The sequence below is a fragment of the Selenomonas sp. genome, from assembly GCF_057272215.1.
Genome location: NZ_DBHIUY010000007.1, coordinates 1 through 57,671 on the forward strand (window position 1 = coordinate 1; position 57,671 = coordinate 57,671).

General features: G+C 55.0%; 49 protein-coding genes and 1 pseudogene (1 of these 50 running past the window's edge). 45 read left to right on the plus strand and 5 right to left on the minus strand.

The window, feature by feature from the left end; translation table 11 throughout:
- Positions 1-95: pseudogene (locus tag ACO5Z0_RS07425) on the plus strand (transposase); the annotation flags it as partial.
- 104 nt (positions 96-199) lie between these two features.
- Here the strand turns inward: ACO5Z0_RS07425 and ACO5Z0_RS07430 are convergent.
- Together ACO5Z0_RS07430 and ACO5Z0_RS07435 are read right to left on the minus strand one after the other, a co-directional pair.
- Entirely contained in the window at positions 200-430 is a 231-nt protein-coding gene (locus ACO5Z0_RS07430) for a hypothetical protein (RefSeq protein WP_442675989.1), read from the minus strand.
- Positions 431-452: 22 nt separating this feature from the next.
- Complete coding sequence (locus ACO5Z0_RS07435; RefSeq protein ID WP_442672433.1) at positions 453-1,406, minus strand: magnesium transporter CorA family protein; 954 nt, start codon at positions 1,404-1,406, stop codon at positions 453-455.
- A 466-nt stretch (positions 1,407-1,872) separates the two neighbouring features.
- Between ACO5Z0_RS07435 and ACO5Z0_RS07440 the strand changes: the two genes are divergently transcribed.
- Genes ACO5Z0_RS07440 through ACO5Z0_RS07455 form a run of 4 tightly spaced genes read left to right on the plus strand, consistent with a single transcriptional unit; the run spans position 1,873 to position 10,237 of the window.
- Positions 1,873-6,126, plus strand: coding sequence for an acyl-CoA dehydratase activase-related protein (locus ACO5Z0_RS07440; protein ID WP_485649766.1), 4,254 nt, complete (start codon positions 1,873-1,875; stop codon positions 6,124-6,126).
- A gap of 17 nt (positions 6,127-6,143) precedes the next feature.
- A complete protein-coding gene (locus tag ACO5Z0_RS07445; protein ID WP_485649767.1) occupies positions 6,144-7,385 on the plus strand; it encodes a DUF445 family protein in 1,242 nt (413 codons plus the stop codon).
- Positions 7,385-8,680, plus strand: coding sequence for a DUF445 family protein (locus ACO5Z0_RS07450; RefSeq protein WP_485649768.1), 1,296 nt, complete (start codon positions 7,385-7,387; stop codon positions 8,678-8,680). The genes ACO5Z0_RS07445 and ACO5Z0_RS07450 overlap by 1 nt, the downstream gene beginning before the upstream one ends.
- 21 nt (positions 8,681-8,701) lie before the next feature.
- On the plus strand, positions 8,702-10,237 hold the full coding sequence (locus tag ACO5Z0_RS07455) for a tetratricopeptide repeat protein (RefSeq protein WP_485649769.1): 1,536 nt from the start codon (positions 8,702-8,704) through the stop codon (positions 10,235-10,237).
- 52 nt (positions 10,238-10,289) lie between these two features.
- Here the strand turns inward: ACO5Z0_RS07455 and ACO5Z0_RS07460 are convergent, their stop codons facing one another.
- Positions 10,290-10,757, minus strand: coding sequence for an S-adenosylmethionine decarboxylase family protein (locus ACO5Z0_RS07460; protein WP_442672438.1), 468 nt, complete (start codon positions 10,755-10,757; stop codon positions 10,290-10,292).
- 138 nt (positions 10,758-10,895) lie between these two features.
- Between ACO5Z0_RS07460 and ACO5Z0_RS07465 the strand changes: the two genes are divergently transcribed.
- The 20 genes from ACO5Z0_RS07465 to ACO5Z0_RS07560 all read left to right on the plus strand — a co-directional run bounded on the left by ACO5Z0_RS07465 (position 10,896) and on the right by ACO5Z0_RS07560 (position 31,446).
- Entirely contained in the window at positions 10,896-11,690 is a 795-nt protein-coding gene (locus tag ACO5Z0_RS07465; protein ID WP_485649770.1) for a 5'-methylthioadenosine/S-adenosylhomocysteine nucleosidase, read from the plus strand.
- 306 nt (positions 11,691-11,996) lie between these two features.
- On the plus strand, positions 11,997-15,392 hold the full coding sequence (locus ACO5Z0_RS07470) for a DNA polymerase III subunit alpha (RefSeq protein ID WP_485649771.1): 3,396 nt from the start codon (positions 11,997-11,999) through the stop codon (positions 15,390-15,392).
- Positions 15,393-15,413: 21 nt separating this feature from the next.
- A complete protein-coding gene (locus ACO5Z0_RS07475) occupies positions 15,414-15,605 on the plus strand; it encodes a hypothetical protein (protein WP_442672441.1) in 192 nt (63 codons plus the stop codon).
- A gap of 52 nt (positions 15,606-15,657) precedes the next feature.
- Positions 15,658-16,386 (plus strand): pseudouridine synthase, encoded by a 729-nt coding sequence (locus ACO5Z0_RS07480; RefSeq protein ID WP_485649772.1) that lies wholly within the window; start codon positions 15,658-15,660, stop codon positions 16,384-16,386.
- Positions 16,383-17,645 (plus strand): BaiN/RdsA family NAD(P)/FAD-dependent oxidoreductase, encoded by a 1,263-nt coding sequence (locus tag ACO5Z0_RS07485; RefSeq protein WP_485649773.1) that lies wholly within the window; start codon positions 16,383-16,385, stop codon positions 17,643-17,645. The genes ACO5Z0_RS07480 and ACO5Z0_RS07485 overlap by 4 nt, the downstream gene beginning before the upstream one ends.
- 19 nt (positions 17,646-17,664) lie before the next feature.
- Positions 17,665-18,969: a 3-phosphoshikimate 1-carboxyvinyltransferase gene (aroA, locus tag ACO5Z0_RS07490; protein WP_485649774.1), complete on the plus strand. Its 1,305-nt coding sequence runs from the start codon at positions 17,665-17,667 to the stop codon at positions 18,967-18,969.
- 11 nt (positions 18,970-18,980) lie between these two features.
- Entirely contained in the window at positions 18,981-19,643 is a 663-nt protein-coding gene (gene cmk, locus ACO5Z0_RS07495; protein WP_485649775.1) for a (d)CMP kinase, read from the plus strand.
- Positions 19,640-20,245 carry a lysophospholipid acyltransferase family protein gene (locus tag ACO5Z0_RS07500; RefSeq protein ID WP_442675979.1) on the plus strand — a complete coding sequence of 202 codons (606 nt, stop codon included), beginning with the start codon at positions 19,640-19,642 and terminating at the stop codon, positions 20,243-20,245. The genes cmk and ACO5Z0_RS07500 overlap by 4 nt, the downstream gene beginning before the upstream one ends.
- 82 nt (positions 20,246-20,327) lie before the next feature.
- Complete coding sequence (gene ispH / locus ACO5Z0_RS07505; RefSeq protein ID WP_485649776.1) at positions 20,328-21,158, plus strand: 4-hydroxy-3-methylbut-2-enyl diphosphate reductase; 831 nt, start codon at positions 20,328-20,330, stop codon at positions 21,156-21,158.
- Entirely contained in the window at positions 21,155-22,276 is a 1,122-nt protein-coding gene (gene rpsA, locus ACO5Z0_RS07510; RefSeq protein WP_442672461.1) for a 30S ribosomal protein S1, read from the plus strand. Before ispH ends, rpsA begins: the two co-directional genes overlap by 4 nt.
- Before the next feature lie 100 nt (positions 22,277-22,376).
- On the plus strand, positions 22,377-23,789 hold the full coding sequence (locus ACO5Z0_RS07515) for a DUF512 domain-containing protein (protein WP_485649777.1): 1,413 nt from the start codon (positions 22,377-22,379) through the stop codon (positions 23,787-23,789).
- The gene (gene der, locus ACO5Z0_RS07520) at positions 23,786-25,114 is read left to right on the plus strand and encodes a ribosome biogenesis GTPase Der (RefSeq protein ID WP_485649778.1); all 1,329 of its coding nucleotides are present in this window, start codon (positions 23,786-23,788) and stop codon (positions 25,112-25,114) included. Before ACO5Z0_RS07515 ends, der begins: the two co-directional genes overlap by 4 nt.
- Entirely contained in the window at positions 25,111-25,701 is a 591-nt protein-coding gene (gene plsY, locus ACO5Z0_RS07525; protein ID WP_485649779.1) for a glycerol-3-phosphate 1-O-acyltransferase PlsY, read from the plus strand. The genes der and plsY overlap by 4 nt, the downstream gene beginning before the upstream one ends.
- 111 nt (positions 25,702-25,812) lie before the next feature.
- Positions 25,813-26,286, plus strand: a complete 474-nt coding sequence (locus ACO5Z0_RS07530; protein ID WP_442672451.1) for an ACT domain-containing protein — start codon at positions 25,813-25,815, stop codon at positions 26,284-26,286.
- A 14-nt stretch (positions 26,287-26,300) separates the two neighbouring features.
- The gene (locus ACO5Z0_RS07535) at positions 26,301-27,608 is read left to right on the plus strand and encodes a homoserine dehydrogenase (RefSeq protein ID WP_485649780.1); all 1,308 of its coding nucleotides are present in this window, start codon (positions 26,301-26,303) and stop codon (positions 27,606-27,608) included.
- Positions 27,602-28,525: a homoserine kinase gene (gene thrB, locus ACO5Z0_RS07540; protein WP_485649781.1), complete on the plus strand. Its 924-nt coding sequence runs from the start codon at positions 27,602-27,604 to the stop codon at positions 28,523-28,525. The genes ACO5Z0_RS07535 and thrB overlap by 7 nt, the downstream gene beginning before the upstream one ends.
- Positions 28,526-28,560: 35 nt before the next feature.
- Complete coding sequence (locus ACO5Z0_RS07545; protein ID WP_485649782.1) at positions 28,561-29,787, plus strand: tRNA nucleotidyltransferase/poly(A) polymerase-related protein; 1,227 nt, start codon at positions 28,561-28,563, stop codon at positions 29,785-29,787.
- A 129-nt stretch (positions 29,788-29,916) separates the two neighbouring features.
- Positions 29,917-30,456, plus strand: a complete 540-nt coding sequence (locus ACO5Z0_RS07550) for a gamma carbonic anhydrase family protein (RefSeq protein ID WP_442672455.1) — start codon at positions 29,917-29,919, stop codon at positions 30,454-30,456.
- Positions 30,457-30,470: 14 nt separating this feature from the next.
- Entirely contained in the window at positions 30,471-30,890 is a 420-nt protein-coding gene (gene ndk / locus ACO5Z0_RS07555) for a nucleoside-diphosphate kinase (protein WP_442675971.1), read from the plus strand.
- A 55-nt stretch (positions 30,891-30,945) separates the two neighbouring features.
- Positions 30,946-31,446, plus strand: a complete 501-nt coding sequence (locus ACO5Z0_RS07560) for a cob(I)yrinic acid a,c-diamide adenosyltransferase (protein ID WP_485649783.1) — start codon at positions 30,946-30,948, stop codon at positions 31,444-31,446.
- A 126-nt stretch (positions 31,447-31,572) separates the two neighbouring features.
- On the opposite strand, the gene ACO5Z0_RS07565 is transcribed toward ACO5Z0_RS07560, so the two are convergent.
- On the minus strand, positions 31,573-32,469 hold the full coding sequence (locus ACO5Z0_RS07565; RefSeq protein WP_485649784.1) for a site-specific integrase: 897 nt from the start codon (positions 32,467-32,469) through the stop codon (positions 31,573-31,575).
- 262 nt (positions 32,470-32,731) lie between these two features.
- Here ACO5Z0_RS07565 and ACO5Z0_RS07570 point away from each other — a divergent pair, with 262 nt between their 5' ends.
- From ACO5Z0_RS07570 to ACO5Z0_RS07665, 20 genes are all read left to right on the plus strand, one after another.
- Complete coding sequence (locus ACO5Z0_RS07570) at positions 32,732-33,058, plus strand: YerC/YecD family TrpR-related protein (protein WP_485649785.1); 327 nt, start codon at positions 32,732-32,734, stop codon at positions 33,056-33,058.
- Positions 33,045-34,229, plus strand: a complete 1,185-nt coding sequence (gene hisZ / locus ACO5Z0_RS07575; protein WP_485649786.1) for an ATP phosphoribosyltransferase regulatory subunit — start codon at positions 33,045-33,047, stop codon at positions 34,227-34,229. Before ACO5Z0_RS07570 ends, hisZ begins: the two co-directional genes overlap by 14 nt.
- Entirely contained in the window at positions 34,226-34,750 is a 525-nt protein-coding gene (locus tag ACO5Z0_RS07580) for a phosphohydrolase (RefSeq protein WP_485649787.1), read from the plus strand. The genes hisZ and ACO5Z0_RS07580 overlap by 4 nt, the downstream gene beginning before the upstream one ends.
- Positions 34,751-34,932: 182 nt before the next feature.
- Positions 34,933-35,601 carry an ATP phosphoribosyltransferase gene (gene hisG / locus ACO5Z0_RS07585; RefSeq protein ID WP_485649788.1) on the plus strand — a complete coding sequence of 223 codons (669 nt, stop codon included), beginning with the start codon at positions 34,933-34,935 and terminating at the stop codon, positions 35,599-35,601.
- The gene (gene hisD, locus ACO5Z0_RS07590) at positions 35,598-36,947 is read left to right on the plus strand and encodes a histidinol dehydrogenase (RefSeq protein ID WP_485649789.1); all 1,350 of its coding nucleotides are present in this window, start codon (positions 35,598-35,600) and stop codon (positions 36,945-36,947) included. The genes hisG and hisD overlap by 4 nt, the downstream gene beginning before the upstream one ends.
- A 1-nt stretch (position 36,948) precedes the next feature.
- A complete protein-coding gene (gene hisB, locus ACO5Z0_RS07595; protein WP_485649790.1) occupies positions 36,949-37,533 on the plus strand; it encodes an imidazoleglycerol-phosphate dehydratase HisB in 585 nt (194 codons plus the stop codon).
- Between the two features lie 10 nt (positions 37,534-37,543).
- Positions 37,544-38,155 carry an imidazole glycerol phosphate synthase subunit HisH gene (gene hisH, locus ACO5Z0_RS07600; RefSeq protein WP_485649791.1) on the plus strand — a complete coding sequence of 204 codons (612 nt, stop codon included), beginning with the start codon at positions 37,544-37,546 and terminating at the stop codon, positions 38,153-38,155.
- 303 nt (positions 38,156-38,458) lie between these two features.
- Positions 38,459-39,190, plus strand: a complete 732-nt coding sequence (gene hisA / locus ACO5Z0_RS07605; RefSeq protein WP_485649792.1) for a 1-(5-phosphoribosyl)-5-[(5-phosphoribosylamino)methylideneamino]imidazole-4-carboxamide isomerase — start codon at positions 38,459-38,461, stop codon at positions 39,188-39,190.
- Between the two features lies 1 nt (position 39,191).
- The gene (hisF, locus tag ACO5Z0_RS07610; protein WP_485649793.1) at positions 39,192-39,950 is read left to right on the plus strand and encodes an imidazole glycerol phosphate synthase subunit HisF; all 759 of its coding nucleotides are present in this window, start codon (positions 39,192-39,194) and stop codon (positions 39,948-39,950) included.
- On the plus strand, positions 39,947-40,654 hold the full coding sequence (gene hisIE, locus ACO5Z0_RS07615) for a bifunctional phosphoribosyl-AMP cyclohydrolase/phosphoribosyl-ATP diphosphatase HisIE (protein WP_485649794.1): 708 nt from the start codon (positions 39,947-39,949) through the stop codon (positions 40,652-40,654). Before hisF ends, hisIE begins: the two co-directional genes overlap by 4 nt.
- The gene (locus ACO5Z0_RS07620) at positions 40,647-41,282 is read left to right on the plus strand and encodes a SagB/ThcOx family dehydrogenase (RefSeq protein ID WP_485649795.1); all 636 of its coding nucleotides are present in this window, start codon (positions 40,647-40,649) and stop codon (positions 41,280-41,282) included. Before hisIE ends, ACO5Z0_RS07620 begins: the two co-directional genes overlap by 8 nt.
- Positions 41,283-41,377: 95 nt before the next feature.
- Entirely contained in the window at positions 41,378-43,027 is a 1,650-nt protein-coding gene (locus tag ACO5Z0_RS07625) for a putative manganese-dependent inorganic diphosphatase (protein WP_485649796.1), read from the plus strand.
- An 81-nt stretch (positions 43,028-43,108) separates the two neighbouring features.
- On the plus strand, positions 43,109-45,379 hold the full coding sequence (gene pcrA, locus ACO5Z0_RS07630; RefSeq protein WP_485649797.1) for a DNA helicase PcrA: 2,271 nt from the start codon (positions 43,109-43,111) through the stop codon (positions 45,377-45,379).
- A gap of 7 nt (positions 45,380-45,386) precedes the next feature.
- Complete coding sequence (gene ligA / locus ACO5Z0_RS07635) at positions 45,387-47,408, plus strand: NAD-dependent DNA ligase LigA (RefSeq protein ID WP_485649798.1); 2,022 nt, start codon at positions 45,387-45,389, stop codon at positions 47,406-47,408.
- 129 nt (positions 47,409-47,537) lie between these two features.
- Complete coding sequence (gene alaS, locus ACO5Z0_RS07640) at positions 47,538-50,153, plus strand: alanine--tRNA ligase (protein WP_442676397.1); 2,616 nt, start codon at positions 47,538-47,540, stop codon at positions 50,151-50,153.
- 96 nt (positions 50,154-50,249) lie between these two features.
- On the plus strand, positions 50,250-51,203 hold the full coding sequence (locus ACO5Z0_RS07645) for an HlyD family secretion protein (RefSeq protein WP_485649799.1): 954 nt from the start codon (positions 50,250-50,252) through the stop codon (positions 51,201-51,203).
- A 25-nt stretch (positions 51,204-51,228) separates the two neighbouring features.
- Complete coding sequence (gene surE, locus ACO5Z0_RS07650; RefSeq protein ID WP_485649800.1) at positions 51,229-51,984, plus strand: 5'/3'-nucleotidase SurE; 756 nt, start codon at positions 51,229-51,231, stop codon at positions 51,982-51,984.
- A gap of 39 nt (positions 51,985-52,023) precedes the next feature.
- Positions 52,024-53,265: an adenosylhomocysteinase gene (locus tag ACO5Z0_RS07655; protein ID WP_485649801.1), complete on the plus strand. Its 1,242-nt coding sequence runs from the start codon at positions 52,024-52,026 to the stop codon at positions 53,263-53,265.
- Positions 53,266-53,280: 15 nt separating this feature from the next.
- Entirely contained in the window at positions 53,281-54,561 is a 1,281-nt protein-coding gene (locus ACO5Z0_RS07660; protein ID WP_485649802.1) for an amidohydrolase, read from the plus strand.
- A gap of 197 nt (positions 54,562-54,758) precedes the next feature.
- Positions 54,759-57,395: an FtsK/SpoIIIE family DNA translocase gene (locus ACO5Z0_RS07665; RefSeq protein WP_485649803.1), complete on the plus strand. Its 2,637-nt coding sequence runs from the start codon at positions 54,759-54,761 to the stop codon at positions 57,393-57,395.
- Positions 57,396-57,455: 60 nt separating this feature from the next.
- Here the strand turns inward: ACO5Z0_RS07665 and ACO5Z0_RS07670 are convergent, their stop codons facing one another.
- A protein-coding gene (locus tag ACO5Z0_RS07670) for an SGNH/GDSL hydrolase family protein (protein ID WP_485649804.1) crosses the window boundary here: on the minus strand, positions 57,456-57,671 show its 3' end. Its footprint extends 1,413 nt past the window's final position; only the last 216 of its 1,629 coding nucleotides appear in the window; its start codon lies beyond the right edge, outside the window; its stop codon occupies positions 57,456-57,458.

The following is a 57,671-nucleotide window of genomic DNA, read 5'->3' on the forward strand; positions in this document are numbered from 1 at the left end:
TGCGCGACAAGCTGCCGCTTGAGACGATTGCACGCATATCGAAGTTCTCCACGGAACGCGTGCAGGAGCTTGGCAGAATGCACAGCTTGCTTTGATGTAGCACTATCTGGGCGATTTCATTTTAGCAGCGCTTCCTTGTGTTTTTTGAAACCACAAAGCCCGCGAAAGAATGATGAATTCCTTCGCGGGCTTTCGTGTTTCAGCACGAGCTGTTTCCGAGCCTTGGATGTACGGCGGGGCGCAGGCTACGAATTCTTATGAGGCGCAGCGCTTCTTTGACATCCACATCGTCGCGCATATCGTTGACTTCGTAAATGCAAACAGGTTCTTTGACGCCGATTTCGCTCGCGGGCATATAGACGTATTCTGCGGTGTTTGTGTCGCCGAAGATGACGCCGTTCTTGAGCTCGGATTCGATGAGTGATGCCATGACTGCCTCCGATTCATATTTGTCAAAACATATTTTTGCGCCATAGAATGTACGACGATGCGCCGGCGATGACGGCGGCGAGGACAGCGATGGAGAGAAATGCCGTAGAGTCGTCTGCCAAGGGGACGGGGACGTTCATGCCGAAGAAGCTCGATATGACTGTGGGAATCGCAAGGATGATCGTCATGGCGGCGAGGAACTTCATCACGAGGTTCTGATTGTTCGAGATGATAGAGGTGAAGGTGTCCGCCATGCGCGCGAGAATTTTGCTGTAAAGTTCGACCATCTCTCTCGCCTGTTTGTTTTCTATGATGACATCCTCAAGGAGATCCTCATCTTCCTCGTAGATCTTGATGATGGGCGTCAGAGCTTGATTGGAGCGTAGCCGCAAGAGCTTATCGAGAACGGCGCCGTTCGAGCGCAGGGCTGCGCTGAAGTATGTCAAGCCTTTCTGCAATTCGAGGAGGCGCAGGATGTCGCTGTTTTCCATCGAACGGCGCAGGTTCAGTTCGATCTCGTCTGAGTGCTTGCTGATTTGCCGGAGGTAGCGCAGGTAGAAGGTCGCCGACTTGTAGAGAATCTGGAAGAGGAAGCGCGTTTTTTTGAAGGTGCGGAAGAGTTTTGCCGTATTTTCGTTAAACTCCGAGAGCACGGGCGTATCCTCTAAGCAAACGGTGATGAAATAGTCATCCGTCAGAATGATGGCGAGCGGCAGCGTGTCGTAACTGTCTTGCCCGCGCATGACGGGAACATTCGTTAGAACCATGACGGAGTTGTCTTCGACATCCGTATGAGAACGCTCCTCGTCGTCGAGGGCGGAGCGCAGAAAATCCGGCTCGACCTCCGTGAGGTTGCTGACGACTTTGAGTTCATAGGGCGTAGGATCGATGATGTTGATCCATGCGCCTTTTTCAAGCGTCTTGAGCGTCAAGGGCTGCAAGGGACCGCTCTCAAGGGACTTGAAAATCTTGAGCATAAGGGAATCTCCTTTCGCGGAAACTTCCCGATCTCAAATGTGCGCTGTGGTGCGGAAAGGGATGCTTCCGGGCGTTTTCTTTTTACTTGTGGTGCAACTAGGGTGATCGCCGTCCATTTCCTCACCAGCTTTCCTTAATCTATACGAATAATAATGATTCCTTCCCAATATTACCACGAAACCTCAAGAAGTCAAGTCCGAAGGGCGCAGACTGATTGGTTAGGCTTCTGCAAGATGTGAGGATATATGTACAGCATGACACTGTGATGATGCTATCGCTGGGAGCAGTATTAAAAGCAAACCGTGCCCGCGCAGATTATGAGGAAACAATTATCCTTGAATCCCGAGAGAAAAAGCGTTAGAATATGAAGATGGATTTGATATTTTCTTGTGTCTTTCGGCAAAGCTTCTGCCGGACAGTTGCATCATACAGAACGCTACATCATAGATTCCAGGCGGTGAGTTCATGAATTCTATATTTGATGTGGGAATGGACATCGGCTCGACGACGATCAAGCTCGTTGTTCTCGATCATGAAAAGAACATCGTGTATAAAAACTACGCACGCCATTTTTCGGAGATTGGCGCTTCTCTCTGTGAGAATCTGGCAAGCCTCAAAAAAATTGTCGGCGGCGAGAAGTTTTCTTTCGCGCTGACTGGCTCGGCGGGCATGGGTGTCGCACAGCATATCGGGCTGCCTTTTGTGCAGGAGGTCATCGCGTGCGCTTCCGCTGTGAGGTCGCTGATTCCGGAGACGGATACGGTCGTCGAGCTTGGCGGCGAGGACGCCAAGGTGACGTACTTCGGCGATGCACCCGAGCAGCGCATGAACGGCGTTTGCGCGGGCGGTACGGGTTCTTTCATCGATCACATGGCGTCGCTCCTTTCGACGGATGCGGCAGGGCTTAACGCGCTTGCAGCGAAGGGGAAGCAGATCTATACGATCGCTTCTCGCTGCGGCGTCTTTGCCAAGACGGACATCCAAGCGCTGATGAACGATGGCGTGGAAAAGGCGGATATTGCCCTTTCCGTTTTTCAGGCTGTCGTCAATCAGACGATCAGCAATCTCGCGCAGGGTCGTCCGATTGCGGGCAAGGTGGCATTCCTTGGCGGTCCATTGCACTTTTTAGCGGTTCTGCGGCAACGTTTTATCGAAACCTTGCAGCTTGCGCCCGAAAACGTCATCGAAGCGCCCGATGGCAATTATTTTGTCGCGCTCGGTGCAGCGCTCTCGAATGAAACGGAAATCGTCGATATGACGCGTCTGGAAACGAGCATCGAAAAAGCGCGTGATGTCGCGTCGAAGGAGACGCGACAGGCGGATTTCACGCTCTTTTCCAGTGCAGCGGACTATGCGGCGTTCAAGGAGCGCCACGACCGCGCGAGGGTAAAGCGCGGCGATCTCACCGCGTATGAAGGGCCGATCTACATCGGCATCGACGCCGGGTCGACAACGACGAAGCTCGCGGCGATCGGTACGGGACGCGAGCTTCTCTACACGTCGTACGGCAGCAATCAGGGATCGCCGCTTCATACGGTCATTCGCGAGCTGAAGGGGCTTTACACCGCGATGAACGAAAGGACGTACATCGCGGGCGCACTGACGACAGGTTACGGCGAGGCGATTGTCAAGGCGGCGATCCATGCGGATGCGGGCGAGGTCGAGACGTTCGCCCATCTGCGTGCGGCGCAGGAGTTTTGCCCCGAGGTCACGTTCGTTATGGACATCGGTGGACAGGATATGAAGTGCTTTTTTGTCAAGGATGGCAGCATCGGCAACATCACGCTCAACGAGGCCTGTTCGGCGGGCTGCGGCTCCTTCATCGAGAACTTTGCGCAAGGCCTCAATATGACGGCGGGGGAGTTTGCCGCTATGGCGATGGAGTCGAAGGCGCCCGTCGATCTTGGCACGCGCTGCACGGTTTTTATGAATTCCAAGGTCAAGCAGGCGCAGAAGGACGGCGCGGCGGTCAGCGATATATCGGCGGGCATCGCTTTTTCCGTCATCAAGAATGCGCTCTTTAAGGTCATGCAGCTCAAGGATGTCAAGGAACTTGGCGAGCACATAGTCGTGCAGGGCGGCACGTTCTACAACGACGCCGTCCTGCGCTCGATGGAAAAGCTCATCGAGCGTGAGGTCGTACGCCCCGATATCTCGGGTCTCATGGGCGCGTATGGCGCGGCAATTCTCGCACAGGAAGAGGGGCTTGCGCGTTCTTCGATTCTCTCTGCTGATGCTCTGGATGATTTTTCTGTAGAGACGCGTTCGTATCGCTGCAAGCACTGTGGCAATCAGTGTCTTATTACGATGCAGAAGTTCAGTGATGGCGGCAAATACTTCACGGGCAACCGCTGTGAGCGCGGCGTCGGCAAAGCGAAGCGCGAGGATCGGGAAGCGGCGAACATCTACGATTATAAGTATAAGCGACTTTTTACCTACTATGTACCGCTGACAGGAGCCACTGCGCCGCGCGGTGCGATCGGTCTGCCGCGCGGACTGAACATGTATGAGGACTATCCTTTCTGGTTCACATTCTTCACGCAGCTCGGCTACGAGGTCGTGCTGTCGGATAAGTCGTCGGCGGCGCTCTACTACAAGGGCATGGCGACGGTGCCGTCGGATTCACTCTGTTATCCGGCGAAGCTCGTGCATGGGCATATCATGGATCTCGTGGAAAAGGGCGTCCGAAAGATTTTTTATCCGTGCATCCCCTTCAATGTCATCGACGAGCAGCATCCGGGCGACAATCACTACAACTGCCCGGTCGTTGCGTCCTATGCGGAGAATATCCGTGCCAATATGGACGTGCTGCGTGAAAAAAACATCGAGTTTCTGCAGCCCTTTTTGCCGCTTGACAACAAGAAGCGCATGGTCGAGCGCCTTTTTGAAGAACTTGGCGCATCCGAAGGAATTTCCAAGGGCGAAATCAAGGAAGCGGCGCTCGCCGCCTACGCGGAACTTGAGAACTACAAGCAGGACGTGCGTGATTACGGTGTGAGCATCCTGCGCGAGATTGAGCGAACGAAGCAGCCTGCGATACTGCTCGTCGGCAGACCGTACCACATCGACCCCGAGATTCATCACGGCATATCCGACATGATCGCTTCCTACGGTCTTGCCATCCTGTCGGAGGACGCCGTCTATCATCTGCCTGTCAAGGGTGCGGGACTCAACATCGTCAACCAGTGGAGCTATCATGCACGTCTTTACCACGCGGCGCATTTCGTCGCCGAGCATGAAAATCTGACGCTCATTCAGCTCAGTTCCTTCGGTTGCGGGCTTGATGCTGTGACGACAGGGCAGGTCAAGTCGATTCTCGAAAGCCATCATCATATCTACACGATGATCAAGCTCGACGAGGTCAGTAACCTCGGCGCGGCTCGCATACGTCTGCGCTCTTTGATCGCGGCTCTCGCGCGATGCAGAAAGACGCCGTTTCAGCCGAAGCCGTCCGAGGAGCGTCCGCGCTTCACGGAGGAGTGCCGCCGCACGCATACGATTCTTGCGCCGCAGCTCGCGCCGATTCATTTCAGCTTCGTGCGCCCCGTGCTCGAAAAGCATGGCTATAAGGTCGTCGTGCCGGCTTTGCCGGACAAGGCGGCGATCGACCTCGGGCTGCGCTATGTGAACAACGACATGTGCTATCCCGCCATCGTCGTCATCGGTCAGCTCCTCGCTGCGCTGCAATCGGGCGAGTACGACCCCGATCACACGTCGATCCTGCTGTTTCAGACGTGCGGACCGTGCCGCGCGACGAACTATATGGCGCTGATGCGCCAGGCTCTGAAGTATGCAGGCTATCCGCAGGTGCCTGTATTCGCGTGCTGGGGACTTGAAACGGATGCGTTCTCGCTCGACCGAAGCTGCTTCGTTGACGCAATCAAGGCTTTCCTTTACGGCGACCTGCTGCAAAAACTGAGAAATGCGGCCTTGCCGTATGAGAGGGAGCAGGGCGCGGTGCAGCGACTGTATGAAAAATGGCATGAAAAATGCCTTACCGAGCTTATGGATGGAAGCTATTTCAAGTATGCGGACACGGTCAGGCGCATGGTGCAGGATTTTGATGCGCTGCCGCTCATCGAGGGGCTTTGGAAGCCGAAAGTTGGTATCGTCGGCGAGATTCTCGTCAAGTATCATCCTGTAGCAAACAATCACATCGAGGAAGTTTTGATCGAGGAGGGCGCCGAGGTCGTCATGCCGGATTTTGCGGATTTTTTCCTTTACATGGCGTACGATTCCATCGTCGAGCGCGAGCTTTTCGCAGGTAAGCTCAAGGACAAGCTGTTTGCGCAGATGTTCATCAACCTCGTCGAGTTCTTTCGCCGTCCCATGCGCAAGGCTTTGAAGAAGAGCCGCCGCTTTACGCCGCCGTACAAGATCAGCGAGACGGCGCGTCTGGCGAAGAAGCATGTCTCGCTTGGCAATATGGCAGGCGAAGGCTGGTTCCTCACGGGAGAGATGGTCAAGCTCATTCATGAGGGTGTGCCGAATGTCGTCTGCCTGCAGCCTTTCGGCTGTTTGCCGAATCACATCACGGGCAAAGGCGTCATCCACAGTCTTAGAAGCGACTACAAAGGGGCGAATATCGTGGCGATTGACTGCGACTCGGGATCGTCGGAAGTCAATCAGCTCAACCGCATCAAGCTGATGCTGGCGGTCGCCAAAGAGCATAGCCCGTATCGGCAGTCCGTCTCGGCGGACGACGCCGAACGGCGTTGAGAGCTTGGAGGATCGACATGATCTTGCAAAAAAAGTATAAGGCGACACTCGCGCTTTGCGTAAGCATCATCGGCACGCTCGCTGTCCTTCCTATGGTCGGCAGAGGCTTCTTCTGGGATCTCCTGGAGGCGGCGTTCCTTGCCTCAACGGTTGGCGGACTTGCCGATTGGTTCGCGGTCACGGCGATTTTTCGAAAGCCCTTGGGCATCTCTTATCGTACGGACATCCTGCGCAGGAACCGCGCACGCATCATGCAGGCGCTCGTTGACTACGCCGCAAATGATCTTCTAAGCGCGGCGAACATCATGAATGTTGCGCGGAACATCAACATGGCGCAGATGTTTTGCGCCTATCTTGTGGATCGCGGTGGACGCGGGCGCATCAAGGACGTCGCTTTCACCGTGCTTTCACGCGCGGCTGAGACAATGGATACGGTGTATATCGCTGAGCGCGTCTGGCCAGCCATCCGCGAGAGCCTGAAGAGTTTTCCCTTGGAGAAGTTTTTGTTGCGGCTCTTCGATATGCTTGCCGAAGAACAGAACCGTGCGCGTATCCTGCATGTGGCGCTTCGCGCCCTGCGCCGCACGCTGCATGATGCGAACATGCAGGAAATCCTCATGGAAAATATTCGCGAAGTGCGCGAAAGCTATGAACGACAGGCGTCGCTTCGGATGACAGTCATTCAGGCGATGGACTTGAGCGATGCGCGTCTGAAGGAGATCGCCGTCCGCCATATCGACGCTTATCTCGCCGCAATGCTCAAGGGCGAAGGTGAAGCGTATGAACGGCTTGCGGCGGTTTTTCGAGAAATTCTGCATTCTTTAGGCAAGAATGATTCTTTGAAGCAGGCGATTGCCGCCTGGAAAAAAGATTCCTTCGAGCGACTGGATCTCTCGGCGCAGTTCGCCCTTTGGCTTGAGCGCAATGTCAAAGGGGATGCGCCCTTTTGGCGGGAGCCGCTTTTTCTGTTGCTGGATGCCAAGATGGATGAATTCATTGAGAAAAAGAGCCTGCAGCGCCGTGTTGACGCCATGTTCAAGAATCTTCTCGAAAGTGAGCTGCACGATCATCATGCCGTCATCACACAAATGGTCAAGGAAAGACTGGAGAGTTTTTCTGATGATGAACTCGTCGCCTTTGTAGAGAGCCGTGTTGACGACGATCTGCAGATGATTCGCATCAACGGATCCGTCGTCGGGGCGATGGCAGGTATGTTGCTGTTTCTCATCGCATACCTTGTAGAAAGGGCGGTGGGCTGATGTTTTGGCGTTCGTGGAACAAGGCAGATAAGACGCTGCTCTTGGCTGCCGTCATTTTCTTCCTGGCGCTCGCGTTGGTCATCGCATATCCGAAGAGCCTCCTCGCGCGCGGCTTTCTTGCCTGCGCTGACGCAGCGCTCGTCGGCGGCATCGCCGACTGGTTCGCGGTGACGGCGCTCTTCAAAAAACCGTTGGGATTCCCGTGGCACACGGCGCTTTTGCCGCGCCGACGCGAATCCTTTATTGAGGCGTCGGTCACGCTCGTGCAGAAAGAGTTCTTCTCGCGCCGCAAGATTTTCCAAGCCTTGCAGCATATCAATCTTGTCACGCGCCTGATCGAATTTTTGCGCGAGACGGCTGTGCAGGAGAAACTCGTGCTGCAATTCCTGCACTATGTACGCAGCTTTGCCATGCACATCGACCGCGAGCAGCAAGCGAAAGCTTTTTCTGATGAGATGCGCGGCGAGTTGTCACGGACGCGCCCGGCGGAGATTTTTTCGCTGATCGGGCGCTGGATGCGTGATGATGAGCGCGATCATGTGCTCGTCAGCCGCGCGGCTCAGTTTCTCGCTGATAAGATCGCTGCTCCGGCATTTTCCGAAAAAGTCGAGGACTTGCTCTTCAACTATGCAAAGGAAAATACAAAAGGTGCATGGGGAAAGTTTTTGCTTGGCATCGGACAGATGACGGATGTTTTGAACTTCTCGGATCTTGCGGAGCTTGTGCGCCGCCAAGCGCTTTCTGTTTTGATGGAATTGGCAAAGCGGGATTCGCCGCTGCAGCAGGAATTTCTTTCTATCTGCTATGCGAAAGCGGAAGAATTGTGTACAGATGAGGATTTTTGCGCGTTCTCACTGGAGCTTCGCGACACCTTGCTTGCGGGATTGCCTTTGGAAGAGGCGATTGAGCGAAGTTTGGCGTTTGTGCAGAAGCACTTCTTCGCGGCGCGGCAGAGACGCAGTTTCGATGCAGTGCTGCCCATGCTGCGAGAGAACTTTTCCGCCGTACTTGTCGAAGAGCTTCGGCGTACGCTCGTGCTTTTCAGTGAAGATGAGAAGATGCAGCGAGCGATCAATCGTTTCCTCTACGACCTCGCGGCACGTTCGGCGCTCGCGGCACAGGAGCTTGTCGGCATCATTGTGCGCGACGTACTCGCGCGGCTGACCGATGAGCAGCTCAATCATCTTGTTTATGATAAGGTCGAGCCGGATCTCCTGTGGATTCGTATGAACGGCTCCATTGTCGGCGCAGGAATTGGTCTTATCATCTTCGTAATTCTTCAGATCGTGCATTGAGTATTTATATGAGGTGATTTCGTGAAAAAAGAGATAACGACGGCAGCTTTGGCTGCGATTTTAGCAGGCTCGGCTGCTTGGGGCTTTGCTTCTCTTGCTGAAGCTTCGGCGGTGGACGATGCGCTTTTACGCGCATGGGGGACGTTTACGCCTGAAGATTCTGTCGAGCCGCAGAAATCAAACGTACAGCAGCATGAAGATCAGCGGCGAGAGCAGGAGATGCCGGACAAGGAAGCGTCTGAGCAAAAGCAAGAGTCCGTGCGCGAGGAGCGTCGCGAGCAAAAGCCCGCAGCGAATGCCTCTGTTTCTAGGAATAGCGTGAAAGCGGAACAGCTGCCATCGGTGCAATCCGATCAGGCGACGCATGACGGAGCCGCAGGGCAGGGAGAAGCTGCTGATTTATCGCCGGATTTCGCAGCGATTCAGCGCGGTATCGCAAGCTACCGAAAACACGATCTCGATGCTGCTTATCGTGATTTCAATCGGGCAATTGAAATCAATGGTGAGAATCCGATGGCTTTCGTCAATCGCGGCATTGTACTGCGTGAGATGAAGCGTTATGAAGATTCGCAGAAGGATTTTCGTATGGCGCAGTCCCTCGATCCGAAAAATGCACTGATCGAATTCGAGATGGGGCTGACCTCGATCGCACAAAACGACGGCAGTGCGGCGCTTGCGCATTTGAATCAAGCCGTTGCGCTGCAGCCAAATGATCCGGGGACGCAGCTTTATCGCGCATCATTGCTCTATCGCCTGGGGCGTTTCGACGAGGCGATCGCCGACTATACGCGAGTGCTCGAAAAGGCTGACGATACACTCAAGCCGCGAGCTTACATTGAGCGCGGTTTGGCGAGGGAGCAGAAGCAGGATTTCGTTTCAGCTGCGGCAGATTATACGGCGGCGTTGATGATCGAGAAGGACAATATCCCTGCATTGAGCCGCCGCGGCGCTTGCTTGGAACGCATGGGCAAGCATGAAGAGGCAATCCTCGATTTCTCTCATCTCTTGGAAGTCGTACCCGCTGCGAACGCCTCGCTCGTTTACTTCAATCGTGCGGGCAGCTATCGTGCCTTGAAACAGATGGATGAAGCCGTCGCCGACTATACACATGCTTTGGAACATGCGACGGACGTATTGCCCGTCTATATTGAGCGTGCGATCTGCTATCGTCTGATGGAGCGCAACGAAGAGGCTTTGCTCGACATCGAAAGAGCGCTGGCGATTGAGCCGAAGAATCCGGACATCTTGAACCTGCGTGCAATTGAAAAGATCAAACTCAGCGATATCGAAGGCGCACTCGTCGATCTCGATGCGGCAATTGCACTCAATCCACAGAATGCAGCATTCTTGGGCAACCGCGCGGGCGTCTTGGAGAATATGGGCGAAAAGGCGAAGGCGATCGACGACTATACGGCCGCGCTTCGCATCGAGCCGAATAACGCATCCTTTTACTATCGGCGCGGCTATCTCTACCGCTTATCGGGCAAACTGGCAGAATCCGAGAGTGACTACAAAGCCGCGACGGCGATTCAACCGAATCTGCCCGCCTATCCGTGACATAAAAACACCTGTGGTTTCATAGAAAAAGGCTGCCGATTGGCAGCCTTTTTCAAAAGTTTTTATTGCGGTTACGCCGCGCGAGCAGACGTATGACCTTTGCACCCGTGTTGTGGATGCGTCGAAGCGGCGCGACTCGTGATTTGATCTTTGGTTTCATATCCTTGACCGTACCGAAATCGCCGCGCTTGAGGAATGTCGTGCGGATCTTCTCGGGTTTGAAGAACTTCCTCAGCCCCTTGAAGAGCGTTTCAGGCTCGGCATCAGCATCACAGAGGAAGATGTCTCCTGCCGCATAGCGAAGCTCTGTGTAGGTATGCAGCGCAAGGTGACCTTCCCGAAGCGCGAGGAGGATGACGAAATGCCCCTTTTCGATGATCTGCGTGTCGATTTGCAGAACATGAAAGCCTGTTTCTTCCGCGAGCCGCCGAAGAGCAGCAACGGTCATTTCCATATTGAGCAGTTTGTTTTCTTTGCAGTTGTATAGGTCAGCAGTCAGGTGCCGCGCAAGAATCTTCAAGAGGGAATCGCTCCTTTACCATAAAGTATCACCAATGTACTCATTTTTATTATAGGGGATTTATTTGACAATGTAAAGCGAAAGGCGTATAATAATTCACATTTGTAGTTATGAGGAAATTTTAACGGAGGGAACACGATGGCAGGAGGATTGTTGGATCGCGAGGGAAAGGCATATACGGGCATACGTCCCTTGCTCATTCAAGGCGCGATGAAAGTGGAAACAAGTCACATGGTCGAGCAGCTCGATGCGCTTGAAGAGTATCGGCTCGGCGAGTGGTACTTCGCCGCGGGCAGCTATCATGGCGTGCCGCTTGCTGTTTCGCGTACGCAGTGGGGCTTGGCGAATGCGGCGGCGACGACAGCGCTTGCTATGGAGTTTTTCCGTCCCGTCGCCATCATCAATCAAGGTACAGCAGGCGCACACGATCCCGCCTTAAAAAACTTCGATATTGTCGTCGGCAGGGAGACGGTCAATATATCGGCGTGGAAGTCACATTTTCGTGCAAGCGGCATGGGTGTCGATGAGACGGCGCTCGACAAGCTCGGCGTCTTTGCTTACGATAAGGATGAGCATCGCTTCACGCAGGAGGTCTACCACAAAGCGGATGAAGGTCTCTTCCAAGCGGCGATTGCGCGGAAAGATTTCTATACGAAAGGGCGTGTGACGGAGGGTGTCGTCGGCACGGCGGACAGCTGGAACTGCCAAGTCGACCGCGTGCTCTTTCTGCATGATTTCTACGGCACTGCCGTCGAAGAGATGGAGGGTGATGCCGTTGCGCAGATTTGTCAGACGTATGACGTGCCGTTCCTCACGATCCGCGTCGTTTCCAACACGGTTTTTGCAGGCGACGTTGATTGGGATCTCGCCGTCGGCGCAGCATTGCAGGAATATGTTCTTGCTGTTGCCGAAGAGTATATGAAGAAGCATTGAAGGTTGTTCAGCCGTCACGCGGCGCCAGCGTGATGTACAATGTGGTTGCGTGGTGAAAAAGCAGGGGGAAGCATTGCGCGTTTCCCCTGCTTTTTTGTTTGCAAAAACCATGATTCGCCTGTATAAGCTCTCATAATCCGTCGTGTTGAAAAATTGCTTGTTATTTGTTTGAATGCTTGTGGTTACTGGGTTTGTGGGTAGCTGCTATAAACCGCTATAATTATGCTATTGATAGGGAGCGGCTTATCTTTTATAATGGAAAGAACGGATCATTTAGCAAATACAGATAAATTCAGCGAGGTTGCCATGACGAAGATTCCCTTTGCACATCTGCACGTTCATACATGCTACAGTCTTCTTGACGGTGCGAGCCGCATTCCCGATCTTATCGCGCGCACGAAGGAACTCGGCATGGACTCCGTTGCGATCACGGATCACGGCGCGATGTACGGCGTTATTGATTTTTATAAAGAGGCGAGGAAGCAGGGAATTCATCCGATTATTGGCTGCGAAGCGTATCTTGCGCCGGAGTCGCGCTTTGACCGTACCGAGGTGCGCGGCACTCGCTATTATCATTTGATTCTCCTTGCAGAGAACAACGAAGGATACAAAAGTCTTGTGAAGCTCATTTCGCTTGCCAATACGGAGGGAATGTATTATAAACCGCGCGTCGATAAGGAGATCCTGCGAAAGTACAGCAAAGGGCTGATTTGTCTTAGCGCCTGTGTTGCGGGCGAGATCCCGCAGGCGATTCTTCGCGGTGAAAAGGAGCGTGCGGAAAAACTCGTTGAGGAGTATATTGACATCTTCGGTAGGGAGAATTTTTTTCTTGAGATTCAAAATCATGGTCTTGCTGATGAAAAAACGGCGTTTGCCGGTGTCATTGATCTGGCGGAAAAGTTTGATATCGGACTTGTGGCGACGAACGATATCCATTATGTGCGCAAGAAAGACACGGAGGCGCACGACGTCCTGCTTGCGATTCAGACGAGCAAGGGTGTCAACGATCCGACGCGTATGCGTTACGCCGAAGGGGAGTTCTATATGCGCTCGCCCGAAGAGATGCAGGAGCTTTTCCAAGACCATCCCGAAGCGCTCGCCAATACGCAGAAGATTGCCGAGCGCTGCAAGGTCGATTTCGAGTTCGGGCGCCTGCATTTGCCAAACTTCCCCTTGCCCGAGGGCATGACGGACGATGCCTATCTCAAGCAGCTTTGCGAGGAGAATTTGCCGCGTTGCTACGAGGAAATCACGCCTGCTGTACGCGAGAGACTCGAATATGAACTTTCGATCATTCATCGCATGGGCTATGACAGCTATTTCCTCATCGTCTGGGATTTCATCAAGTATGCGCGCAGCGAAGGGATCGCCGTTGGCCCCGGGCGCGGCTCGGCGGCGGGCAGCATCGTCGCCTATCTTCTGGGCATTACGAACCTCGATCCTTTGAAGTATGAACTGCTTTTCGAGCGCTTTTTGAACCCGGAGCGCGTGACGATGCCCGATATCGACATCGACTTTTGCTACATTCGCCGCGAGGAGGTCATCGACTATGTGAAGCGCCGTTACGGCAGCGATCATGTGGCGCAGATCATCACTTTCGGCACGATGGCGGCGAAGGGCGCGATCCGTGATGTTGGGCGCGCGCTTGAAATGACGTATGCGAGCGTTGATCGCGTGGCAAAGGCTGTGCCGTCGGAGCTTGGCATCACGCTGGACCGTGCGCTTGCCGATTCGCAGGATTTTCGCAGCATCTATGAGGAGAGCGACGAGACGAAGCGGCTCATCGACTTCGCGCGCGATCTCGAAGGATTGCCGCGTCACTCATCAACACACGCGGCGGGGGTCGTGATCGCACGCAATCCCCTGACCGACTATGTGCCTGTGCAGGTGTCGGACGGTACGCTCGTGACGGAGTACGACAAGGATCATGTGGAAGAGCTCGGGCTCCTCAAGATGGATTTCCTCGGTCTGCGCACGCTCACGGTCATCGCCGACGCCTTGAAGAACATCAAGAAGAGCCGCGGCATCACGATCGACATTGACAAGATACCGCTCGAAGATGAAAAGACGGCAAAGATGCTTTGCCGAGGCGATACGGGTGCGGTCTTTCAGATGGAATCAGCAGGCATGACGAATCTCGTCAAGGATTTGCAGCCGAGAAACTTCCAAGACCTCATTCCGACGGTCGCACTTTACCGTCCGGGGCCACTGGGCAGCGGTATGGTGACGGACTTCATCGCGGGAAGGCACGGTAAGAAGAAGGTAACTTATCTGCATCCTCTGCTCGAACCGATTCTCAAGGAGACGTTCGGCGTCGTGCTTTATCAGGAGCAGGTCATGCAGGTGGTGCAGGTGCTCGCGAACTTCACGCTCGGGCAGGCGGACATCCTGCGCCGTGCTATGGGGAAGAAGAAGCACGATGTTCTGATGTCGCAGCGCGAGACGTATATGAAAGGCGCCAAGGAGAACGGTATCGAGCCTGCGTTGGCGGAAAAGATCTTCGATCTTTTGACGCATTTCGCCGACTATGGCTTCAACAAGTCGCACAGCGCGGCGTACGCGCTCGTGGCGTGGCAGACGGCGTACTTGAAGGCGCACTATCCGCAGGAGTTCATGGCGGCGATGCTCACGAGCATCATGGATACGAACGACAAGGTCGGCGTCTACATCGAGCTTTGCCGCCGTATGGGCATCAAGATCCTGCCGCCCGACGTCAATGCGAGTGAGGCAACGTTCAGCGTTGACGGCGATGCTGTCCGCTTCGGTCTTGCTGCCGTGCGAAACGTCGGCGAGGCGGCGATCAAGAGTCTCGCGGCTGTGCGTGAAGAGGGCGGCGCGTTCACCTCTCTCCTCGACTTCTGTACGCGCGTTGACATGCGCACGACAAACAAGCGCGTGCTCGAAAGCCTTATCAAATGCGGCGCTTTCGATTCGCTCGGCGCGCGTCGCTCGCAACTTCTCGCTGTCTTGGAGCGCGTCGTCGATGTGGCAGCACAAAAGCACGCGGATGCAGCGAGCGGGCAGATCGGTCTTTTCGCTGAGGCGGCGATGCAGGAGGCTGACGATGTCGCGTTGCCAGACATCGCCGAGGCGGATGCTGTGCAAAGGCTCGCGTGGGAGAAGGAGAACACAGGCTTCTTCATCACGGGTCATCCGCTCGATCGCCACGAGAAGAAGATCAAGAATCTTGTTTCCATCGCGGATATTCTGGACGGCAAGAAGAAGGAGCGTCAGCTCGTGCGCATCGGCGGTCTCGTCTCTTCAGCGAAGCGCATCGCGACGAAGAAGGGCGACACGATGTGTTTCATAGAGCTGGAAGATTACACACACTCGATTGAGGTCGTCGTTTTCCCCGGGGTTTTTTATCCGCATGTAAATCTTCTTGTGCCCGATGCGGCACTCGTCGTGCAGGGGCGCGTGAATTTCACGGATGACGGCGTCAAGGTGCTCGCCGATACAATCACTTCGCTCGACGACTATCGGCAGGATTACTACATCACGCTTGCTGAAGCGCATGATACGACGGCGACGCTTGAGACGCTATACGGCATCTTAGGCGCACATCCGGGCGAGCATGTCGTCTTTTTGAACCGAAAAGGCCGCTGGCAGAAATTGGAGCCGAAGTATTGGCTCGACGCATCTCCCGTCGTCGTGCAGGAGATAGAAGCGTTGCTGGGCAAGGGATCGGTGCTGCAAAGATAGCGCCGAAGGAGGAAGAATTTCATGTGGACTTCGATCTTTGTAGCTGCAACGAAGGGGCAGGCGGAAAAGATCTGCGAAAGGCTTGAGGCCGAAGGCATATTGACGGACAGAAAGTCGATCGACGCTTCGCGCAAGGCGAATTTCGAGATACGTGTTCTCGCCTCAGAAGTAGAAGAGGCGCGTGACATTGTCTGCAATATGGCGAACCTCTGAAGATGTGCACGGGTTGACCTGTTTTGCTTCGTGGAAAGAATAAGGGGGACGTATGGAAGAGCGATTGCAAAAAATTATCAGCCGCGCAGGCATAGCTTCGCGCCGTAAAGCAGAGGAGATGATCGCCGCAGGACGCGTGACAGTCGATGGCACAGTCGTGCGTGAGCCTGGCACGAAAGCAGACGCAGCGTCCGTGCGCATCGCTGTGGATGGCAAACTCCTGCCGAGAGAGGAGCAACGCGTCTATTTTCTGCTGAACAAGCCCAAGGGCTATGTTTCAACGGCTGCTGATGAGCGAGGCAGGCGCACGGTGCTTGATCTCATACCCGTGAAGAAAACGCGTATCTATCCGGTGGGCAGACTCGATCAAAACACGGAAGGGCTGCTTCTCTTGACGAATGACGGCACTTTGACGCAGGCACTCCTGCATCCGCGCTTTCTCGTGCACAAGACATATCGCGCGAAGGTGGCGGGCGATCTCACGCCCGAAGCCCTCAAAAAATTGCGCGGCGGCGTCGAACTCGCCGATGGCAGGACGGCGCCGGCGGAAGTACGTGTTTACGGCACGACGGACAAGGGGCTCAACGAGGTTGAGGTGACGCTGCACGAGGGCAGGAATCGGCAGGTGCGTCGCATGTTCGAGGCGGTTGGCTGCGATGTGCGCTCCTTGAAGCGCACGCGCTTCGCGCAGCTTACCCTTGACGGCGTCAAGCGCGGCGCATATCGCTCGCTGACGAAGGCGGAGGTCAGAGAGCTTTACCGCATTGTGGGGAAAATATGAGATCGCGGCGCATCATTGTCGTCGGCGCGGGACCGGCAGGCTTCATGGCAGCGGCGAAAGCGGCGGAATACGGCGCTTCGGTGCTTCTTTTGGAGAAGATGAAGCAGCCCGGGCGCAAGATGCTGATTACAGGCAAGGGGCGCTGCAATATCACGAATGCTGCACCCATCGCTGAGATCGTCACGAATATCCCGGGCAACGGCTCATTTCTCTACAGTGCGCTGCATGCTTTTGACAACGAAGATGTGCGGGGCTTTTTCAGAGAACTTGGCATAGAGACGAAGGTGGAGCGCGGCGGGCGCGTTTTTCCCGTCAGTGATCGCGCCGCTGATGCGGTTGAAGCGCTCATCGCTTACCTCCATGAACTTGGTGTGAAGATTGAAACGGAGGCGCGTGTCGCCAAGATCCTCACAGAAGGCGGTCGTGCTGTAGGCGTCGTGCTTGCAAGCGGTGCGAAATTGCCTGCCGATGCCGTCGTTCTCGCGGTCGGCGGCGCTTCGTATCCGGGCACGGGATCTACGGGAGACGGCTACGAGATGGCGCGGCGGCTGGGGCATACGGTCGGCGCGATCCTGCCGTCGCTCGTGCCGCTCGTCACGGAGGACGACTGGGTCAAGGATGCGCAGGGGCTGTCCTTACGCAATGTGCGCGTGACGCTTCTTGCCGACGACAAGAAAATCGGCGAAGATTTCGGTGAGATGATGTTTACGCATTTCGGGGTGACAGGCCCGATCGTACTCTCTCTGAGCCGCGCGGCGGCGCGGGCGCTTGCAGCAGGAAAGTTCGTCGAGCTTGCGCTTGACTTGAAACCGGCGCTTTCACCCGAAATTCTTGCTGCGCGTGTGCAGCGCGACTTTGAAAAGTACCGCAACAAGGCGCTCAAGAACGCCATGCGTGATCTTCTGCCGGGCAAGCTCATCGAGCCTGTGCTCGATGCCGCGTATCTGCCGCCGGAAAAGCCCGTGCATGATCTGCGGCGCGAGGAGCGCCTACGGCTTTCTGAGACAATCAAACATCTCGGTCTTACGGTGGAAAAGACGCGTCCTCTTGCCGAAGCCATCGTGACGGCAGGTGGCGTTTCAACGAAAGAAATTCATCCCAAGACGATGGAGTCGAAGCTCGTGCCGGGGCTGTATTTCGCCGGTGAGGTCGTCGATGTGGACGGCTTTACGGGCGGCTACAATTTGCAGGCGGCATTTTCTATGGGCGCGGCGGCTGGGCGTTGGAGCGCTGCCGCACGCACGGAAAGTGAAATGTGATTTTGAAGGGAAGATGATGATGGCTGAGGGAAAAGAGATTCGTCCGGTGAAGCGAGGTCTGACGGGGACAATTCGCATACCGGGTGATAAGTCGATTTCGCACCGCAGCGTAATGTTTTCTGCCATAGCAAAGGGTAAAGTGCGCGTTATGAATTTCCTCGAAGCGGCGGACTGTCTGTCTACGGCAGCATGTATGCGCACTCTCGGCGCGGGTGTTGATCGACAGGCGGACGGCGCACTTCTCGTAACGGGCGTCGGACTACATGGACTCAAGGAGCCGCAGGGCGTTCTCGATGCGGGAAACTCGGGCACGACGCTGCGGCTCCTTTTGGGGATCTCGGCGGCGCAGCCATTTTTCTCGGCGTTTGCAGGCGACGCCTCACTCTCCAGACGTCCCGTGGCGCGCGTCATTGAGCCGCTTTCGCGCATGGGCGCCGCGATCAAGGGCCGCGCGGGGAATCGCTTCCTGCCGCTTGCTGTACTGCCGCGCGAGGGGCGGCTTCGAGCGATGGATTATGAAAGTCCCGTCGCAAGTGCGCAGGTGAAATCGGCGATTTTGCTTGCGGGACTTTATGCGGATTCTGGGACGACACTCAAAGAGCCTGCACTTTCGCGCGATCATACAGAGCGTATGCTCGGCGCTTTCGGTGCGACGCTTCGGCGCGAGGGTACCACGGTGGCGATTGAGCCTGCCGATGAACTTTTTTCACCGGAAGAAATCATCGTGCCCGGCGACATCAGCTCCGCCGCCTATTGGCTCGTCGCGGCATCGCTGATCGAAGGCAGCGACCTCGTCTTAGAAGATGTCGGCGTCAATCCGACGCGCACAGGCATTCTTGAGGTGCTCTCGGATATGGGCGCGGACATCACGCTGTCGAACGAGCGCGAGAGCGGCGGTGAAGCGCTCGCCGACATTCGCGTGCGTGCAGCTTCGCTTCACGGCGTTTCCTTTGGCGGTGCGATCATCCCGCGTCTCATTGATGAGATCCCGATTCTTGCCGTCGCAGCGCTCTTTGCCGAGGGGGATACCGTGATCTCGGGCGCGGCGGAGCTTCGCGTCAAGGAAACGGATCGTCTGAAGGCGGTGACGACGGAGCTTAATCGTCTCGCACCCGGGGCGGTAGAGGCGACGGAGGACGGTATGATCATCCGTGGCGACCGCGCACTTTCGCCTGCTGTCTGCCGTACATACGACGATCACCGCATGGCGATGTCACTTGCCGTAGCAGGCGCTGCAGGCGAGGGCGTGACACTTGATGCGCCCGCTTGCATCAACATATCCTATCCGTCCTTTTTTGAAACCTTGGACAATCTCGTGCAATAGGGGGAAAGAAGATGGCAAAGAAACTCGTAGTGGCAATCGACGGTCCGGCAGGCGCAGGCAAGAGCACGGCAGCCCGTCTCGCGGCGAAGGAGCTTGGCTACACTTACATCGACACGGGGGCGATGTACCGTGCCGTTGCATGGAAAGCGCTCAAGAAAGGCGAACCGCTGACGGACGAAAAGATCCTCTCTGCTGTTGCCGACATTGCGGTCGTCCTGCGGTACGATGGCGCAGCGACCAGAGTGTTTGTTGACGGTGAAGAGGTCACGGGCGAGATCCGTACGCCTGCGGTCAGCGCCGTCGTCTCGCAGGCAGCGCGTCTTGGTCCCGTGCGTGAGAAGATGGTTGAGCAGCAAAGGCGCATGGCAGACGCGGGCGGCGTGCTCATGGATGGCAGGGACATTGCCACGCATGTTTTGCCGAACGCCGACGTCAAAATTTTTCTCACGGCTTCCTTGCAGGAGCGTGCGAAACGCCGTTGGAAAGAACTGAAAGAAAAAGGTTACGATATTACGCTTGCGGAGCTTGAAGCGGACATTGCGCGGCGCGACAAGGCAGACAGCGAGCGCGAGATTTCGCCGCTCATGCAGGCGGCGGACGCAGAACTGCTTGATACGACGGGCATGGACATAGCCGCCGTCGTCCGTGCCATCGTAGAAAGGTGCGAAAAATGATCTATGGTATGCTTCGCATTATTTTCGCCTTGCTTTTTTCCGTCGTTTTTCGCGCTAAAATCGAAGGAAGAGAAAATATGCCGAAAGAGGGACCTGTGATCTTGGCGGCGAATCACATGAGCAACTGGGATCCGCCGCTCTTGGCGACCTTTCTTTCACGTCCCGTCAGCTACATGGCGAAGCAGGAGCTTTTTTTCAATGCTGTTGCGGACTACATTCTGCGATGCTGCCATTCGTTTCCCGTGAAGCGCGGTGCGGCGGATCGGGGAGCGATCAAAGCGGCTCTTGCGGAATTGAAAAAGGGCAACTGCCTCGGCGTTTTTCCGCAGGGAACGCGCAGTCGTCACGGCGAAAGGAAAAAGGCGGAGCCGGGTGTCGCGCTGCTTGCCGCCTTGGCGAAGGCGCCCGTCGTACCCGCCGCCATCATCGGCACCGACCATGTTTTTGCAAACGGTGGATTTTTGCCCAAACTGCGTGTCATCTACGGTAAACCGCTGATTTTTCAAGGCGAAAAGCAGGACAAACAAGCATTGCAGGATTTTTCACAAAAAATAATGGATGAAATTTACGTTATGATAAAAAATAATAGCATAAGTGATTGATTTTATGCTATAATATAACGTAGATTGCAGAAATAGGGAAAAGTTCGTTTCTGCGATACATTGGATATTTGGTGGTAGATATATGGAAGTATTTCTGGCAGAATCCCTCGGTTTTTGCTATGGCGTGAAGCGCGCGATCAAGATGGCGCGTGAGCAGGCCGCGCCTGACGGGTCTTCCTGTACGCTTGGCCCCATCATCCATAATCCGCAGATGGTTTCGCGTCTGGCGCAAGAGGGCGTCGGCATGGTCAATGCTCTGCCCGATTTGGATGAAGGGACGGTCATCATACGTTCACATGGGGTGGGTCCCCTCGTCTATGATGAAGCGAAGGAGCGCGGACTATTGCTCGTAGATGCGACATGTCCGCATGTGAAGAAGGCACAATCGACGGCGCATGAGCTTTTTCAAGAGGGTTATTCTGTCGTTATCGTAGGAGAGAAGTGTCATCCGGAGGTTAAGAGCATCTTCGAATGGGCGGGCGGCGATGCTGTCATCGTGGATTCCATCGAAGGAGCAGAAGCCGTCGTACCGTGCGCACGCATGGGCATCGTCGCGCAGACGACGTTTTCCGGCGCGAAGTTCAAGGAAATCGTGTTCCATTTGCTGGACAAGTCGAATGATGTGCGCATCGTTCGAACGATATGTACGGCGACGGATCAGCGCCAGCAGGCGGCGATCAAGCTCGCACAGCAAGTGGATCTGATGCTCGTCATCGGCGGTAAAAACAGCGCCAATACGACGCGTCTCGCGCAGTTGTGCGCCAAAGAATGCCAAACCTATCATATCGAAACTGCGGCGGAGCTGCAGGACGAATGGTTTGATAAAATCAAAAAAATTGGTATTACAGCCGGAGCTTCAACACCGGACTGGATTATCAAGGAGGTATATCAAAAGTGCAAGAACAGGACATGAAGAGTTTGCTTGAGGCTGAAGAAGAGTCCATGCAGGAGGTAAGGGAACACGATGTCGTAAAGGCTACGGTCGTCGCTGTCGACGATGGGCAGGCTTACGTCAACATCGCCGGTCTCAAGGCGGACATTCCCATCTCGAAGAGAGAGCTTGCGTCTCCCGAGCCGGATTCTGCGAAGGACGTCGTAAAGCTCGATGATGAGATCGAGGTCTTTGTCGTGAGCCTTGGCGGTGAAAACGGCGCGACGGTTTCGAAAGTGCGTGCTGACCGTATGGTCGCATGGAAGGAAATCGAGGCGCTCAAAGAGGACGGAAAGACGGTTGAGGCACAGATCACACAGGTTGTCAAAGGTGGTCTTGTCGCGTCTGTCAGCGGGCTGCGCGGCTTCATTCCGGCATCGCAGATGGAGCTTCACTTCGTCAAGGATCTTTCCATATACGTCGGACAGACGGTGGAAGCCCTGCCGATTGAAATCGACATCCGCAAGCAGCGCCTTGTCCTTTCGCGCCGCAGTCTCTTGGAGGAAGAGCGTGAGAAGAAGCAGGAAGAAGTGTTTTCGAAGCTCGAAGTCGGGCAGATCATCCGCGGTACGGTCAAGCGTCTCGTCGAATACGGTGCATTCATTGATATCGGCGGCGTCGATGGTTTGGCGCATATCTCTGATCTTGCGTGGCATCGCGTGAAACAGCCGTCGGATGTTCTTTCCGTCGGTGATGAAGTCGATGTCTATGTGAAGAACTTCGATCCTGAGACGAAGCGTATCTCCCTGTCTGTCAAAGATACGATGCGCGATCCGTGGCTCGATAAAGCGGAACGCTATGCCGAAGGTACGCACATCAAAGGCAAGATCATTAAACTTACGGATTTCGGCGCTTTCATGGAAATTGAGCCGGGATTTGACGGTCTGATTCCGATGGGTGAGCTTGCCGACCGCCGCATTGCGCGTGCGGATGAAGCGGTGCAGCTTGGCGACATCGTGAAGGTTAAAATCCTTCATATCGACATGAAGCGCAAGCGCATCTCGCTTTCCATCACGAGGGCGCAGCGCGACGCAGAGGTTTCAGACGTTTCCTATTACAAGGATGAGCCTGTCACCAACGAGGAGAGCGGCGAAGCCTAAACCTCACAGCTGAATAAGAACAGTCGGGGAGTGATGAATATTCATCACTCCCTTATTCATCAAAACGGGGCGACATCCCGAGAAAAGTCAGAGGAAAAGCATGTTGTCTGGGGAAATCATACGTGTATCGCCGGGAAGTTTGGCGGAAGAACTGGAACTTGCGGCAGGCGATAAGATCCTTGCTGTCAATGGGCAGGAACTGCGCGACATCATTGATTTGAGCTTCGCATTTGCTGAAGAAGAGATTGAGCTTCTCGTCGAACATGCGGATGGTGAGCAGGAACTGCTTGCCTTTGACAAGGACTGCGACGAAGAACTCGGCGTTGAGTTCGCGTCCGCTGTATTCGACGGTATACGTTCGTGCGGCAACCATTGCTATTTCTGCTTTGTTGATCAGGTGCCTCCGGGCATGAGAAAGAGCTTGTCGGTCAAAGATGACGATTATCGCATGTCATTCCTTTATGGCAACTTCGTCACGCTGACGAATATGCGTGAGCGGGATTTTCAGCGCATTGAGCGCTACCATCTTTCGCCGCTCTTCGTTTCCGTCCACGCGATGAATCCCGACCTGCGCGCCGCCATGCTCAATACAAAGCGTGCGGCTGAGATCGTTCGGCATCTCGATCGGCTCGACGCGGCGGACGTCGAGTACCATACGCAGGTTGTTCTGTGCCCGGGGCTCAACGATGGCAAGGAGCTTGACCGCACGGTGGCGGAGCTTTTGGCAAGACAGCCGCACGCTTTGTCACTCGCCATTGTGCCCGTTGGACTTACGCGCTTTCGAGACGGCTGCTATCCGTTGAAGATGTTCGATCGCGCAGGAGCGGCTGCCGTCATTCGCCAGATCGAGACGTGGCAACGACGGGCACGGGAGAAAATGGGCAAGGGTTTCGTCTATCTGGGCGACGAATTCTATTTCCTCGCGGGACTTCCTGTGCCGCCTGTCGAGGCATACGACGGCTTTCCGCAGCTTGACAACGGCATCGGGCTTGCACGTAATTTCATCGAAGAGTGGAAAAAGGCCGTAGAGAATTTTGGTGCGCCCAAGGGATATGACGCTCCGCTGCATCTGGTGATTCTTTCGGGTACGTCGGTCGCGCCGCTTTTTCGTGAACTTGTGGCAGAGATTTCCGTACCGGGGCTTGCCGTGGATTGCCTGGGTGTGGAAAATGATTACTTCGGCAGATCGGTCAATGTATCGGGGCTTTTGACGGGCGAAGATATGCTGCGTGCGCTTGCGCAGCTTCCCGATGCGCCGGATGGCGTCATTTTGCCCGAATCTGCGCTTCGTACAGGGGAAAATATTTTGCTCGACGATATGACGCTTGAAGCGTTTCGCCGCGCCGTGCCGCAGCTTCGCGTCGAAACGGCGCAGGGCGGCAGCGACCTCGCGCGTGCGCTTCTCGATTGGGAGCATTATCGCGGCGTGGCGGACGCAGCAGCGTCCTACATGTGGCAGAGCAATGCGGCGTATACGAAGCCGCGGGAAGAAAAAAAGGAGGGGATGGAATGAGCAAACCGATCGTGGCGATCGTGGGACGACCCAACGTAGGAAAGTCCACGCTCTTCAATAAACTGGGCAGAAAGCGCGTGTCCATTGTCGACGACCTGCCGGGCGTCACGCGCGACCGTATCTATTTGGACGCCGAATGGCTCGGCAGAGAATTTACGATGATTGATACGGGGGGTATCGAGCTTGATACAAGCGACGTCATCCTGCGCTCAATGCGCCAGCAGGCGCAGATCGCTATGGAGGAGGCGGACGTCATCCTCTTCCTTGTCGATGGGCGTGCAGGGCTGACGCTTGCCGATGAAGAAGTCGGCAAAATACTGCGCACGACGAAGAAGCCTGTGCTCTTGGCGGTCAATAAGATCGATTCACCCAAGCAGGATGCCGATGTCTACGAGTTCTATAACCTCGGCTTGGGCGATCCTGTGCCGATTTCCGCAACGAACGCAATGAATCTCGGCGATCTGCTCGATGCGCTCGTCGCGCTCTTTCCCGAGGGAAGCGCGGAAGAAAAAGAGCCGGATGAGATCAGCATTGCCGTCATCGGCCGCCCGAATGTAGGAAAGTCCTCGCTTGTCAACGCACTCTTGGGCGAGGATCGCGTCATCGTCAGCGATGTTGCGGGCACGACGCGCGATGCCATCGATACGCACTTCATGGCGGAGGACACGAAGTTCATCCTCATTGATACGGCAGGTATGCGCCGCAAGGGGAAAATCGACGCACCGATCGAGCGTTACAGCGTCATGCGTGCGCTGCGTGCCGTTGACCGCGCCGATGTCGTGCTCGTCGTGCTTGACGCCACGGCGGGTATCACGGAGCAGGACAAGAAGATTGCAGGCTATGCGCATGAATCGGGCAAGGCGGTCGTGCTCATCGTCAACAAATGGGACATCTACGAAAATAAAGACGATAAATCCACGCTGCGCTTTACCGATGAATTGCGCATCGAGCTGGGCTTCATCCAATACGCGCCTGTGCTCTACACCTCGGCGCTCACGCATCAGCGCGTCGCGCGCGTCACCGACCTTGTCAAGTATGTGGCGGAACAGGCTTCGATGCGCGTTAAGACAAGCATCCTGAACGATCTCGTGCGCGATATGATCGCGGTCAATCCGCCGCCCGCGCACAAGGGAAAGCAGCTCAAGATTCGCTATATCACGCAGGCGGACATCCGCCCGCCAAAGTTCATCGTCTTTGTCAACGAGCCGGAGCTCATGCACTTCTCGTATCTGCGCTACATTGAAAACAAGCTGCGTGAGAGTTTCGGCTTCGAAGGGACGCCTCTGCGCCTTATCGTGCGCGGCAGGGAGGAGGAAGAGCCATGACGCTGCTCGCCTGTATACTCGCCTATCTTCTGGGATCTGTGCCGAATGGTCTGATTTTGTGCCGCGCGATCTGGCATATCGACATCCGCGAACATGGCAGCCGTAACATCGGCGCGACGAACGTCTACCGCACCTTGGGCAAAGGGCCGGGTGCGGTCGTGTTCCTGCTTGATTTTCTCAAGGGCTTCCTCGGTGTTTACATCGCTATGCTGCTCGTGGGCACGCCGCTCGCCATGGTCATCGGCGGCATCGCCGCGATCCTTGGTCACTCGGCGTCCGTCTTTTTGCGATTCAAGGGCGGTAAAGGCGTCGCCACAGGGCTTGGCGTCATTGCCATGCTGATGCCGGCAGTCACGGGCATCGTCTTTTTTGCATGGCTCGGCATCGTGTTCGTGACGCGCTACGTTTCGCTCGGCTCCATCGTCGGTGCGGTGCTCGTGCCGATCTTCGCCTTTTTATTCGCCTATCCAACGGAATATTTGGCATTTGGCGTACTCGCTGCCGTACTCGTTATTGTGCGCCACCATACGAACATCACGAGACTTTTGAACGGTACGGAAAGCAAGATCAAGGCGGGGCATCGTTGAATAGGGATGGATGAAAATTCTTCTCTTGCCAAATGTCTATAGGGATTGTACAATGGTGTGAGATAATGATATAATTCCAAACGTGGAATTACAATGCAGGAGGAGTTTTTTATGCCAAGAGAACGTAAAGAGAACAAAGATCAAAAATCGCAGAGCGGATTTTTTCTCGTACAGGAGCAGATCTTGCCCGAAGCGATCAAAAAGACGATTCGCGTGAAGGAAATGCTCAAGCGCGGCGACGCCCGCACGATCAATGAGGCGGTCGACAGCATGGGATTGAGCCGCAGCGCCTATTACAAGTACAAGGATTACGTCTTTCCTTTCTACGAGGCAAGCCGCAACAAGATCATCTCGCTGACGCTCCTCCTTGAACACAAGAAGGGCGTCCTTTCGAGCGTGCTCAACACGATTTCGGCAGACTCGGGCAGCGTGCTGACAATCAATCAGGGAATCCCCCTGCAAGGTGTGGCGAATGCAACGGTTTCCATCGAAACGGCGAATCTCTCGGTGGATCTCGAAGCGCTTCTCGACAAACTGCGCATGGTAGACGGTGTGAAGCGCCTTGAGGTTCTCGGTCAGGCGTGATGAAAGGTGAAGAGATGAAAGAAATCAAGATCGGTATGCTGGGTTTCGGCACGGTCGGTACAGGCGTCGTGCGCGTCCTTCGGGAAAATGTGCGGGAGATCACGGCAAAAGCGGGCGTGAAACTCACGCTGAAGTCCGTGCTCGTGCGTGATGCAAAAAAAGAACGCCCCTATATGGAAGGGCTGCATCTGACAGAGAATGTGGATGAAATCCTAAACGATGAGGAAATCGACATCGTCATCGAGCTTCTTGGAGGCATTCATCCGGCGCGTGAGTATATGCTGCTGGCGATGGAAAAGGGAAAAAACGTCGTGACAGCGAACAAGGATGTCGTCGCGCAGTTCGGCAAGGACATGTTCGAGACGATGGAAAAATACGGCGTGGACTTCCATTTTGAAGCGAGCGTCGGCGGCGGTATTCCCATCGTCATGCCGTTGAAGCAGTGCCTGACAGCAAACCGCGTTACAGAGATCATGGGCATCATTAACGGCACGACGAATTACATGCTGACGCAGATGGCAGAGAACGGCTCGGACTATGACAGTGTACTCAAAGAAGCGCAGGCGAAGGGGTACGCTGAAGCGAATCCTGCCGCTGATGTCGAGGGTCTTGATGCGGCGCGTAAGATCGCGATTCTCGCGTCCATAGCTTTCAACACGCGCGTCCGCTTCGAGGATGTATCGGTCGAGGGCATCACGCGTATCACTCCCGAGGATATTGAGTACGCCAAAGCGCTCGGCTACGTCATCAAGCTCCTTGCCATCGGACGCGACCTTGGCGAGGCGGGCGTCGATGTGCGCGTGCATCCCGTGTTTTTGCCGAAAACGCATCCGCTCGCATCCGTCAACAATGTTTACAACGCCATCTTCGTGCGCGGCAACGCGATCGGCGAGGCGATGTTCTACGGGCGCGGCGCCGGCTCATTGCCGACAGCTTCGGCGGTCGTCGCTGACGTCATCGATATTGCACGCGATATGCAGCTCGACACCTTCGGCCGTCTGCACTGCACATGCTATGCACATAAGGGGCTTTGCCCCGTGGAAGAAACAAAGGCGTCCTACTATGTGCGACTCCTCGTCGATGATGAGCCGGGTGTACTTGCCGCCATTGCAACGGCGTTTGGCAATCATAAGGTCAGCTTGAAATCCGTCATTCAGACGAGAAGTTATAAGACACGTGCAGAAATCGTCGCGGTCACGCATATCGTCAAGCATAAGGAGCTGCAGGAAGCTGCAGCAGATCTCAAGAAGCTCTCCGTCATCAGCGAGATTCGCAGCATCATTCGCGTGGAAAGTACACAGGAGGACGGCATGTCATGCTGAACCGAACGATTCGTGTGCGCGTGCCGGGTACGAGTGCGAACTGCGGGCCTGGATTCGACTCCATCGGCGTTGCCTGTACGATTTACAACGATTTGGAACTCACGCTGAAGCAAGAAGAAGAGCTTGTCATCGAAATTGAGGGCGAAGGTGCGGAAAACATCCCGTGTGACGCGCGCAACATCGTCCTTCGCGCCATTCGTACGATCTTGAGGCGTGCGCATCTCGACGATGAAATCAGAGGCTTTCGCATTCGCATGACGAACCATATCCCCTTATCGCGCGGTCTTGGCAGCAGCGCTGCCGCAATCGTCGCAGGGCTCAAGGCGACGAACGCCCTCTTAGGCAATCGCTTTTCCAGGCGCGAGCTTCTGCAGATGGCGACGGACATCGAAGGTCATCCCGACAATGTTGCGCCTGCGATCTTCGGCGGCTTCACGATCAGTGTCGTCACGCGCGGCAAAGTCGAATGCTTCTCTCTGATGCCGCGTATGCCGCTGAAACTCGTCATCGCCGTGCCGGAATTTCCTCTCTCAACGCGGCTTGCCCGAAGCGTGCTGCCCGAACAGGTGAAAATGAAAGATGCTATATTCAACGTGAGTCGTGCGGCGCTTCTTGTCGCTGCGCTGACGAAAGGGCAGCCGCGCTTCCTGCGCAATGCGTTTGCCGACGCTCTGCATCAGCCGTACAGAGAAAAGCTCATCCCCGGCATGACGGATGTCTTTTATGCTGCACGACGCGCGGGCGCTCTGGGGGCAAGCCTCAGCGGCGCCGGACCGTGCCTTATCGCCTATACCTTGGAGAATGAAGAAGCGGTGGCAGAAGCTATGGTCAAGGCTTTCGCGAAACATGAGATCGCGGCGCACGCGCTACGGCTCTCGATTGACGCTCACGGTGCGAGAGTTTTGAAGAACCGCTGACGTGTGAAAAAGTACCGATGCGGGAGGTGTAATGTATGCGGCAGGAGGATTTCGTCAAGGCGGTGGAAAGCGTCGGCGGCAACGTCTATCTTGTCGGCGGCTGGGTGCGTGATCGCCTCAGAGGAGTTGAGCCGCAGGATAAGGATTTTGTCGTCACGGGGCTGGAACGGCAGACTTTCATGCAGCTTTTTCCGCAAGCCGCCCTTATCGGGCGTTCCTTTCCTGTCTATCAGATGCAGATTGACGGTGTGCCGTCGGAGATCGCCTTTGCACGCAGGGAAAGAAAGTCGGGGCGCGGCTACACGGGATTTTCCGTCGACTTTGGCAAGGAAGTTACCATCGAAGAAGATCTTTTCCGCCGTGATACGCGCATCAACAGCATGGCGTTTCACCTGCCTAAGATGGAATTTATTGATCCTTACGACGGACGCGACGACGTCGCGCACCGTCGGATCCGCGCGACGTCGCATCACTTTTCCGAAGATCCCGTAAGGGCATTACGCGCGGCTCGTCAAGCAGCGGAGATGGGATTTTCCATCGACGAAGATACCGTGGCGCAGATGACTCTATGTGCGGCGGAGCTTGCAAAAGAGCCGCACGAGCGCGTCGTGCATGAACTTTCACGTGCACTCGCCGCGCCTGAGCCGTCGCGCTTCTTTTTGGCGTTGGCGCAGGCGAAGCTCTTATCCGCAGTATTTCCCGAAATCTTTGCCTTACAGGGAAAAATGCAGCCTGTCGAGTGCCATCCCGAGGGCGACGCCTTCTGCCACACGATGCAGATCGTCGATGCTGTGGCGAGGGTGACGCCGACGCCTGCTGCGCGTTTTGCCGCGTTGGTTCATGATATCGGCAAGGGGACGACGCCCAAAGAAATGCTGCCGCATCATTACGGGCACGAAGTGCGCGGCGTCGAAGTGCTCGAATCGTGGAATTCACGTATGACACTGCCGAAGACGTGGCTGACGGCGGCTCGCTTCGTCATCCGAGAGCACATGCGCGCACCTCTTCTAAAAAAGGCGGGCAAGATCGCTGATCTTCTGTTTATGATCGAAAAATCGGGGCTTTCGTTCCCCGATTTTCTTTGCATCATCCGCGCCGATCACGGCTCTCTGCCGCCATATCTTTCACGAGGCGCGGAGCTGCTCGAAAGATTGCGTCAGGTGCGCGGCAGTGAAGCGCCGCCTGCTCTTTATGGAGCCGCCGTTGGAAAATGGCTGCGTGAAGAGCGTGGGCGGCTCTTGAAGCGGTATCTTTCCGCTTGATTTTGCCGCCGTTCGTCTTTTTCCGCAGACTGCTTAAAACCCCGTGCTTGCGGCGATCTTCTTTACAAGAAAGGAAAAATTCCTTATAATAGTTCTGTCAGATAAGGGAAACAAGAAGGAGTGGTTCGCATGGCAGTCATTCTGCCTTATAAAGGCATATCGCCGAAGATCGATCCGACGGCTTTGATCGCGCCGAACGCGACGATCATCGGCGATGTGACGATCAGGGAAGGGGCGAACATCTGGTTCAATGTTGTGATTCGCGGCGATTTGCAGCCCGTCGTCATCGGCAGGTATACGAATGTGCAGGACAATGCAACGATTCATGTCATGGGCGACACACCGACGGTCATCGGCGACTATGTGACGATCGGGCATAACACGCTGATCCACTGCAGTAAGGTCGGCGACAACTGTCTGATCGGCATGGGATCCACCTTGCTCGGCTATACGGAGATCGGAGAAAATACGATTATCGGTGCGGCGACGCTTCTGACCCAGCACAAGAAGATTCCGCATGATTCCCTGGTCTACGGCAATCCTTCGCGCATTGTCCGCGCGCTGCGCGAAGATGAGGTCGAGGCGGTGCACGCCTCGGCGATGAACTACTGCAAGCTCGCCCGAGTTTATCGGGAGGAGCGCGAAGCGCGGGAACATCAAGGAAAGTAAAAGGAGATATGAAGATGCAGGAAAAGACTTTGGTACTCATCAAGCCGGACGCTTTCGAGAAGCAGCACACGGGCGATATCATCGCCATCTACGAAAAGGCGGGGCTTAAGATCCTCGCGATGAAGCTCATGCAGATGACGCCGCGCGTGGCAAAGAAGCATTACGCCGAGCATATCGGACGCCCCTACTATGCAGAACTTGAAGAATTTATGACGTCGGCGCCGCTCGTCGCTATGGTACTCGCAGGTGATGACGCCATTGCTCGCGTGCGTGAACTCAACGGCAAGACGAATCCTGCGGAGGCTGCCGAAGGAACGATTCGCAAACTCTACGCCGAGAGCGTCGGCAAAAATGCCGTTCATGCTTCCGACAGCCCCGAGAGTGCAGCGCGTGAGATCGCTATTTTCTTCAGCGCGATTGAAGTTCTCGACTGATCGGATATTTTTGCCGCGAGCTTTTTGATCGTTTGACTGCGTTGGGGTGATGAAGATGGGCGTTTATACGAAAACGGGGGACAAGGGGCAGACGAGTCTCTACACAGGTGAGCGCGTGGACAAAAATTCGCTGCGTGTCGAGACCTACGGCTCTGTGGATGAAGTAGGATCGGCTCTCGCGATGGCGCGAGCCTTTGCGACAAAAGAAATCGTGCGAGAGAAGATTTTTGCACTTTTGAAGAAGCTGCCGCTTCTTATGGCAGACATTGCGAGTCTTGGGGAAAAACCGATGATTACGCGCGAGGATGCGGAAATGCTCGAAAAGGATATTGACGCCATCGATGCGAAGCTGCCGAAACTCGATCACTTTTTGATTCCGGGTGCGACGCAGGCAGGCGCAATGCTCGACCTCGCGCGTACTACGGTGCGCCGCGCCGAACGCCGCTTCTGCGCTCTGGCGAAAGAGGATGATCTTCACGAAGAAGATCGCGTATTCCTCAACCGCCTCTCCGACTATTGCTTCATGCTCATGCGTCTGGAAGAAGAGGCAGAGTAAGCGCTGTGCTTCTATATGATCTTGGCATAGAAAATCCCTCCTGTTGTAGTTTTTTTCTGCAACAGGAGGGATTTTTGTCGCGATTCATATTTTCGAGCGAGTCCGAGGTGTTAGGGAACGCGTCCTTTATTTTCCATACATGCGTGCCAAAGGATTGTCCTTGAAGATATTTCCCTGCTCGATGTAGCGATGCACCATCTTCTCCGACTTGTGGCGCGTCTGGCGCATGATGGTCAGAGCATCGACATCGTGCTGCGCGGCGCTCGTGGCGAAGCCTCGCCGCAGGCTGTGTCCGGCGAAATCCTCTTCGCTGAGTCCCGCCTTCTTGATGTATTTCTTGACGATGAGAGCCACGGACTTGTCCGAAAGCTGTGTATCGCGCAGCTCATGGTTGCGCTTGAACGGGCGAAAGAGCGGGCCTTTTTTGATGCCGCTGAGGGAAAGCCAAGCACGGAGCGCACGCACGGCGCAGATTTCTGCATCGGGTGCATAGGGGATGCCGATATAGCTGCCCTTGCCGAGCTGATCGCCCTTCGATTTACCGATGAAGACGACCATGCCTTCTGCGGAAAATTTTATATCCTCGGCAGAGAGTGCGACAAGCTCCGAGCGGCGAAAAGCGCCGGCAAAGCCGAGGAGAAGCAGCGCTTTGTCGCGAATCGAGGTCTCATCTTCGCCGAAGCCGTCGGCAATCAGATAGAGCGTCTCCAAAAGAATCGGCGCTTTGCCGTGCTGGAACGTACCCTTTTCGCGGCGAATGGCGGACATGGCGTTGCGCACAAGGCCGGAATGTGCGGGATTGTCGCGCTTGTAGCCGGCGGCGATGTGGTTTTCTGAGATCGCCGTGACGCGGCGAGAGACAGTGTTTGCTTTCGCGTTGTCCGCCAAGTCGTTGATATAGTTGACGATGGTTTCCGGCTCGGCGGGCAGGGCGCACTTCTCTTGATGCTCGCACCAGTCAGCGAAATCGTTCCAGTCGCTTGCGTAGGATTTGATCGTATTGAACGCCTTGCTCTTTTGCATACGCCGCTTGCTTTTTGCGGAAAGTTTTTCGTTTTGCTCGACGTTTTGATTATGAGCGAGCATGAAATCTTCGCGTATATCCATTGATAAAACACCCCATGCTTTAATGGAAATTTGGCAAATATAACTCTATTATACAAGATGTTGAGAGAATTGTCAGAGGAACTTGCAGCTTCTTTCGAGAGATGATATAATAAAATGGTATTTTCGTATTGTAAAGCATTAAAGGAAATCGATGTTTGAAATAAAAGGCGGGATGGATATGATCAATGAAAAGCTGCGAAATGAGTTGAGCGATCAGCTCATGGCGGCTGTGCTGCATTTGCGTGATACAGAGGAAAGCTACGCTTTTTTCGAGGATATTTGCACGGTCGCCGAGCTCAAGGCGATGGCGCAGCGCCTTGAGGTGGCGTCTATGCTGCGGCAGGGGAATACATACGATGCGATCGTGGAGCGGACAGGCGCCAGCACGGCGACGATCAGCCGCGTGAAGCGCTGCCTGAATTACGGTGCTGACGGCTATGAGCTCGTATTGGAAAGGATGCGCCGCCAAGAGGAGCGAGAGGTGACTGAAAATGCCGGAGAATGAATGGATGTTCGGGATTCCCTACGGAACACGAGATCTTCTGCCGCAGGAAGCGCAGGAAAAGCGCCGCGTGGAAGCCGCTCTCATGGAGCTTTTTTACCGCTGGGGCTACGATGAAGTCGCGACGCCTGCGATTGAGTATCTCGATACGCTGACGATCGGCAGCGGACGCTCCCTTGAGCCGCAGATGTTCAAGCTGTTTGATAAGGATAACCGCACGCTGGCGCTGCGCCATGAGATGACGACGCCGATCGCGCGTCTTGTGGCGAGCCGTATGAAAGAGGAGCCTTTGCCCTTAAAGCTCGCCTATATCAGCAACGTCTTTCGCTCGGAGCAGGCGCAGGCGGGGCGTCAATGCGAATTCAACCAGGGCGGTGTCGAGCTGATCGGCACGAACGATGTCACGGCCGATGCCGAAGTCATTGCTTTGGCAATCGAGAGCATTCAGGCGGCAGGCTTGCAGGAGTTCCAAGTCTGTCTCGGGCAGGTGGATTTCATCAGCGGCATGATGCGCCAGCTGCATCTCACGGAATCGCAGCAAGAGCGCGTCACACATGCGTTGGAGCGTCATGATTTGGTAGCGCTTGCCGCGATCACGGAGGAAACGAATCTTTCCGCTGCGGCAAAAGAGAGCATGAAAAAGGTGCCCACGCTGCACGGAAAGGAAGATGTGCTGCAGGAAGCTTACAGTATCGCCTTGAACGAGCAGGGCAGACGTGCGCTCGACAATCTGTCGGAAATCTATCGGCTCTTGCAGGAATATGGCGTTGCCGATGCCGTCTATTTTGATCTCGGCGTGATCCGCAGCTTGAATTATTACACAGGCATGGTCTTCGAGGCGTATGCCCCGGGGCTGGGCTATCCGATCTGCGGCGGCGGACGCTACGACCAGCTGCTCGCGGGATTCGGCAATGCCTGCCCTGCCACGGGCTTCGCGCTCGGCATCGAGCGTCTGCTCTTGGCGAAGGAGCGGCAGAGCCGCGAAAAGACTCTGCCCCAAAAGGACTGCTACATCGCCTATGCGCACGATCAGCTCCCCAAAGCCTTGCAGGAGGCAAAGCGGCTGCGGGCGCAGGGGAAAGTCGCTGAAATAGCATTTCAGGCGCAAACGGAGCAGATTGCCGATGCGTATAGAAAAAGCAAGGGCTATCAAGAGTTGATCTATATTTCATGAAACAGAGGATTCTGCAATTTTTTCATGCGCTTACGGCGCGTTTGCGTGAACGTGACCATGCGTTTGTCCGCCGCTTTCTGAGTGAAGAGGAACGTGCGCTTTTCTATGCGATGGACGTCATCGATCAGCGTCATGCCGTTCATACGGCATATACGGCGCTGCAGCTGGCGCGTGCGGAAGACGGCATCGACGAAAATTTTCTCGTGCGCATCGCGCTTCTTCATGATGTGGGGCGCGTGCAAGGGGATCTCGGTCTCTGGGGCAAGGTCGGCGTCGTCCTTTTGCACCGTTTTTTACCGCAGCTTTCCCGCCGCTTTGCGGCTCTTTCGCGCGACGGAGTTTTCGGCTTTTGGCGTCATGCGCTCTATGTCTATTATCATCATGCGGAGATCGGCAGCGAGAAATTGCGGCTGCTGGGGTGCGGCAAAGAGGCTGCCGTCATACGCCTGCACCACAGTCCGCCCGCTTCATCCGATGCAGCGGAATTGCGTTTACTGCGGCAGGCGGACAACATGAATTAGGGAACCACTGATAAATTCAGCCGCCCATCTTCACACATCTACGCTGTCCTCTCGTCGTCGACAAATCCTCGACGTAGCTCTGCTACGCCTGCGGTTTGTCTCCTAGATAGGCACAGCGCATCTGTGCAAATCTGGGCAACTTCATTTTATCAGCGTTTCCCTAGTGATTTGAGGTGCAAGGAATGGATATAAACGGCAAGGAATACTTGACGATTGCTTTCCCGAAGGGCAAACTCTTCGGGCTTTCCAAGGAACTTTTTTCCCGCGTCGGCTATACGGCGGAGGGCTTGGAAGAGAAGTCGCGCAAGCTCATCATCGCCAACGAGGAGAAGAAGATTCGTTTCATCGTCGCAAAGACGGCGGACGTGCCGACGTACGTCGAATACGGTGCGGCGGACATCGGCGTTATCGGCAAGGACGTTCTCGCAGAAGAGGAGAAAGACGTCTATGAGGTGCTTGACTTGGGCTTTGGCAAATGTCATCTGATGATGGCGGTGGACAAGGCTGAGAAGCGGGCAAAGCTCACGGACTATGCGCATACGCGTGTCGCGACGAAGTTTCCGCATATCGCCGAGCAGTTTTTTACGAAAAAGGGGATGCAGATGGAGTATATCAAGCTCAACGGTTCGATTGAGCTTGGCCCTCTGGTCGGGCTTTCCGAGAGCATCGTGGACATCGTAGAAACGGGTACGACGCTGAAGGAGAACAACCTTGAGGAGATCGCGCACATCATGGATGCGTCGGCGCGGCTTATTGTCAATCGCGTGAGCTATAAGCTGAAGTTTGATCGAATCTATCGTCTGGTCGAAGATTTGCGCGGCACATTGGAAAGCGGGGAGGCAAAACGATGAAGATTGTATCGGCGAAAGCGCTCGGAAAGGACGCGATTCGGAAGCTGTTGACGAAGCCGCCCTTCGACGAGGTGCAGCTCAGCCCTAAGATACGCGAGGCAAATAAGAAAATTTTCGGCACAGATCTCACGGCGGCGGAGGTCGCCCTGCGCATCGTCGAGGATGTGCGCCGTCATGGCGATGAAGCTGTCGTCAAGTATACGAAGCTCATTGACGGCACGGATTTTTCTCCCGAAGATTTTCAAGTATCGGAAGAAGAGTTTGCCGAAGCGGCAAAAGCCGCCGATCCTGCGATCGTCGCGTCGCTGGAAAAAGCCGCGCACAATGTACGCAGCTATCACGAGGAGCAAAAGGCAAACTCGTGGCTGACATACCGCGAGAAAGGCTCGATTCTCGGGCAGTCACTGATACCGCTCGACCGTGCGGGCATCTATGTGCCGGGCGGCACGGCGGCGTATCCGTCGTCCGTTTTGATGAACGCCGTGCCTGCCGCTGTCGCGGGCGTCGGTGAAATCCTCATGATGGTGCCGCCGAAAAACGGCAAGATCAATCCCTATGTGCTTCTTGCGGCGAAAATCGCGGGCGTATCGAAGATTTATAAGATCGGCGGTGCGCAGGCGATTGCCGCTATGGCTTACGGCACGCAGACGATTCCGCGCGTCGATAAGATCACAGGCCCCGGCAACATCTTCGTCACACTGGCGAAAAAGGCGGTTTACGGGCATTGCGACATCGATATGCTGGCAGGGCCGAGCGAGATCCTCATCGTCGCTGATGAAACGGCGGATCCCGCCTATACGGCAGCCGACATGCTCAGTCAAGCGGAGCATGACACCTTGGCATCGAGCATTCTCATCACGACGAGCGAAGCGCTCGCGCACGAGGTCGATGCCTTGGTGGAGGAGCAACTCAAGGGACTGCCGAGGGAGCAGATCGCCCGTGCGTCGATCGAGCAGAACGGTCTTATCGTCATCGCCGACCATATCATGGAGGCGATAGAGTATGCGAACATCTCCGCGCCGGAGCATCTGGAGCTTTTGACGAAGCAGCCGTTTGAACTCTTGCCTTATGTGCACCATGCGGGCGCCGTCTTTCTCGGCGCGTACTCGCCCGAGCCTTTGGGCGACTACTTCGCAGGCCCCAACCATGTGCTGCCCACGGGCGGCACGGCACGATTCTACTCCGTGCTCAACGTCGAAACCTTCATGAAACGCACGAGCATCATTTCTTATACGAAGGATGCTCTGCATGAGGTGGAGGCGGACATCATACGCCTTGCGGAAGCGGAGGGGCTGCACGCCCATGCCAATGCCGTGCGTCTGCGCAGCCAAGGGAGGAGCGATTGATATGCGGCAAGCCGAGATTCAGCGGAAGACAAACGAAACGGAGATCGCGCTTCGCATCGCTCTGGACGGCACGGGCAAATGCGAGAGCCATACGGGGATCGGCTTCTTCGATCACATGATGACGCTTTTCGCCGTACACGGGCTTTTCGACTTGGAGATTCAGTGCCGTGGCGATCTTGAGGTGGACGGGCATCATTCCGTCGAGGACATCGGCATCGCCTTGGGGCAGGCGTTTCGCGACGCCCTCGGCGACAAGGCGGGCATCACGCGCTATGGCTCCTTCTATCTGCCGATGGATGAAGCGCTCGCCTTTGTGTCGCTCGATCTCAGCGGCAGAGCGTATCTCGTCTACGACGGGGGCGAAATGACGCCCGTCGTCGGCAGCTACGATACGGAGCTGACGGAGGAATTTTTGCGCGCCTTTGCCTTTAACGCCGGCATCACGCTTCATGCCAAGGTGCTTTACGGTAGGAATACGCATCACAAGATCGAAGCGATCTTCAAGGCGCTCGGTCATGCGCTGCGCATCGCCGTTGCCAAGGATCCACGCATCGAAGGCGTGCCGTCGAGCAAGGGTGTTTTGTAGGAGGATCGGCATGATTGCAGTCATTGATTACGGCGTGGGAAACCTCTTCAGCGTGGAAAAGGCGCTTTTATACGCGGGTGCAGCGGTGGAAGTCACACACGATGCAGAAAAAATCGCGGCGGCGGAAAAACTCGTTTTGCCCGGTGTAGGCGCGTTCGGCGACTGTATGAAGCGCTTGGAAGCGACGGGACTGATTCCTGTGATTCGGCGCGAGATCGAAGGAGGAAAGCCGCTTCTCGGGATATGCGTGGGCTTGCAGATCCTCTTCGAGGGCAGCGACGAATCGCCGGGCGTTCATGGACTCGGGATTTTTTCGGGCAGAGTGCGCCGTATTCAAGCGCCGCAGCTCAAGATTCCGCACATGGGATGGAACTCTTTGACGTTTAGAGAGAGGCGCGGGGAGAACGACCTTTTCCGAGGGATTTCAGCAGGCGCTTACGTCTATTTTGTCCACAGCTACCATGCGGCGCCCGAAGCGCCTGAAATCATCACGGCGCAGACGACGTACGGCGAATGCGTCACGGCGGCGGTGGCGAAGGACAATGTTCAAGCCGTCCAATTCCATCCCGAGAAATCGGGTGCGGTCGGCAGCGCAATCTTGAAGAATTTTGTGAATCTTTAAGGAAACGCTGATAAAATGAAGTTGCCCAGATTTGCACAGATGCGCTGTGCCTATAGCGGTCAACGTCAGCCAATCATGCGGCGCGCTTCGCGCTTGCATTCTTGGGACGTTTTCGCATACGAGCCGTTGCCCAATCGCCTGCGTCCTTCGGACTTGGCTCTTGGACGGCTCAGTAAGGAGACAAACCGCAGGCGTAGTAGAGCTACGTCTAGGATTTGTCGACGACGAGAGGACAGTGCAGATGTGTGAAGATGGGCGGCTGAATTTATCAGTGGTTCCTTACATCCATAGGGGGCGGAAGGTATGCTCATCATTCCGGCGATTGATATAAGAGACGGCAAATGTGTACGCTTGTTCAAGGGAGATTTTGCAAAGGAAACTGTTTTTTCCGACCGACCGGAAGAAATGGCGCGGAAATGGCAAAATGCCGGCGCACGCTTCCTTCATCTCGTGGACTTGGACGGCGCTTTGGCAAAGAAGCCGATGAACCTCGATACGGTCGAGCGTATCTTGCACAGCGTCGAGCTTCCGGTGGAGCTGGGCGGCGGCATCCGTTCGCTCGAACATATCGAAACGGCGCTTGCCCTCGGCGTACATCGCGTGATCCTCGGCTCCGTAGCGGTACAGGAGCCGGAACTCGTAAAAGAGGCTTGTCAACGGTACAAGGAGCGTATCGTCGTGGGCATCGACGCCAAGGACGGCATCGTCGCCGTTGACGGCTGGGGCGTTTCGGGCGATGTAGAAGCGGGCGAGCTGGCGCGGCGCATGGTCAAGGCGGGCGTCCGCACGATCATCTACACCGATATTTCGCGCGACGGAACTCTGGCGGGCGTCAATGCGGAGGCGACGGTCGCTCTTGCCAAGGAGAGCGGCGCGTCGGTCATCGCTTCGGGCGGCGTAAGCTCGCTCGCTGACATCCGCCGCTTGAAAGCGCTCGAAGCCGAGGGGGTATGCGGCGTGATCGTCGGCAAATCCATCTATACGGGTGCGCTCGATTTAGCAAAAGCCATTGAAATCGCCGAAGGAGAGAGGTAAAATGTATACGAAGCGCATCATTCCCTGCCTCGATGTCAAAAACGGGCGCGTCGTCAAAGGCACGAACTTCGTCGGTCTGCGCGACGCGGGCGATCCTGTGGAGCTTGCGGCGCGTTACGACCGCGAAGGCGCCGACGAGCTGGTGTTCCTCGACATCACAGCATCGCACGAGGAGCGTTCGACCATTGTACAGGTGGCCGAGGCCTGCGCGTCCGAGGTGTTCATTCCGTTCACGGTCGGCGGCGGCATACGCACGCCCGAGGACATACGAAGACTGTTGAAATCGGGCGCGGATAAAGTGTCCTTCAACACGGCGGCGGTCAAAGCCCCCGAAGTTCTGCGCCTTGGCGCGGAGCGGTTCGGCAGGCAGTGCATCGTCCTCGCCATCGACGCGCGAAAGAGCGGCGAAGGTCGATGGGAGGTCTATATCAACGGCGGCAGAACGCCGACGGGCATGGACTGCCTCGCATGGGCGAAGCAGGGCGTCGCGCTCGGCGCAGGGGAAATCCTTTTGACAAGCATGGATGCCGACGGTACGAAGGACGGCTATGACATCGCGTTGACACGCGCCGTTTCCGAAAGTGTTCCTGTGCCTGTCATCGCCTCGGGCGGTGCGGGAAAGCTCTCGCATTTTTACGATGTGCTGACGGAGGGAAAGGCGGATGCCGTTCTCGCCGCTTCGGTGTTCCACTATGGCGAATTTACCATAAGGGAAGTCAAGGAGTATATGAAGAATCGTGGAGTGGAGGTCAGATTATGAATACTTCTGTTGATATTTCCATGATACATTTTGATGAAAAGGGTCTTGTTCCTGCCATCGTGCAGGAGGAAAACGGCGAAGTTCTGATGCTCGCCTACATGAACGAGGAATCGCTGAAAAAGACCTTGGAAACGGGATTCACATGGTTTTACAGCCGCTCGCGCAAAAAGCTTTGGCGCAAGGGAGAAACTTCGGGCAACGTGCAGCAGGTCAAAGAGATTTCGTACGACTGCGACGGCGACACGCTTCTCGTGCGCGTTCATCAGACGGGCGTCGCGTGTCACACGGGTACATACTCGTGCTTCAGCGGGCGCAGGCTGGGCAAGGACGAGAAGGGCATCGCCGTCATCTCTGATGAGCCGCAGACCTCGCTGGCGGAAGTCCTCAATGCCGTCTATCACGTCATTCAAGAGCGGCGCGTCCACCCGGTCGACGGCTCGTACACGAATTATCTCTTTGACAAGGGACAGGACAAGATCCTGAAAAAAGTGGGGGAAGAAGCTGCCGAAACCATCATCGCCTCGAAGAATATGGCGAAGAGCGACATCCTCTATGAGATGGGCGATCTCTGGTATCATTGTCTCGTGCTTCTCGCGTTCCACAACATCGTGCCCGACGAGCTGTTCGTCGAGTTGATGAACCGCAGGAGCGGCGGCAGCTATCATCAATTCACGGGCAAGGACGGCGTGCGTCCCGATGTCTGAGATGAACGCTGCAATCCTGCGCCTGCCCGAGCCGGATCTTCTGCCGGATAAAGCAATCAACTTCCTCGAACTCATCGAGCTTCGCGCAAGCCGCAGGCAATATACAACGGAGCCGTTGTCTTTGCAGGAGCTTTCCTATCTCCTCTGGTGCACGCAAGGTGTCAAGATGGTCGCCGAAAGCGGACGCACGCTGCGAAACGTCCCGTCGGCAGCGGCGCTCCATCCGTTGACGACCTTGCTGTATCTTTCGAACGCAGAGGACGTCCCCCGAGGCTTTTATCAATTCTTGCCTGTGGAACATGTGCTGAAGAAGCTGGATGTTGCAGAAGAGCTTGCACAGGATGCGCTCGCTGCTTTTAAGCAGCAAGCGATGGTACGAGAAAGCGCGGCGATGTTCCTCTGGGTCGCCGACATCCTCTCCGGCATACGCGCATACGGGCGCAAGGTCTACGAGTATATCTATCTTGATGCCGGTCATGTCGGGCAGAATCTCTATCTGACAGCACAGGCTTTGGGCTTGGGCGCATGTGCTGTCGGTCGCTTTGATGAAGCCGCACTGCATCAAGCGCTGGCGCTCGACGGTGAGGAGAAAAAGATCGTGCATACAGCCTGCATCGGCAAGATATGACTTCTATCGTGCCGATGCGGGCTTGCTTTTCGTGCGCATCGTAGGCTATAATGAAAACCGTGATATGTCATCTGAAAACGGGAGGCTTCTTTTCGATGAAAAATACGAAACCGATTTATACGATAGGGCATCGCAACCCGGACACGGATTCCATCTGCTCCGCGATCGGCTATGCGCATCTGAAACAGGCGATGGGAGAAAATGTCGTGCCGGCACGTGCGGGCAAGATCAACGAGGAAACGAAATTCGCGCTGAACCACTTCCGCGTGGAGCAGCCGCTCCTCATCACGGATCTCTATCCGCGCGTGAAGGATATCACGCTTGATTGCAAGACCGTCGTCAAGGAGACAGACAGTCTGCGCCATCTCGGTGAAATCATGCGTGAAAACGATTTGAAGTCCGTTCCCGTCGTCAATAAAGAAGAGCAGCTTGTCGGCATTGTGACGGTCAGTGATCTCGCGCAGCGCTACTTCAAGGAACTCAGTATGCAGAATCTTGCCGACGCCGGCGTTTCCTTCCGCGATATGATTCGTGTCATCGACGGTGAAGTTATCGTCAGCGGCGACGAGGGCGGCAAGATTCGCGGCAATGTGCGCATCGCCGCCGGCAGCATCCACATGATTCAAGATGTCGTCAAAGAACACGATGTCGTTCTCATCGGCGACCGTAGGGACGAAACGCTGATCGACTGCTTGAAGCAGGGAATCGACTGCATGATTGTCACGGGCAACGGCAGGGTGTCGGCAAGCGTCATCGAAGAGGCAGAAGCGCGTCACATGCTCATCATCAATACGCCCTACGACACGTATACCTGTGCGCGACTCATCAACCAGTGCGTTCCCGTCAAGCGCATCATGCAGGAGGAGATCGTCGCCTTTAAGCCGCTCGATCTTTTGAGCGACATCAAGGGTACGATGGAACAGTACAGCTACCGAAATTATCCCGTTGTAGAAAATGGCAAGCTCGTCGGTCTTGTTAGCAAGGACATGCTCATGGTGCCGGAGCGCGAGCGCGTCATCTTAGTCGACCACAATGAGCGTGGACAAGCGGTCGAGGGTATCGAGGAAGCGAAGATCCTTGAGATCATCGATCATCATCGTCTCGGCGGCATCCAGACGAGCGAGCCGATCTTCACGCGCCAAGAGCCTGTGGGCTGCACGGCGACGATCGTGGCAAATATGCACTGGCATCGAGATGTCGATATCCCGCCGTCGATTGCAGGTCTGCTTCTCTCGGCGATCCTTTCCGACACCGTACTCTTCAAGTCGCCGACCTGCACGCCGTACGATAAGAAAACGGCGGAGCGTCTGGCGGAAATCGCCGACGTCGATGTGATGGAGTATGGTATGGCGATGCTCAAGGCAGGTTCTGGCATCGGCAACATGTCGCCGCTTGAGATCACCAAGAACGATATGAAGGAGTTCCAGATCGGTGATTACCGTGTCATTGTCAGCCAGATTTCCGTGATGGATCCGAAGGAAGTCATGGAGATCGAAACGGAAATCATCAAAAGCATGACGGACGTCTGCAAGAAAGAGGGCTATGACATGAGCCTCGTCATGGTCACAGACATCATCGCCGAGGGAACGCATCTGCTCTATACAGGATCGCCCAAGACCTTGATCGGAGAGGCATTCCATAAGGATGCCAGCGGCACGCATATCTATCTGCCCGGCGTCATGTCGCGCAAGAAGCAGATCATTCCGCCGCTTTCGGAAGCCGTCAAATTGATCAAGAAGCAGTGAGTTCCTACCATAGGCTGTTGCAGTATACTGCGGCAGCCTTTTCGCTTGCCGTGCGCAAGCTGAATTTGCGAGGTTGATACAGTGGATATTTTTCAAGGCTTGAATCCCATGCAGCAAGAAGCCGTCGCACATATCGACGGACCTTTGCTCATCATGGCGGGAGCCGGCTCGGGCAAGACGAAGGTGCTCACATGCCGCATCGCCAATCTTCTGGCGCACGGCGTGCCGCCGTATCGGATCTTGGCGATCACATTTACGAACAAGGCGGCTGCGGAGATGCGCGAGCGTGTTGACCGCATGATCGGCGGCTTGGGCAAGGAAGTCTGGCTCAGTACCTTCCATTCGTTCTGCGCACGCTTTTTGCGGCGTGAGATCGAAGCGGGCGAAGTCTACAAGAAGAATTTCGTCATCTACGATACGTCGGATTCCAAAACCGTTATCAAGGCGTGTCTCAAGGAGCTGAATCTCGACGACAAACAGTTCGCGCCCGCGAAGGTGCAGAGCGCCATTTCGAACGCGAAGAATCTCATGCTCGGCCCGCGCGCTTACGCGCGGCAGGCGGATACGTTCCATGCGAAGAAGATTGCGGAGCTTTTCAGTCTCTACGACAAGAAGCTGCGCGAGAACAACGCGTTGGATTTTGACGATCTCCTGCTGCTTTCCGTCGATCTTCTCGAAAACAACGACGAGCTTCGCCAAACATATCAGCGGCGTTTCCGCTACATTCTCATCGACGAATATCAGGATACGAACGGCGCACAGTACAGGCTCACGGCGCTTCTGGCAGGCGAGCATCAAAACCTCTGCGTCGTGGGCGATGCCGACCAGTCGATCTACGGCTGGCGCGGTGCGGACATCAGCAACATCTTGAATTTTGAGAAGGATTTCCCGAACGCAAAGACGATCAAACTTGAGCAAAACTACCGCTCGACAAAGACGATTCTAGCGGCGGCAAACGCCGTCATAGCAAATAATGCGAACCGCAAGCCCAAGAAACTCTGGACGGAGAATGCCGCGGGAGAGAAAATCGCCGTCTATCAAGCGAACGATGAGCGCGACGAGGCGCGATTCGTCGTCGATACCGTGCAGAAGCAAAAGACGCTCTTTTCCGTCGCCTATGGCGACATCGCCGTGCTTTACCGCACGAATGCACAGTCGCGCGTTCTCGAAGAAGCGATGATGGCGGCGGGCGTGCCCTACACGATGGTCGGCGGCTTGAAATTCTATGACCGTATGGAAATCAAGGATATCGTTGCTTATCTGCACGTTCTCTATAATCCGTTCGATGCTGTGAGCCTCCTGCGCATTATCAACGTACCCAAGCGCGGCATCGGCGCCGCGACGATTGCCAAGCTCACAGAGTACGCCGCAGAACAGGATGCTTCGCTGTTTGACGTTCTGTCTAGTCCGGAAGCGCTCGATACCTTGGGATTCAAGACGCGCACGAAGAATTTGCTCGAAGCGTTTTCTGCACTTCTTTTTAATCTCATCGGAAAGATCAGCGTCATGCCGCTTTCTGCGTTTATCGAAGCCTTGCTCGACGATACGGGGTATATCAAGGATTTGGAGAAACAGAATACGCCGGAGGCACAGACGCGCATTGAGAATTTGCGTGAATTTATCGGCTTGGCGCGTGAATTTGAAACGACGGAGGATGATCCGTCGCTTGAAAATTTCTTGAACCAAATCGCGCTCGTTTCCGATGTTGATACGGCGAATATGGAAGATGATCGAGTAACGCTGATGACGCTTCATTCGGCAAAAGGCTTGGAGTTCCCCGTCGTCTTCCTCGTGGGCATGGAAGAGGGGATCTTCCCTCATGCACGAACCTTGCTTGAGCCGAGTGAGATCGAAGAGGAACGGCGTACCTGCTATGTCGGCATTACGCGTGCCGAGCGAAAGCTCTACTTGAGCTATGCACGCTATCGGACGCTCTACGGCAAGGGCAATATCTATCCGCCGTCGAGATTTCTTGCAGAAATCCCCGACGCTTATGTAGAGCAGGCGCAGCCCTTCGGGAAAAGTGCATACGCAGCGTCGCTGCGACAGGGGAAACCGCAGTCCGCTTTTGAAATTCTGCAAAACCTGCAAGGAGCAGCAGCTTCTTCCTCTGCGCCGCTTTCGCCCGAACCGCCTGTTCCCCGCGCGGTGCGTCCTGCCTCGACCGCTGCCATTCGCCCGCGCATGGATGTGACATGGCGTGCCGGCGATAAGGCGCGTCACGGAAAATGGGGCATCGGCACGATCGTTTCCGTCAAGGGTGAGGGCGAAGAAGTCGAGCTGAAGATCGCGTTCCCGCAAATCGGCATCAAGGGGCTGATGCAAAAGTACGCCCCGATTGAGAAAGTCTGAGGTTCTTATGGACATGCAAGAAGTAAAAAAAGAGATGACACAGCTGCGGCGCACGATCCGCCGCCACAATGTGCGCTACTACAACGACGATAATCCCGAAATCAGCGACTACGAATACGATCAGCTCATGCTGCGCTTGAAAGCGTTGGAAAAAGAGTATCCCGAGCTTATCACGGAAAACTCACCGACACAGCGGGTTGGCGGCGCGGCAAAGCGCACGGCGGGAGCATTCGTGAAGCACGATGTACCGATGCTATCGCTCCAAGACGTGTTTTCGCGCGAAGAGATCGAAGCCTTTGTGTATGATTTGCAGGAGCGCGTGGAAAATCCTACCTTCATCGTCGAAGAAAAGATTGACGGGTTGTCCCTTGCGCTGCGCTACGAAAACGGCGAACTTGTGTGCGCTGTCACGCGCGGCGACGGCATCGTACAGGGCGAAGACGTCACGGAAAATGCCAAAGTCATCGAAGATGTCGTACATACGCTCAAAGAGCCGCTGCCGTACTTCGAGGTACGCGGCGAAGTCTATATGACAAAGGCGGCATTCGATGCAGTCAATGAAAGGCGGCAGATGCTCGGACGCAAACTCTTCGCCAATCCGCGCAACTGTGCGGCGGGAACGCTGCGCCAGCTCGACAGCCGCATCACGAAGGAGCGCGGTCTATCGCTCTTTGTGTTCAATTTGCAGGCAGTGCGCGGCAAAGATTTTCAAACGCATGTCGAAGCCTACGATTTCATGCAGCGGCAGGGCATCAAGGTCATTCATGCCTACCACATTTGCCATACGGCAGAGGAAGTCTGGAATGCCATCGAAGAGATCGGCGGCTCACGCGGTGAGTTGCCCTATGATATCGACGGCGCCGTGGTCAAGCTCAACGATTTTCGGCAAAGAGAGATCCTCGGCGCGACCTCGAAAGCGCCGCGTTGGGCGATCGCCTATAAGTATCCGCCGGAAGAGAAGGAGAGCGTCGTGCGCAATATCACGCTTTCTGTCGGGCGGACAGGGCGCATTACGCCGACGGCGACGTTCGATCCCATCCGCCTCTGCGGCACGACCGTCGAGCGTGCGACACTGCACAATCAGGATTTCATCGACGATCTCGATGTGCGTGTGGGCGATACCGTCGTCGTCTATAAATCGGGAGAGATCATTCCAAAAGTCAAAACGGTCGTGAAGGAAAAACGACCGCAGGGAACGGTTCCGTTCAAGATCGGCGATCATTGTCCTGTCTGCGGCTCAAAAACTGTGCGGGAAGCGGACTCTGCGGACGTCAAGTGTATCAATCAGGCATGTCCGGCGCAGGTGGAAAGCCATATCTTGAATTTCGTCGGCCGCGATGCTATGGACATCAAGGGTTTAGGGGCAAAGAACATCGCCGCTTTGATTGAAACAGGAGTGCTCCATAATATTGCCGACATCTTCCGATTGAAAAATCATCGGGACGAACTGATCGCGCATGGCGTGGTCGGCAAGGAAAAAAATACGGACAAGCTGCTTTTGGCGATTGAAGAAGCAAAGAAGAACGAGCCGCAACGCCTCTTGACGGGCTTGGGGATCCCCGGCATCGGCAAGGCTGCTGCAGCTGCCCTTATGCAGCGATTCAAGACGCTTGACGCCTTGGAAAACGCGGATAAAGAAGCGATTCTTTCCGTGCGCGATATGGGAGAAACCAGCACAGCCGCCATTCAAGCATATTTTCAAAATGAAGGCAATGCCAGGATTTTTCGTGAGCTGCAGCATCTTGGCGTTGCGACGACGGCGCAGGAACGCGCGGCGCAGGACGATGTATTCGCCGATAAGACTTTTGTCGTCACAGGTACATTGGAAAGGTTCGGTCGCAGAGAAATCAGCGCCTTGATCGAGCAGCACGGCGGCCGCGTGACAGGCTCCGTTTCAAAAAAGACGGATTACCTTGTCGCGGGTGAAAATGCCGGCAGCAAACTGCAAAAGGCGGAGCAGCTCGGCGTTAAGATCTTGACGGAAGAAGAATTTCTGCATCTGATCGGCGATATTGACATCATATCTTGAAATGACTGGAACAATGACGGCAAGATATGATATAATTATTCGTTAGTATGAGGTCAGACGAATGGATGTAAAATAGAATTTGTTCGTGTGTGCCGGAATCTCTGATGGAGGTAGGTTCTTTTGAAATACATGACAGGAAATGAATTGCGTGAAGCATATTTGCAGTTCTTTGCAGAAAAGAAAGGGCATCTGCGTTTGCCGAGCGCATCGCTCATTCCGGCGGACGATCCGACGCTTTTGATGATCGGCGCGGGCATGGCGCCGTTCAAACCGTTCTTTACGGGCAAGATGAAGCCGCCGCGCACGCGCATCACGACGAGCCAGCGCTGCGTGCGCACGGGCGATATTGAAAACGTTGGGCGCACGGCGCGTCATCAGACGTATTTTGAGATGCTCGGGAATTTCTCGTTCGGCGATTATTTCAAGAAGGAAGCAATTCCTTGGGCGTGGGAGTTTTTGACCGACGTTTTGGATCTGCCGAAGGAAAAGCTCTGGGTTACGGTCTATCCGAAGGACGATGAAGCTGCCGCGATCTGGCGCGAGCAGCCTGATTTTCCGCAGGATCATATCGTGAAGCTCGACGACAATTTCTGGGAGATCGGTCCCGGTCCGTGCGGGCCCGATTCGGAGATCTACATCGACCTTGGCGAAGAGCGCGGCTGCGGCAGCCCCGACTGTGCCGTCGGCTGTGACTGCGACCGCTACCTCGAAATATGGAATCTCGTCTTTACGCAATTCGATCGTACGGAAGACGGACAGTACAATCCGCTTGAGCACAAGAACATTGATACGGGCTGCGGTCTTGAACGACTGGCATCGGTGCTGCAGAATAAGAAGACGAACTTCGAGACAGATTTGCTCTATCCCATCATTGCATACGCCTCGAAGGCATCAGGCGTCGCTTATGGCGAGAATGCGGAGAAGGACGTCTCGCTCAAGGTCATCGCCGATCATGCACGCAGTATGGCGATCATGATTATGGACGGCATCTTGCCGTCGAACGAAGGGCGAGGCTATGTGCTGCGCCGCATCCTGCGCCGCGCCGTGCGCCATGGTCGGATCCTCGGCATACATGATAAATTCTTGGAGGGCGCGATCGACGCTGTCGCCGAAATTTATAAGGGTGCAGCGGATTTTGAAGAGCTTGCCAAAAAGAAGGAATATATCAAGAAGGTCATCCGTATCGAAGAAGATCGCTTCGCTGCTACACTTGCACAAGGCATGGAGCTGTTGAACGGTCATATTGACGACTTGAAACGCGAAGGGAAAAAGATTCTTGCCGGCGAGATCGGCTTCAAACTGTATGATACATACGGCTTCCCGTGGGAAGTCACCGATGAGATCCTGCATGAAAACGATATGGAACTTGATAAAGAAGCGTTTGAAAAGTCGATGACAAAGCAGCGCGAACGTGCTCGTGCCGCACGGCAGGAAAATCAGCGCGTCGCTGTGCCTGACCTTTCGAGCATTGATACGACGCATCTTTGCGTTGACGACAATGCGAAGGAATCAACGGTTGTTGCTATATGGAAGGACGGCGCTCTCGTTGATGAGCTTACCGACGGCGAAGAGGCGGGCATCATTTTACAGACGACGCCTTTCTATGCGGAAGGCGGCGGTCAGGTCGGTGACGCCGGTCTTTTTGAGAGCGAGCTTGGGCGCATCCAAGTCGCAAACGCCAAGAAGCTGCCCGACGGTACCGTTTATCATATCGGCTATGTAGAAGAGGGCATGTTGAGGGTCGGCGACAAGGTTTCCATTCGAATCGATATGGTGAAGAAGCTGTCGTCGGCGCGCAATCACACGGCGACGCACCTTTTGCAGGCGGCATTGAAGCGCGTCGTCGGCGAACAGGTCAATCAGGCAGGCTCCTTGGTCATGCCGGATCGCTTGCGCTTCGACTTCTCCAATTTTGAGCCTGTGACTGCGACGCAGCTGCAGGAGGTCGAACGCCTTGTCAACGAGCAGATTCTCATGGCGAAGTCGGTTGAAGTCGCGCACATGGCGATTGACAAGGCAAAGGAAATGGGTGCGATGGCGCTTTTTGGCGAGAAGTACGGCGATGTCGTGCGCGTCGTTTCCGTGCCGGATTTCAGCATGGAACTCTGCGGCGGTTCGCATGTGAAGAACATCGGCGAGATCGGCATGTTCAAGATCGTCAGCGAAACGGGCATCGCCTCGGGCGTACGCCGCATCGAAGCCTTGACGGGCAAAGCCGCTATCGATTATATGAACGAAAAGGCAGATGCTTTGGCTGCTGCCGCGCACACGTTCAAGTGCCGTGAGGACGAGGTGCTTTCGCACATTGAGAACACTTTGGCGGATAATAAGAAACTCAAGCAGGAAATCGCCTCTTTCACGAAGGAACGCGCTATGGGCGATGTTGATGCTCTGCTCGCCCAGCAGAAGCAAATAGCGGGTGTTTCTTTTGCTGCGGGAATCGTCGAAGCCGACAATATGGACGATCTGCGTAAGATCGCCGACATGCTTCTCGACCGTCTGAAGAGCGGCGTTGTCGTGCTTGCCGCCGCGCATGAGAGCAAAGTCAACCTCGTGGCAAAAGTGGGCGAGGATGCTGCCGCGAAAGGCGCTCATGCGGGCAACATCGTCAAGGCGGCGGCAAAGATCGTTGGCGGCGGCGGCGGCGGGCGCAGGGAGATGGCGCAGGCGGGCGGCAAAGAGCCTGCAAAGATGCCGGAAGCGCTGCAAGAAGCCGAGCGAGTTCTTACCGAACAGCTTGCGTAATGCAGAATTTTTTGGCGCACGCTCGATGTTGTTGACTTGCTTCGGAGCGGGGGGATTTTTCTGGAAGTTGATGTTACCAAAAAAGCCATCCGATTTTTGCAGTTCGGCTTGCTTGGCTTCTTGACGCTCACCGCGCTCACGATCGGCGGCGTATGGCTCTACCAGCGTGCGCACAACACGGTGACCTTGGAAGATGTGCAGGTGAAGAGTGCGCTCGTGCCTGCAAAGGCGAAAGCGGATGGCACGATTTCCGAGATCTTAGTTACGGATGGCGCTCATGTGAATGCAGGAGATGTCATTGCGCACATCAAGCTCAATGTCACAGACGAAGATCTTGTGCAGCTGCAGCAAAACGTCGACTTGGCGAAAAAGAGCCTGGCTGATCTGCAAAAAGGCATCGCCGTTACACAGCCTATGATGAGCGATGCTCCCATCGCGGCTGCCGATACGGAAGCCGCGAGACAACGTCTTGAACGCATGAACGAACTCTATGCGATGGGGGCGATCAGCGCCGTCAAGCGCGATGAAGCAGAAGCAGCCTACAACGCTGCTCTTGCTGCCGATCAGGCGCGTGCGCCTGCGGCAAGCTATCGCACCGTCATGCAGCCTGCTTCTGCGGAACAGATCAAACAGGCAGAACTTTTCTTGAAGCAGGCAGAGATCGCTCTGACAAAGGCACAGCAGGATAAAGCGGGTACGGATATTACAGCGACCGTTTCCGGTACACTCTATCTCGCAGAAGGCGTTTCTGTCGGGGGCAGGATAAGCAGCGGGCAGACCTTTGCCAATATCGGCAATGCCGAAGATTTGTGGCTTGATGCTCAGATTGACGTCAAGCAGAAAGAGAATGTGCGCTTGGGGCAGTTTGCCTCTTACCGTTTGAACGGCCGCGAAATGCAGGGAACGGTTCAGGATGTAGAGGATGATGCCGAAGCAGGCGATGGTGAAGAATCTTTGCCGGAGAAGATTCATGTGCGCATTTCGATTCCTGAGGAAACGGGTGCAGAAATCCTGCCCGGCACGAGGGTCACAGTGCGCTTGTCGCCTTGATCTATCACAGGAAAAGAGGGATGTTTTGCGTATATTACTAACAAATGACGACGGCATTGAAGCCAGCGGCATCGAGGCTCTTGTACGCGTGCTTTCGCCGCATCATACGGTCGTCGTGGCTGCCCCAGCCTTTGAGCAGAGCGGCATGTCTCATGCGATTACGGTTAAGCGGTGCATTCGTCTCGACCGCTATCGCCCCCTAGAAGAGAAATACGGCGTAGCGGCATACCGCATCGAGGGTACGCCCGCAGACTGCGTGAAACTTTACCTTGAAGCGATTTCTTCCGATATATATCCGGAGTATGTAATCTCGGGTATCAATCACGGAGCGAATCTCGGCACAGATGTACTGTATTCCGGCACAGCCAACGCCGCTATGGAAGCATATCTGCACGGAATTACGGCGACTGCCGTATCCCTCGATATGAAGTCTGAGATTTCGTATGATACGGCTGCAAAACTCTTGGAAGAGAATCTTGCGTCGATTCTTTACGAAGAGGGAACTGCGAACTTCTACAATGTGAATTTCCCCAAGAAATTCAGCGAGGATGGTCCGCAGTTCGTCTTTACGCAGCTTGGTCGCCGCGATTATATCAATGCTTTTCAAAAGATGGAGGACGACGACGGTAAAGAATGTTACTTTCTCGGCGGAGAGATTCTCGACGAGGGCAACAGTGAAGCGACGGACATCGCTGCCGCAGAGCGTGGCTACATTTCCGTCACGCCGCTTCAAACAGATCTCACCAATTACATCTATTTGGATAAAATGCTGCACAGATAATCGCTTTGCGGCAAACGATTTTTAGGAGGAACAACTCACATGGAATCCATGATCAAAGACATCAAACTCGCACCGTCCGGCCATGACAAGATCAACTGGGTCAAAAATTTCATGCCCGTTATGGAAAATGTCAACAAGGAATTTTCCGTGACAAAACCTTTTGCAGGCAAGAAGATCGTCATCACGCTCCATCTCGAAGCAAAGACGGCGTACTTGGCGCTGATCCTGAAGAATGCCGGCGCAGAAGTTGCCATCACGGGCAGCAATCCTCTGTCTACGCAGGATGACATCGCTGCGGCGCTCGTCGAGGACGGACTGCACGTCTTTGCAACGCATGGCTGCAGCGATGAAGCGTATGAAGAGTACATCAACAAGGCGCTCGACATAAAACCTGATATCATCATCGACGATGGCGGCGATCTCGTGAATATCCTGCATACGAAGCGCCGCGAACTTCTGCCCAACATCCTCGGCGGCTCGGAAGAAACGACGACGGGCGTACATCGTCTGCATTCGCTCGCCCGTGCAGGGAAGCTTGAGTTCCCGATGATCGCGGCGAACGACGCCTATTGCAAGTATCTGTTCGACAACCGCTACGGCACGGGACAATCGACGTGGGACGGCATCATGCGCACGACGAATCTCGGCATCGCCGGCAAGACTGTCGTCATCGCCGGTTACGGCTGGTGCGGCAAGGGCGGCGCCATGCGCGCTCAGGGGCTTGGGGCGAACGTCGTCATTACGGAAGTCGACCCGATCAAGGCGATCGAGGCGGTCTTTGACGGTTTCCGCGTCATGCCAATGGATGAGGCGGCGCGCATCGGTGACATCTTCCTGACCTTGACGGGCGATAAGGACGTTTTGCGCAAGCATCATTATGAAGTCATGAAAGATGGCGCCATGATGGCGAATTCCGGTCACTTTGACGTGGAAATCAACATCCCCGAGCTTGAGGAAATCTCCGTATCGCGTCGTACGGTGCGCAAGAACATCGAAGAATTTAAGCAGAAGGACGGCAGGAAGCTCTATCTCCTTGCCGAAGGACGTCTTGTGAATCTCGCAGCGGGAGACGGACATCCGGCGGAGATCATGGATCTCTCCTTCGGCGTGCAGTTCTTCTCGGCGCTTCACATTCTCAACCATCATGCAGAGTTGGATAAAAAGGTCTATTTGATGCCCGATGAAATCAATACGAAAATCGCCGAACTTAAACTCAAGGCTTCGGGTGTAGCCATCGACTATCTGACAGATGAACAGAAGGCGTATCTCGGACTCGCCTGAGAAGAGGTGCAGAAGATGAAGATTCTGATTTCCCATGCACATATCTTCCAAACGGATGGTGTAGTGCAGGAAGGAAGCATCGCGATTGAGGGCGATAAGATCACGGCGATCGGCGAGGTTCCCGCTTCGTGGAAGCCCGATCGCACGATTGACGCGAAGGATAAATTTGCCGTTCCCGGCTTTGTCAACGCACATACCCATGCTTCGATGACGCTTCTTCGGAGCTATGCGGACGATATGAAACTCATGGATTGGCTGCAGCAAAAGATCTGGCCGATCGAAGCGAAGATGCGGAACGAAGACGTTTATTGGGGCGCAATGCTTGCCGCCGTGGAAATGATCCAAAGCGGTACGACGACGTTCGCCGATATGTACGGCCCCGATATGGAAAAGGTCGCCGAGGTCGTCGAGACGTCGGGGCTGCGTGCCGTGCTTTCGCGCGGTCTGATCGGCGTCGCGCCCGATGCTGACGAAAAACTGCAAGAAAACGCGACGCTTTTCAAAAACTGGCACAAGAAAGCCGCAGGACGCATCACGGTGATGTTTGGGCCGCACGCGCTCTACACATGCCCGCCCGATTATCTGCGTAAAGTTGCAAAGACAGCCAAGGATCTCGGGGCAGAAGTCCACATCCACATGTCGGAAACGAAAGGGGAGGTGGAGGACTGCCTCAAGCAATACGGCAAGCGTCCTTTCGCGCATGTCGCTTCTACGGGGCTTTTCGATAACGGCACGCTGGCAGCACACTGCGTGCATCTGGACGATGAAGATGTTGCCATCATCAAGAAGTACGGCATCCGTGTCGCGCACAATCCCGGCAGCAATATGAAGCTTGCGAGCGGCATCGCGCCCGTACTGCGTCTCCTCAAAGAAGACGTCTGCGTTGCACTCGGTACAGACGGTGCATCGAGCAACAACAACCTCGACATGCTCGAAGAAGTCAATCTCGCCGCTATGCTGCACAAGGTCGCGAGCTATGATCCCGAAGCCGTACCTGCACGAGAGGCGCTGCGTATGGGGACGGTGTACGGAGCGAAGGCTGTCGGTCTATCTGAGGTAGGGAGCTTAAAGGAAGGCTATAAGGCAGACATCGTTCTCTTTGATATGAACAGCCCCGCATGGGTGCCGCGTCATGATCTTGTATCGCTCCTCGTTTATTCCGCCAACGCCGCTTCCGTCGATACCGTTATCGTCGATGGCCGCATCCTCATGGAAAAGCGCGAGCTTCTGACGCTTGACGAGGAACGTATCCTGTTTGAAACAAAGCGTCGAGTGGCGCATCTTCTTGAAGCTTAAATCTCCCGTTATTGGGAAGAATCTCGTTCCATTTATTTCGTGTGTATTTTGCAGCAGCCCGCTATGGGCTGCTGTGATTTTAGGAATATCCATGTTTCTTTTAGATAGGTGATGTCGTTTTGAAAAAGAAAATTTCTAATAACGGCAAGGGAAAGAGCAGGGGAAAACCTCGGGCAAGAAATAAAAAAATGACGTCGATGTCATCTGCTCCCACAGGCAGACGCTATGAGATCATAGGTCTGCTTTTCCTTGCCGTAGGTCTTATATCCGTCGGTGGCTTGCTCGATTGGAATGTTGGTTTTATCGGTTTGTATTTTGCCAAATTTCTTCGCTATCTTTTTGGATTAGGCGCTTGGGTTGCATCAGGAGTCATTTTGCTCATCGGTATGCAATATGTAACGAAGCATCGCGGCATCGTCTATTCTACGCATTTTTTTGGACTCATCGGACTCTTTGTTTCCCTGCTTGCCATACTTCACCATTTTCTTGTACCCATAGGGGCGGAGATATTGCCGGAATATCTGCCGAATGCAGGCGGACTGTTGGGCGGCGGACTGCTCTTTTTCATCCGTAAATTTTTCGGTGCGACGGGAGGCATCATTCTCCTCTGTACCGGCGTTGTCGTCGCTGTCCTGCTTTCTACTAAATGGTCGCTTGCTGTGGGAATGCTGCGCACAAAAAAACAAGCGGAGGAAAGCATCGTCAAGGCGAAAGATACGCTCACTGTTGCACAGCAAAAGGTGGTGCAGGCGGAAAATATCTTGGAAGATCATGTACGCGAAAGGATCAGAAACTCTTTTTACAATCAAGATAAAGATGAATCTTTTGATGAAGTTTTTGCAGCGGACGATACATCTGGTGGATCGACGGAAGCGCTTTCTGTGCCGGCATTTTCCGACTTTTCCATACAAAAAGCTCCCGTCTTGCAGCAAACGCAGGATGAAGCGGATGATTTTTTTGCCGCGCTTGAGCCTGCTGTCGCGCAGGAAGAATCAGCACGTCTTGATTTTAGCGAAATGCACCGCGAGGAAGATGTCGCGGCAGAAACCGTGTCCGAGGAAATCGCACAAGAGGAATCGACAGATGAAGGGGAATCTCCGTCCTTTTCTATCGCATACGCTTCCGACAAAATAGATACGATGCCGGAAATCGCCGCAGAGCCGCCGCCGGACATTCCCGATGACTTTGATGTTGTTCCTTTGCCCGCAGATGTACCCATGACGATGGAAGTGCAGGACAAGCGTCTCGCAATGATGCAGCCGACGACCTCTACACAAGCTATGACAGCGACTCTGCCGCAGGAAGCCTCTTTGCCGCCGCCTGCAGTTTCGACCACGCCGCAGCCGATCTCGGAAGCGCAGGCGCAAGCAGCGGTTCATCCTGCAGAGAAGCCTTATGAATTGCCTAAGGTAGATGAGATACTCGCCGCCGAGGTAAAGAAGAAGAACCTCGCTTTGGAGAGGGAGATTGCCGAAAACGCGCAAACTTTGTCGCAGACCTTGGAGAACTTCAAAGTCAAGGCGAAGATCATCAATGCGTGTCACGGTCCCGCTGTCACGCGCTACGAGCTTGAACCGGCGCCCGGCGTCAAGGTCAGCAAGATCACAAACTTAGCGGATGATCTGGCTCTTAGCCTGGCGGCGTTTTCCGTGCGTATCGAGCCAATTCCCGGCAAAGCAGCCATCGGCATCGAAGTGCCGAACAAAGAACTTGAGGGAATCCGTCTGCGCGAGGTCTTGGAGAAGCCTGCTTTTGCAGAAGCAAAATCCAAGCTCACGGTTGGCTTGGGCGTTGATATTGCCGGACAAGGCATCTTCGCCGACCTTGCCAAGATGCCGCATCTGCTCGTCGCCGGCGCCACGGGGTCGGGAAAATCCGTCTGCATCAATACGCTCATCACTAGCGTTCTCTTCAAGGCGAAGCCGGATGAAGTCAAGTTCATCCTCATCGATCCTAAGATGGTTGAGCTTTCCAACTATAACGGCATTCCACATCTAATGGTTCCCGTCGTCACGGACGCGAAAAAGGCGGCATCCGTCTTGAATTGGTCGGTGCAGGAGATGGAGAAGCGCTATGCCAAATTTGCCGATACGGGCGTGCGCGATATGACACGCTTCAATGCAGCCAAACCCGAAGAAAAAATGCCTGCTCTCATCATCATCATTGACGAGCTTGCTGATCTCATGATGGTCGCACCTCACGACGTCGAGGATGCGATCTGCCGTCTCGCACAGAAAGCGCGTGCGGCGGGCATACATCTTGTGCTTGCGACACAGCGTCCTTCCGTCGATGTCATCACGGGCATCATCAAGGCGAACATCCCGTCTCGCATATCGTTTGCCGTTTCCTCGCAGATCGATTCACGCACGATCTTGGACATGAGCGGCGCCGAAAAGCTCTTGGGCAAAGGCGATATGCTCTTTTATCCCGTTGGCTCGGCAAAACCGCAGCGTGTGCAGGGCGCTTTCGTCAGCGATGAGGAGGTGGAACGGCTTCTTGACTTTATCCGCAGCCAAGGACAGGAAATGGAGGAAAATCAAGAGATCATCGAATACACGGAAAATGCCGCTATGGAAGCGGATGAGAGTAAAAAGGACATGACAAAGGAGAAAGTTGATGAGCTGTTAGGCGATGCCATCGAACTCGTCATGAACTCGGGTCAGGCATCAACATCAAGCATACAGCGGCGTTTCCGCATTGGCTACACACGCGCCGCCCGCTTGATTGATACGATGGAAGAAATGAAGATCATCGGACCAAGCGTAGGCAGCAAGCCGCGCGAGATTCTCGTGTCATCCGAAGAAGCAGAAGCGGCTCTGCGAAAAATCAGCTAAAATATTCACAACATAGAATATGCCCCTTGGTCGATTTTCTCTGACCATGGGGCATATTCGTTATCGTCTCAGCAAATTGTAGTGATGATTGATGATTTCCGCCATGAGCATCTTGCCGAGAATATCCGGATGCAGTCCATCAACAGACAGATTTGGCATCATGACCGTGTGATTCTCGTCATAAAAGTAAGGTTCTAAGTCAATGTAATACTTCTGACTGCGGATGTAAGTGTTGACACGCACGAGCTTTTGCCACCATGCGGGATCGGTATCCAC

Coding starts and splice junctions, on each gene's coding strand:
- ACO5Z0_RS07430 (WP_442675989.1), bottom strand. CDS start 430: ATGGCATCACTCATCGAATCCGAGCTCAAGAACGGCGTCATCTTCGGC.
- ACO5Z0_RS07435 (WP_442672433.1), bottom strand. CDS start 1,406: ATGCTCAAGATTTTCAAGTCCCTTGAGAGCGGTCCCTTGCAGCCCTTG.
- ACO5Z0_RS07440 (WP_485649766.1), top strand. CDS start 1,873: ATGAATTCTATATTTGATGTGGGAATGGACATCGGCTCGACGACGATC.
- ACO5Z0_RS07445 (WP_485649767.1), top strand. CDS start 6,144: ATGATCTTGCAAAAAAAGTATAAGGCGACACTCGCGCTTTGCGTAAGC.
- ACO5Z0_RS07450 (WP_485649768.1), top strand. CDS start 7,385: ATGTTTTGGCGTTCGTGGAACAAGGCAGATAAGACGCTGCTCTTGGCT.
- ACO5Z0_RS07465 (WP_485649770.1), top strand. CDS start 10,896: ATGGCAGGAGGATTGTTGGATCGCGAGGGAAAGGCATATACGGGCATA.
- ACO5Z0_RS07470 (WP_485649771.1), top strand. CDS start 11,997: ATGACGAAGATTCCCTTTGCACATCTGCACGTTCATACATGCTACAGT.
- ACO5Z0_RS07475 (WP_442672441.1), top strand. CDS start 15,414: ATGTGGACTTCGATCTTTGTAGCTGCAACGAAGGGGCAGGCGGAAAAG.
- ACO5Z0_RS07480 (WP_485649772.1), top strand. CDS start 15,658: ATGGAAGAGCGATTGCAAAAAATTATCAGCCGCGCAGGCATAGCTTCG.
- ACO5Z0_RS07485 (WP_485649773.1), top strand. CDS start 16,383: ATGAGATCGCGGCGCATCATTGTCGTCGGCGCGGGACCGGCAGGCTTC.
- aroA (WP_485649774.1), top strand. CDS start 17,665: ATGGCTGAGGGAAAAGAGATTCGTCCGGTGAAGCGAGGTCTGACGGGG.
- cmk (WP_485649775.1), top strand. CDS start 18,981: ATGGCAAAGAAACTCGTAGTGGCAATCGACGGTCCGGCAGGCGCAGGC.
- ACO5Z0_RS07500 (WP_442675979.1), top strand. CDS start 19,640: ATGATCTATGGTATGCTTCGCATTATTTTCGCCTTGCTTTTTTCCGTC.
- ispH (WP_485649776.1), top strand. CDS start 20,328: ATGGAAGTATTTCTGGCAGAATCCCTCGGTTTTTGCTATGGCGTGAAG.
- rpsA (WP_442672461.1), top strand. CDS start 21,155: ATGAAGAGTTTGCTTGAGGCTGAAGAAGAGTCCATGCAGGAGGTAAGG.
- ACO5Z0_RS07515 (WP_485649777.1), top strand. CDS start 22,377: ATGTTGTCTGGGGAAATCATACGTGTATCGCCGGGAAGTTTGGCGGAA.
- der (WP_485649778.1), top strand. CDS start 23,786: ATGAGCAAACCGATCGTGGCGATCGTGGGACGACCCAACGTAGGAAAG.
- plsY (WP_485649779.1), top strand. CDS start 25,111: ATGACGCTGCTCGCCTGTATACTCGCCTATCTTCTGGGATCTGTGCCG.
- ACO5Z0_RS07530 (WP_442672451.1), top strand. CDS start 25,813: ATGCCAAGAGAACGTAAAGAGAACAAAGATCAAAAATCGCAGAGCGGA.
- ACO5Z0_RS07535 (WP_485649780.1), top strand. CDS start 26,301: ATGAAAGAAATCAAGATCGGTATGCTGGGTTTCGGCACGGTCGGTACA.
- thrB (WP_485649781.1), top strand. CDS start 27,602: ATGCTGAACCGAACGATTCGTGTGCGCGTGCCGGGTACGAGTGCGAAC.
- ACO5Z0_RS07545 (WP_485649782.1), top strand. CDS start 28,561: ATGCGGCAGGAGGATTTCGTCAAGGCGGTGGAAAGCGTCGGCGGCAAC.
- ACO5Z0_RS07550 (WP_442672455.1), top strand. CDS start 29,917: ATGGCAGTCATTCTGCCTTATAAAGGCATATCGCCGAAGATCGATCCG.
- ndk (WP_442675971.1), top strand. CDS start 30,471: ATGCAGGAAAAGACTTTGGTACTCATCAAGCCGGACGCTTTCGAGAAG.
- ACO5Z0_RS07560 (WP_485649783.1), top strand. CDS start 30,946: ATGGGCGTTTATACGAAAACGGGGGACAAGGGGCAGACGAGTCTCTAC.
- ACO5Z0_RS07565 (WP_485649784.1), bottom strand. CDS start 32,469: ATGCAAAAGAGCAAGGCGTTCAATACGATCAAATCCTACGCAAGCGAC.
- ACO5Z0_RS07570 (WP_485649785.1), top strand. CDS start 32,732: ATGATCAATGAAAAGCTGCGAAATGAGTTGAGCGATCAGCTCATGGCG.
- hisZ (WP_485649786.1), top strand. CDS start 33,045: ATGCCGGAGAATGAATGGATGTTCGGGATTCCCTACGGAACACGAGAT.
- ACO5Z0_RS07580 (WP_485649787.1), top strand. CDS start 34,226: ATGAAACAGAGGATTCTGCAATTTTTTCATGCGCTTACGGCGCGTTTG.
- hisG (WP_485649788.1), top strand. CDS start 34,933: ATGGATATAAACGGCAAGGAATACTTGACGATTGCTTTCCCGAAGGGC.
- hisD (WP_485649789.1), top strand. CDS start 35,598: ATGAAGATTGTATCGGCGAAAGCGCTCGGAAAGGACGCGATTCGGAAG.
- hisB (WP_485649790.1), top strand. CDS start 36,949: ATGCGGCAAGCCGAGATTCAGCGGAAGACAAACGAAACGGAGATCGCG.
- hisH (WP_485649791.1), top strand. CDS start 37,544: ATGATTGCAGTCATTGATTACGGCGTGGGAAACCTCTTCAGCGTGGAA.
- hisA (WP_485649792.1), top strand. CDS start 38,459: ATGCTCATCATTCCGGCGATTGATATAAGAGACGGCAAATGTGTACGC.
- hisF (WP_485649793.1), top strand. CDS start 39,192: ATGTATACGAAGCGCATCATTCCCTGCCTCGATGTCAAAAACGGGCGC.
- hisIE (WP_485649794.1), top strand. CDS start 39,947: ATGAATACTTCTGTTGATATTTCCATGATACATTTTGATGAAAAGGGT.
- ACO5Z0_RS07620 (WP_485649795.1), top strand. CDS start 40,647: ATGTCTGAGATGAACGCTGCAATCCTGCGCCTGCCCGAGCCGGATCTT.
- ACO5Z0_RS07625 (WP_485649796.1), top strand. CDS start 41,378: ATGAAAAATACGAAACCGATTTATACGATAGGGCATCGCAACCCGGAC.
- ligA (WP_485649798.1), top strand. CDS start 45,387: ATGGACATGCAAGAAGTAAAAAAAGAGATGACACAGCTGCGGCGCACG.
- alaS (WP_442676397.1), top strand. CDS start 47,538: ATGACAGGAAATGAATTGCGTGAAGCATATTTGCAGTTCTTTGCAGAA.
- ACO5Z0_RS07655 (WP_485649801.1), top strand. CDS start 52,024: ATGGAATCCATGATCAAAGACATCAAACTCGCACCGTCCGGCCATGAC.
- ACO5Z0_RS07660 (WP_485649802.1), top strand. CDS start 53,281: ATGAAGATTCTGATTTCCCATGCACATATCTTCCAAACGGATGGTGTA.
- ACO5Z0_RS07665 (WP_485649803.1), top strand. CDS start 54,759: ATGTCATCTGCTCCCACAGGCAGACGCTATGAGATCATAGGTCTGCTT.